Origin of the sequence: Sphingomonas sp. BK481, assembly GCF_014194875.1 — a bacterium.
In the GTDB taxonomy this organism is placed as follows: Bacteria; Pseudomonadota; Alphaproteobacteria; order Sphingomonadales; family Sphingomonadaceae; genus Sphingomonas; species Sphingomonas aerolata.
Window position 1 is genome coordinate 1 of the sequence record NZ_JACIAP010000018.1, and the last position, 50,532, is coordinate 50,532.

A 50,532-nucleotide genomic window follows, 5' to 3' on the forward strand; every position below is an offset into this window, starting at 1 on the left:
CCATCGGCCGCATCGTGGACCTCTACTCACCCCAGGAATGCTCGAACTATTTTGCAGCCGCTGGTTACGATGCAGACTGATCAGAAACCGCTCTAACGCGCTCGGAGGGGGTTAGTGTCCCGCTCGCGCCGTCGGCGACATATGATCGGGAGCCATGTTTAATGAAGGGCTGCCTTGATCGTGCGGCATCTCTCCCTCATCGATACCGGTCTGGCTCTGCTTCAAACCTTTGTTGGCATGCCGATGAGCAGAAAAAGAGCCGCTGATCCTCGCTATCGACGTAGTGTCTCGTCATGTGAGGGTCGATGGTTGCGCCGCAGACCGGATCTACCACGTCGTTCATACCAACCGTCGCGCCACCTCCATGATGGTGGTGGCCGTGATAGCCGTAATGTCCCCCCGAGCCGGCAGCGGAGCTGCTCATCTTCTGATCGTCCCCATCGTCCATTGTTGCTTCCCATTTAAAGTATGCATTCGACCGCTGAACCCAATTCACGCTTCTATCGTTCCCATGTATCGGCCGCCGTTCTTCTCAGGGAAGCCGGGGGTGATTGCGGGAAAAGGGTTCTATTCAGCGCGGCTAAGATCTTTGTCGACACCAATGATTTAGCGGTCGCAGCGGTGAAGATAGAGGGCGCACGTCACGCCGGCGGCTCTGCCGCCGACGAGCGATGCATTGTGCGATCGGCGTCATGCTGCTTGTACAGCGGGATCGCGATAGGCGAGCAGGCGCAGCGCATTAAACACGACCAGCAGCGTCGAGCCTTCATGCATCGCGACGGCCGGGCCGATCCCAAGGCCGAGGATCGTCGCGGGCACGAGTAACGCGACGACGCCGAGGCTGACGAACACGTTCTGCTGGATGATGCCGCGGGTATGGCGGCTCAAGCCGACGGCGAACGGAAGATGGGCGAGATCGTCGGCCATCAGTGCAACGTCGGCGGTTTCCAGCGTGACATCTGATCCGGCAGCGCCCATCGCGATGCCGACTGTCGCACTCGCCATCGCCGGCGGATCGTTTACGCCGTCGCCGACCATCGCCACCTTGTTTTCGCCAGCGAGTGTCTTGATCGCCGCGACCTTGTCCTCCAGCATCAGATCGCCCCAGGCCTCGTCGAGCTCAACCTCCTGGCGACGACATCGGAAACCTTTTGATGATCGCCCGAAATCATAATTATCCGAGTGATACCCATGTCGCGCAGACTCTTAAGCGCAACCTTGGCTGCCTCGCGAGGCATATCAATCAGGCCGATCGCGCCGATGTCCCGGTCACCCTTGCGCACCCATTGTGGTACGTCCGCTCTCGCGAAGGGCGGCGATCGCTTCGGTCGTAGCGGTGTGTAGTGCGGGGACACCCTCAACGGCGAACATCTCGGCCTTGCCGATCCAAACCGTTTCACGGTCGACAGTTGCGGTGACGCCGCGCCCTGTCAGGATCTTAAGATCCGTAGCGCTCGTAAGGTCGCGCCCACGTAGGCGCTCGCCTCCATCCTTGACGATCGTCTGCGTCAGCGGATGATCGCTCAAGGCTTCAACCGCTACGGCGAGTGCCAACAGATCCTCCGCACTCGCGCCGTCGACGGCCATCGTGTCGGTGATGCACGATCGCCCTTCCGTCAGCGTCCCCGTCTTGTCGAACGCAAACGCCTTCAGCGAGCCGAGGTTTTCCCTCGGCGCGCCGCCTTTCAGCCTGTAGCACACCCGGCACTCGGCACTCGGCACAGCGCTTCGCCGACAGTGCGGGCGCGCCGTTCATGGCTTATACCCTCAACCTGCCAAGTCGTATGGTCATATCGCCAGCTAATCGCAGCGCCCACAGTGAGGTGGTCCCATATTTCGGGCAGCAAGCTACCCTTCTTGGCCGAGCCAGCGCGCCCGCGACACCCCCTCCGCAAATTTAGTGAAACCAATCAATTTCACCTGCTACTTTCCGGAGAATACCAATGACCAAGTTCAAGCTCATCAGCGCCACTTTCGCCCTCACGCTCTCGACCGGCGCTTTCGCGGCGTGGCGAACTGCTGCGCCGACATGGCGGGCTGCAAGGACGGCGCTGACTGCTGCGATCATGGGGACAAGGCCAAGGGCGGCGATCACGTCGGCCACGCCATGCCGAACATGAAGTAACAAGGTTGCCGGGGGGCGGGGGGCCGCTCCCCGGCATTTAATTCTCGCCAGTCGAGCTAGGGTCCGGCCGCTGCATTCGCGGTCCCCGTTTTACCCCCTCGCGCCACGGGCGCATAGTCGAGGGCAGAGAAAGGCGCAGCGTTGCCGCTCGCCCACGGATCGCATCCTGCGTCCGCCCCATGTCGCGCGCGATCTGGCCAACACTCTGGCGTGCGTCGATCCGCTTGCGCAGTTCGACGTCGGTCTCGTCCGACCAACGCTGGCCATAGTTATGGGTCAAATCCCGGGATTCCATTGCGGGTAAGGCTGATAATCTTCCTTCAGCTGATCTTCGTTCAGCGGGTATGGCCATCGCGCTTGCGAAGGTCATTATGCAAAGTTGTCGCGGCGATAGCTGCATGGCCCATGGCGACGCTTATCTGATCCAGCGATATGACGATGTCGCCGGCAGCGTAAACGCCCGAAACGCTGGTGCGCTGTTTGGTGTCGACCACAATACAGCGCTCGTCGCTGAGCTTGGCCCCGAGCTGCCGCGCAAGGGCGTTATTGCTATCCGAACCGAGCGCTGGGTAGATCGTGTCAAACTGCAATTGTGTCTCATCGGCCAGACGCAGCGTTACGTGTTCTTCAGCAAAATCGATTTGGTCGAGCGCACTTGGCGCTACCGCAATACCTGCCGCCTCCAGCGCCCCGCGGTCGCAAGCGTCGAGTTCGAGCGTCTTGTGCGCCACTAGCGTTATTCGATCGGAAAACGTGCGGAGAAACAGCGCCTCAGCGACGCCATGAGTGTCCGCGCCGATGACGCCGATAGCTTGGCCAGTCGCTTCATAACCGTCGTAGATCGGGCAGTAGCGTAGCAGGCCGCGCTCCAGTGCGTCGCGATGGGTCGCAGCGTCGATCGAGGGGCGACGGTTCTCGACTCCCGTTGCGATCAGGATCGATCGCGCGGACAGGGTTATTCCAACTCCGCAAGCGTCGAAGTCATCAGCGTTTTGCGCCACCGTGTCGATGCGGCCGTTCACAATCGTAGCACCGTAGCGCTCGGCCTGTTCGCGCATCCGGTGTAAAAGGTCTTCACCTGCAATCCCGTCCGGAAAACCGGCGTGGTTGTGCGAACGCGGTATCCATTTCACCCGGCTGTTTCCCTCATCGACCACGATAATGCGCCGATGATAGCGTGCGAGGTAGATCGCGGCGGTCAATCCTGCTGGCCCCCCGCCGATGATGAGCGCATCGCATCGATATTCCGTCACGCCACCCGCCCCATCTGAGCCCGAGCGGGCATGGGGCACAGGGGTAGTGCAGCATCATCGGAATGACTGCGAGACATCATCAGGAGCCCTTTCTGGCAGCTCGACGCTCGGCAAGCCAAGCCCGCATCGTCGTGATCTCGGCCTGTTGCGTTCGGATCACCTCCTCCGCCATTTCCCGAATTTTCGGATCGGTGCCGTTGGCGATCTCGGCACGCGCCATCTCCACTGCACCTTCGTGATGCGGGATCATGCCGCGCAGGAAGTCGGTGTCCGGATCGCCGGTCGATGGCATGACCATGCTTGTCTTATCGTGCGCAGGGTTCGCCCCGTGGATCGCGTCCTTGGCATGCTGCACGTTCGATCCATGGATCGCATCGGTCGGACCGGATTCATTCGACGTGAATTGGTACGAAGGCTTCTCGGCCGAACACGCGGACAGGGCCGCAGCCACGCCCAAAATAAGCCATTGTGCCTTGATTATCGACATTTCATTCCCCTTGCTGGATCGATCGCGGCGCACGTCGGCGCCGTTTGAGGTCAGGCTCGTCACATCGCGATTTCCTCAATGAGGAGGAGCGAGAGGAAGCCGACGAAGAACATTGCGCTGATGAGCGGCGTGTCTGGCTTCTCGTGTGCTTCGGCCAACAGCTCTTCGGTGACGAGAAACAGGAGCGCCATGAGGCCGAAGCACAGGAAGCCCGCCACTACCGGAGGTGACAGGCCAGCGACAGGGATCGCCAGCAATGCGCCGATCGGCAGCAGCAGCGCGAGCGCCGTCACGGTGAGGATGATCTTGAGTTTTGAGGTAATGGATTCGGCGAGTTCCGTCGTCAGCGTTACACCTAGGAACAGCACCTCCAGCGTGAGCGCGACGGTGAGCAGGGCGCCCGCCTTGGCACCGGCGACGAACGCAAGGCCCAGCACCAGCCCGTCGACGACGATGTCGATCCCGACCGCCGATATCAGCGTGACCGGTCCCGCGGCGCGGGCTTCGTACGCCTTGAGCCCCAGCATGACCGCGACCCCCGCTGAGCCGCCGATAAAGGTTGCCAGCGGCGAGCCAGCATGCAGCACTTGGGGCAGGATTTCGGTTGCCGCAGCGGCGAACACGACACCGGCGGCGAGGTGCTGCATCGCGGATACAAAGGCGTCGCCGGGCCGACGCCATATCGCAAAGATGCCGCCTAGGATCACGGCAAGCACCGGAATGATCGTATAGGTCAGCGCCAGCATGATTTTCCCCTGAACGACAGATGCTCGTTGATGCCTTGCTTGCCGATCCGCTCGAGATGGAGCCGATCTTGGCCGATCATGACCGTAAGCCGTCCATCGGCAGTCCGGACCTGCGCGCGTGGCACAGTCAGTTGCTCACGATCTTCCCGCGTCGCACCGATGAGGTCGACGACGAAGGTATTGGCACTCAGACCGGTCACGATCGACGTTCTATCTTCACAGGTGAAGACATGCATCTGCATCTCGGAACCGGCCGACAACGTGTTGTGCGTATCGGCGTCGTCATCCTGCCGAACGGGCGAGCAGGCGCCCGCCAGCACGACGATCAAAGCCATGACCGCCCGCCAACCCCACACGCTCTTCGGCTTGGCCGTATGCGCAGGCGCAGGGAACTGAGTCATCCAAGGGGCATGCTCATAATGTCCTTGTAGGCTGACAGGAGCTTGTTCCTGACCTGAAGCGTCGCCTCGAAGGACACCGAAGCGCGGTTCTGCATCAGCGCCACGGTGGCGATATCGGTGGTCTCGCCACGCTCGTAGCGGTCGGTAGCGACGTCCTCGGCCTCCTGTGCCGCGTTCACCTTGCCGACGATGCCCTTCAGGGTGTCCCCAAACGTCGCCGGCGCGTCGGTCCGCGGCACGGTCGAAACCGCCCCAGGTGTCGTGGCTGGTGGCGTCAGGCGGTTGAGCGTCTGACTGCGCGCAAGGATCTGCGCACGGACGGCAAGGACACCGGACACGGTGGGATCGGACATCACGAACACTCCTTTCTAACCTGCGGAGACCGCATGCGATGGATGCGGTCTCCTGGGCATCAGGCGGTCTGCGTCGTGGCGAACCGATCGCGATAGGCGAGCAGACGCAACGCGTTTACGACCACGAGCAACGTCGACCCTTCGTGCATGGCGACGGCCGCTCCGATCCCGAGACCGAAGATCGTCGCAGGGACCAGGATCGCCACCACGCCCAAGCTGACAAAGACGTTCTGCCGGATGATCGATCGGGTCTGTCGCGACAGGCCGACCGCGAACGGCAGATGGGCCAGATCGTCCGCCATCAGCGCTACATCGGCGGTCTCCAGCGCTACGTCTGACCCCGCCGCGCCCATCGCGATCCCAACGGTCGCATTGGCCATCGCGGGTGCGTCGTTTACGCCGTCGCCGACCATCGCGACCTTGCCGTCACCGCGCAGCTTCTTGATCGCCTCGACCTTGTCTTCCGGCATCAGGTCGCCCCACGCTTCGTCGATGCCGACCTCGCGCGCAATCGCATCCGCGACCGCTTGATTATCGCCCGAGATCATAATCATACGGGTGATGCCGAGGGTGCGCAGCGTCGCCAGTGTCGCCTTGGCGGCAGTCCGCGGCGTGTCCATCAGCCCGATGACCCCCAGATCCACCTCGCCGCGTCGCACGACCATCGTCGTCCGCCCGCCCGCACGGAGCCGTTCGACTGCGGCCATCGTTTCATCGGTCAATGCGGCGATGCCGTCCTTGCCGAACATCTCGGCCTTGCCGATCGTTACCGGATCGCCCTCCAGCGTCGCGCGGACGCCGCGGCCGGTCAGGCTTTCCAGATCGCTCGCCTGTGGCAACGCGGCGTCGTTCAGGCGTGTCCTGCCGTCCTTGACGATCGCCGCGGCGAGAGGGTGATCGCTCAGGGCCTCCACGGCGACGGCCGTCGTGAGCAGCCGGTCCTCGGCGATGCCCGTCATCGCGACGACATCGGTGATTTTGGGCTGGCCTTCTGTTAGCGTGCCGGTCTTGTCGAAGGCGATGGCGGTCAACGAACCGAGGTTCTCCAGCGGCCCACCGCCCTTCACCAGCACACCCCCGCGCGCGGCGCGGGCGACACCCGACAGGACTGCGCTTGGTGTCGCGATCGCCAGCGCGCACGGGCTAGCGGCGACGAGGACCGCCATCGAGCGGTAGAAGCTGTCGCGGAAGGGTTCGTCGACGACGACCCAGGCGAACAGCAGCAGGACGGCGAGGCCCAGCACGACGGGCACGAACACCCGTTCGAACCGATCGGTCATACGCTGCGTCGGCGACTTCTGCGTCTCGGCCTCGCTGACCATCTTCACGACTTTGGCGAGCGCGCTGTCAGTCGATAGGCGCGTGACCTCGATCTCGATCGCGCCGCTGCCGTTGATTGTGCCGGCGAACACGCGACTGGCGGCGTCGACGCGGTCGGGATTGGCCCGCGCCTGGTCCGTATCGGTGACTGCGGTCTTGTCGACCGGGATACTTTCGCCCGTCACTGGCGCCTGGTTGATGCTGCTCGAACCCAGCGTCAGGAATCCGTCGGCAGGCAACCGTGCATTTGGTTTGACCACGACAATGTCGCCGACCACCAGCGTGTCGACGGATATCTCGCTGATCTTGCCTTCGCGGCGGACGAGGGCGGTTTTCGGTGCCAGCTCGGCCAGAGCCTCCATCGCCCGCTTGGCGCGACCCATCGCATAATGTTCGAGCGCGTGGCCGAAGCTGAACAGGAACAGCAGCAGCGCGCCTTCCGCCCAGGCGCCCAGCGCGGCTGCGCCCGCCGCGGCGACCAGCATCAGTGTGTCGATCTCGAACCGGCGCATCCGCAGATTATCGATCGCTTCGCGGACGGTAAAGAAACCGCCCAGCACATAGGCGGTCAGGTAGCAGGCGAGCGGCAGCCACGATGGCGCCCCGGCGACCAGCTTCTCGATCGCGAAGCCGATGCCGAGAACGGCACCGCAGCCCAATGCGAAGAACAGCTCGGTATTCGGCCCCAGGATGCCGCCATGATTGTGGTTATGCCCCTCCTTGCCGTGATCGTGCTCGCCGGGGCCATGGTCATGGCCGGCGTGATCGTCGCTAGCGGCCTGCGGGACGGCTGCTTCGCGCTCGACGACGGTGCCGCGGATCGTAGATTCGTCGGTCTGTTCCCGGTCGAACTCGACCCGCACCCGGCCACTTGCAGCAACCTCGGCCTCCAGAACGCCGGACACAGCCTTCAATCGATCGCTAAGGGTGCGGGCGCGCCGCTGATGCATCGTGCCGATGTCGAATACGGCATGGCCGTAGCGCTCACCTATCTGCGCGCCCGCGCCGGTCGCGACCTCGCGAATACGGGATAGCGGGAGCTGGTCCGGATCGTAATGGATGCACAGTTGCGCCGGCGCCTCGCCACTGGCGGGGACGACGTGCGCTTCGCTGACGCCCTCGCGGTCCGCCAGCCGTTGAACAAGCCGCGCGACGCAGGCGTCAGCCGCATCCGGGACGTCGGGCAGGACGACGGCGAGGTCGAGCCTGGTCTTCTCAGCCATTCTGATTGTCCTTGTTTTTGCGCGCGTCCTGTTTCGCGTCACGCAGGATCTTGATGCCGCCCCACAACTGGATTGCGGCTGTCGCCAGCCCGACCACGAGGTCCGGCCAGTTCACGCCCAACCACATGACAAGGACGCCAGCGACGACGATCCCGCCGTTCGAGATGAAGTCGTTGAGGCTGAAGGTCGTCGCCGCGCGCAGGTTGACGTCCTTGTTCTCCAGCTTTTGCAGGAGGCGCAGACACAGATAATTGATGATGCCAGCGACAATCGACATGCCGATCATAGTCGGGCCGATCGGATCGCTGCCCTGGGTAAAACGCCGCGCGACATCGATGAGGACCGCGACCGCGAACAGGAGCAGCATGATGCCGGACACCCTGGCCGCAGCTTGCTTCCAGCGTGCGCCGCGGCTCAACGCAACAAGGCTGAGCCCATATACCGCGGCATCGGAGCCGTTATCGAGGCCATTGGCGATCAGCGCACTGGAATCACCGAACAGTCCTGTGGCGACGAACGCCAGTGCAAGCCCGGCATTGAGGATCAGGACGATCCAGAGCGTACGTCGCTGGCGATCCGTCCCGCTGGTTTTAGATACAAGATTGCTCATAGGCTTGTCGCTTTCTCACAAAGCACGGGGCGTTTGCCGGGTGCCTCGATCTTGATCTGGTTGCCCGAGAATGTCGCGCTTTCCGCATCGCCGACATACTGGAGACCTTGCAACGGCGCGGTTAGAACGACCGCAGGTGCATTCGCATCGCGCCGTAACTCGACTGTGAGCCCTTGATCCTTGAAGTCGACCAGAAGCGTCTGGTTATCGTCGCATCGATAGGGGTGACGGCCGGGTGTCCTGCTGGTCACCGCAGTGTCCGCAGCGTGGATCTCCTGCTCGGTCGGTGGACCCTTCCGGGGCTCCTCGGAACAGCCTGCCAACACCAGCACGATGCCCATGCCAAAACCCAAGCCAAGATGATGCATCGTCATCGCTGCCTCCGTGCCCCAGTGCGCGCAGGTCCAGTCCGGCTATTGGAAACCGGCACCGCCGACAGGCGCCGAAGCTGGCGATCGAGGCACCTGTCCGACTGCACGAGGCTTGCTTGAAGCCTGCGGCGCATCAGTGCCCAGAGCGGACGACCCAAGATGCCTGAGAAGCGCAGGCTATGGCGCAGGCGGGTTCCAGCGGGATCGCTTTCCAGCGCGTAAGATTCCTCGAACAGCAAGAACCTGGCGACGCCCGCCGTCCATGCGAACGCCAGCGGCTTATCGACGCGGATGATATCCGCCTTGGCCGTCACCGGCTTGTCGAGTCCGCCGATGCGGAACGTGTAGTTGGCATCACCGCCGCAGACCGCGGCACCGGAAAGCTGGATGAACGGCTTCCACTGCGGGTGGCCGGCGAAGTCCGTGAGGACCGTCCAGACACGCAGCGGGGATACGGAGAGTGTCGTTACATTGTCGATCGTCGTCATGAGCGAGCCCCCTTTCTTGAGGCGTGGGGGAGGGCACGACCGCCCTCCCCCACGATCATGCGGGTTGCGGGAGCGGTGAGGTATCGTCCGTGTCGTCGACCTTGACCGCCTGCTGCCCGAAGCGGGCGTAGAGCGTCGGCAGCACGAACAGCGTCAGCAGGGTCGCCGAGATCAGCCCGCCGATGACGACGGTTGCGAGCGGCTTTTGCACTTCCGCGCCGGCCCCGCTCGCGAACGCCATCGGCACGAAGCCGAGACTTGCGACGAGCGCGGTCATGACGACGGGGCGTAATCGCTGAAGGGCACCCGTATGCGCCGCTTCGGCGCGGTCCATGCCGGAACGGATCAGGTCCTGCACCGAACTGACCATGACAAGTCCGTTGAGGACCGCGATGCCCGACAGCGCGATGAACCCCACCGCGGCCGAGATCGAGAAGTCCATGCCGCGCAGGAAGAGCAACAGGACGCCGCCCACCAGCGCGAACGGCACCCCTGTAAACACGATCGCCGCATCGCGCACCGATCCCAATGCCCCGTAGAGCAGGAACAAGATCAGCACGAAGCAAGCCGGCACCACGAGCTGGAGCCGCTGGCTGGCTGACTCCAGATTCTCGAACTGCCCGCCCCATTCGAGGTAACTGCCCGCCGGCAGGCGTACCCCACTCGACACGGCGGCCTGTGCATCCGCCACCACGCTGCCGACATCGCGCCCGCGCACGTTTGCCTGGACGACGACACGGCGCTTGCCGTTCTCGCGGCTGATCTGGTTGGGCCCGTCGACGACGCCGATATCGGCGACGCTGGACAGCGGCACGTAACCACCGCCGGCTACAGGCACCTGCACCTGTTCGAGAAGCCCCAGATTGGCGCGCTCTGCATCGGACAGACGGATGACGACCGGGAAACGCCGGTCGCCCTCGAAGATCATGCCGGACTCGCGTCCTCCGAGCGTGGCGGTGATGGTGTCCTGCACGTCCTGGGCAGTGACGCCGACCCGCGCCATCGCGTCACGATTCACCCGAATGTCGAGCATCGGGAGCCCCGTCGTCTGTTCGACCTTCACGTCCGCCGCGCCTTGCGTCTTGCGCAGGACGCCGGCGATCTGTTCGGCAGTGCGGTTCATACTGGCGAAGTCGTCGCCGAACACCTTGACCGCGATATCGCCGCGCACGCCGGCGATCAGCTCGTTGAACCGCATCTGGATCGGCTGCGTGATCTCGTAGGCGTTGCCGGGAAACTGCGCGAGCTTGGTCTCCAGCCGCTCGACCAGCGCGGCTTTCTCCAGCTTGGGATCGGGCCATTCGTCATGCGGCTTCAGGATGACGAACATATCGGTCGCGTTGGGCGGCATCGGGTCCGAGGCCAGCTCGGCGGTGCCCGTCTTCGAGAAGACGAACCGCACCTCGGGCTGTTTCGACACCATTCGTTCGATCGGCACCTGCATCGCCTGGCTTTGCTGCACCGACGTCGCCGGAATGCGCAGCGCCTGGATCAATAAGTCGCCCTCGTCGAGCTGGGGGAGGAACACCTGCCCGAGCGTCGTGAAGGCGAGCGCCGCCAGTACGAGGCTGACCACGCCGGCACCGATGGTGATCGACGGCCGCTTCATCGCCTTTTCCAGACCCGGTTCGTAGCGCTTCTTCAGCCACGAGATGATCCGCCCGTCCTCCTCGTTGACCTTCCGCGACAGCCAGATGGCAATCGCCGCAGGTACGAAGGTCAGCGACAGAACAAAGGCAAAGAGCAGCGCGATGATGACGGTCAGCGCCATCGGCACGAACGTCTTGCCTTCCACGCCGGTCAGCGTGAGCAAAGGCACGTACACGAGGATGATGATCGCCTGCCCATATACGGACGGCCGGATCATCTCTCGCGCTGCGGTCGCGACCGCATCCAGCCGCTCCTTGACGCTTAGCAGCCGGCCTTCGTGATGCTGTTTTTCGGCAAGACGCCGCAGGGCATTCTCGACGATGATGACCGCGCCGTCGACGATCAGCCCGAAGTCGAGCGCACCCAGACTCATGAGGTTTGCTGACACCCCGAGCCGAAGCATACCGAACCCGGTGAGCATCATCGTGACCGGGATGACCGCGGCAGCTATTAGCGCCGCACGGAAGTTGCCGAGCAGCAGGAACAGCACGACGATGACGAGCAGCGCGCCTTCGGAGAGGTTCTTGGCGACCGTTTTGATCGTCGAATTGACCAGCGCGGTACGATCCAGCACCGGCTGCACCACCACATCAGGTGGCAGCGAGGCGTTGATAGTTTTCAACCGGTCGGCGACCGCGGTCGCCACGTTGCGGCTGTTCTGGCCGATCCGCATGATCGCGGTGCCGACGACGACTTCGGTGCCGTTCTCCGACGCCGAGCCCATCCGGATCGCCTGCCCCGTGCGGACGTTGGCGACTTGGTCAAGAGTAATGGGGATACCGTCACGGGTGGCAACGACGGTGCGCGCCAATTGGTTCGCATTGCGCACCAGCGCGTCCGACCGGACCGCCAATCCTTCACCGTTGCGATTGACGAACCCCCCTCCGACGCTGGTGTTGTTCTTTTCAAGCGCGGTGCCAAGATCTGTCAGTGTAATCTTGAGCGACGCCAGTTTCTGCACGTCGGGGACGACAAGATATTGCTTGGCGTAGCCACCGATCGAATCGATGCCCGCCACGCCGGGTACGTTCTTGAGCAGAGGCGTGACGATCCAGTCCTGCGCGGTCCGCAGATAGGTCGCCTTATCTTCAGGCGTAGTCAGCCGCTCGCCTTCCGGTGTGATATAGCTGCCGTCAGGTTGCTGCCCCGGCTCGCCAGCGCGGTGCTTGTCGTCCTTTCGGTGTTCCAGCCGGACAGTCCACATATAGACCTCGCCCAACCCGGTCGCGATCGGCCCCATCTCTGGGTTCACGCCATCGGGCAGGCTTTCCGCGACGCCCTGCAACCGTTCGCCGACCTGTTGGCGGGCGAAATAGATGTCGGTGGATTCGTCGAAGACCGCGGTGATCTGCGCGAAGCCGTTGCGGCTGAGTGAGCGGGTATTGTCGAGGCCGGGGATGCCGGCGAGCGCGGTTTCGATCGGGAACGACACCTGCTTCTCGACCAGCTCGGGCGAGAGCGCGGGCGCGCGAACGTTGATTTGCACCTGATTGTTGGTGATGTCCGGCACCGCGTCGATCGGTAGCCGGGAGAGCGAAAAGGCGCCGATGACGGCGACGATGGCGGTGAGGAGCAGGACGAGCCAGCGCTTCTCAACCGCCCAATTGACGATGCGAGCGATCATGACATCAATCCTCGTGCGCCGCTTCGCCCTTGCCGAGTTCGGCCTTGAGCGTGAAGCTGCCGGTGGTGGCGATCTGCTCCTGGCCGGTCAGGCCCGAGCGGATGATGACGGTATCGCCGGCCGCGTCGCCGAGCGTGACCGGGGTCGACTGGAACCCCTTGGCCGTACGGACGAAAACGACTGATTTGCCTTCGACCGTCTGCACTGCCGTCGTCGGCACGCGGACCGCATTGCTGCCTCCGCTACCGCTGAGTTGGACCGCAGCGGTGACGGGCTCGCCGACGCGCCACTGACCGCCACCATTGTCGAGCGTCGCGATGACCGGCACCTGCCGTGTCTGCGGATCGAGGGCTGGCGACACGAAACTGATTCGAGCGCTCGCCTGCCGCCCCGGCGCCGTCACGGTAACAATATTACCTGGCTTCACCCGGCCGGCATCTTCTGGCCTGAGGTTGAGCGCCAGCGACACCCGGCTGAGATTGGCGATGCGATAGAGTTCGCTGTCTGCTGCGACCGTCTGCCCTAGCACGACCGGTCGGGCGATGACCTGACCGCCGATCGGCGCGACGATGCCGAGCCGGTTGAGCCCGCCCCCGCCCCCGCCCGCTGCCGACACCTGGCTCTGCGCCTGCCGGTAGGCGATACGTGCTTCGATTGCCGCGGTGCGCGCGGCGATCAAATCCTGCTCGGGCGACACGCGCTGCGCGAACAGCCGCTGCTCGCGGCTGAGATTGGAGTTGGCAAGCGCGAGCCGGGCACGCGATGCCTCGACCTCACCCTTGAGCTGTGCGGCCTCGCGGCTTTCGATGACGGCGATCGTCTGCCCGCGCCCGACCGATTGGCCGAGGTTGCGCGTGAGTGCCACGACACGCCCGCCGATTGCGGCCGAAACGACCTGCGTCCCCTGCGGGTCGCCCTCAATCGTCGCCGGCAGTTCGATCGTCCCCGCACCGCCCGTGAGCGGGCGACCGATCTGGACGCCCGCCGCGGTGATCTGGTCCGCCGAGAGCGTTACCGCACCCTCATCGGCATGGGCGGCTTCGTTACCGCCGGCTTCGGCACCTGCGCTGGTTTCGTTTCCGGCAGTCTCGTTGCCGCCTTCGGAGCTGCTGCCACAGGCCGCGAGCAACAGGGCAAGGCCGAACGGCAGAACGCCGCCCGTCAGGATGGTCTTCATCGGTCGGTTCCCCCGGTGTTGGTGGTCGGCGCAGGCGCGGTCAGCCGCTCCAATCGCGCACGGGCATTCTGATAGTTGGCGAGCGCGTCGATCGCGGCGACGCGCGTCTCGGCGAGCGTGCGTTCGGCATCGAGGAGATCCAGCTGGCCGAACTTGCCCTCGCGGTAGCCGATCCGCGCGATCCGCGCGGCCTCTGCTGCTGCTGCCAGCGCCGGCCCGACCGCAGCGCGCGCGGTCGTTGCCGCATTGGCGGCTTCGGCTTGCGCGTCGGTGATCGCCTGCTCGACGTCGAGCGCGGTTACGCGCCGCACCGCTTCGGCGCGCGTCCGCTCCGCCGTCGCCTGCGCGATGGCGGCGCGGCCGTTGTTGAAGAGCGGGATCGGGATCGAGATCGCGAACACCGCGGCGGTATCGTTCGTCGCTTCCAGCCGTCGGAGCGCCGGTCCGACGTTGATGTCGGGTACGCGGTTGGCGCGCGCGAGCCTGATGCCGGCATCGGCGATGGCAAGATCGGCATCCGCCGCCGCCAGCGCCAGCGTGCCGGCAGTCTGTAGCGGTGCTGCAGGGCCGAAGGTCGCCGGCGGCAACCGGTCGAGCAAGCCTGCGTCGAGCGTGCCGTCGATCGGACGGCCGAGCCGCCGCGCGAGATTGGTCCGTGCCGCCTCGGCGAGCCGGGTCAGCCGCTCGACATTGGCATCGGCATTGATACGCGCGACATCGGCGCGCTGTTGCTCCAGCGGCGACGCTCGCCCCGCCTGGACGCGCACCGCAGCCCCCCGCAGCACTTCGGCCGCGATCCGTGCCTGGTCGCGCGCCGTCACCAGCCGGCGTTCGGCCGCGATTGCCTCGACATAGAGCTGTGTGACCTGGACGCGGATATCGGCCGCGACGATCGCGCTCTGGAGTTGCGCACGTGATATTTGCGCGTCGGCAACAGCAACGCGGGCACCGCGCTTGCCGCCAAGCTCGATCGGGATCGCGACCCCCACCGTCGTCTCCGCGCTCCGCACGCCCCGATAAGGACCGGAGCCGACGACGTTCTCGACCTGCCCTTGGAAGACGGGGTTCGGCCGGAGCCCGGCCACCGTGCGGGCCGCCTGCGCCGCCTCGACCGATGCAGTAGCAGCGGCACCCGATGGCGCTGCTCCGCCCGCGGCAGACACCGCCTGATCGAGCGAGAAGCCGGGGAGCGGTTGCGCCGCGGTCGGCGTTTCAGACGGGGTGGCCGCCTGCGGCGCCGCCTCCTGTTGCGCCTGCGCTATCGATGCGCAGGACGCCGCGGCCAGCATGGCCGCGAGCATTGTTTTCATGAAATATCGATCCTGACAGAACACGTCGGGCCGGCAGATGCCGGCGAGCGGGTGTCGTCAGGCGGCCGGGGGCCTCAGCGCGGGATCGACGAGATGCGACGCGATGGCACTGGCGGGTGCGGGGAACGGATGCAGACCGTCAGCGCATGCCATCAACGGCAGCGCGTTGCTCGCTGGCAGGTTCAGTAACTGTCCGTGGCAGGTGGCATGGTGGTGCGGCACCGCCTTGTCGGCATCGCCTTGCGATTGATCGGCGTCGCCGTCGCTATGCACTGTGCCGCTGCACTCGATAGTCACCGGCCCTGCAACCTCGCGCGCGTGCACGGTCGCCGTCATCACCAGGGACGACGCAATCATGACGAGCAAAAGGGACCAGAGCCTGCGCAGCATTTCAGGCCGTCTAGTCGAAATACGTCCGAGTGTCATCGCAAGACTTCCGGTGCTACCGGCCGGGTCTCTCGCCATGCCGGGATCGCTTCGGCGAGAACACGCCACGCTGACCGCAGGAAGATGAGCGCGATGACGCCGCCCACCGCGATATCGGGCCATGCCGCGCCGGTCATGGCGATAAACCCGGCCGCAATAAGTACGCCGACGTTTGACGCCACGTCGTTGCGCGAGCACTCGAACGTGCTGGACATATTCACGTTCTCCGACCGGAATCGCCACAGCATCGCGAGGCAGGTCAGGTTGGCGACGAGCGCGGCACCGCCGAACGCCAGCATTAGTGAAGACGAGGGCGAAACGCCGTTGACCACCTTGTCGACGATCTCGAATACGACCGCGATGCCAAACATGAGGATGATGCCGCCCTTGGCCAGTGCCGCCCCGGCTTCCCAGCGGGGGCCGCGGCTCAACGCATAGAGGCTGAGTGCATAGACCACGGCATCGCCGAGCATGTCGACTGAGTCCGCCATCAGTGCGGACGACCGCGCGAACACCCCCCCGCCGAACTCGGCAACGAACATAACGAAGTTGATAACCATGACGGCGATCAGCACGCGTCGTTGATCGGTCTTACGGCCGAACTGCGCGATCGTGTCGCCTTTCCTGGAACAGCAGTCGTCCGCCATGATGCACTCGATTCGTGTGTCGGACCCCCCATATGCACCCTCATGTCACTAGAGGGTCAAGGGCTCATCCATGAAGATCGGCGATATTGCGAAGCGCACCGGGCTGAAGGTCGAGACCGTCCGCTTTTACGAGGGTGAGGGTTTGATCGCTGCACCGCGTCGGAGCGGGGGCAATTACCGCCTTTACGATGAGTCGCACCTTGATCGCCTGACGTTCATCAAGCGCTCGCGCGACTTGGGCTTTACGCTCGATCAGGTGCGTGACCTGCTCCGCCTGGCGGACGATCCGCGCGGATCGTGCGATGCAGTTGACGAGATGGCGGTGCTGCACATCGCAGAGATCGACCACAAACTCGCCGGCCTACAGACGCTGCGTGAAGAGATCGTCAAATGGGGGCGCTGCGACGCCACAACGATCGCCGAATGCCGGTTGATCGACGCGTTATCTTCACGGCTACCTTGAGCATTGGCTCGACAATGTCATCCAAAGTAAATTCGTTCGCCCCGCTCGAGTCGGTTCAACGAGAAGCCGGAAATGATCGGAAGAACCATAAGGATAAATTGAGGTGACCACCCGGCGCGGCGCGCCTTGGACGAGGAGGACGACGCCGAACTTCGGCGGCGTGTGGCTGGGAAGCAGACCATTAGCCAGATTGTCCGCGAGTTGGGTCGCACGATGGACACAATCCGCGGTCGTGTGGCGACTTTGCGGATCACGCTTCGCTTTTCGCAACGCCCGTGGCGGGACGGCGTTGCTCGTCGCGCCAGCGAGTAGGCGCGACCCTATGCTTCCATACGGCGAAGGATCGGGCAGTCCGGTCGATCATCTCCGTGGCAGCGGTTCACCAGGTCCAGCAGCGTCGATCGCATAGCTTCGAGCGTAGCCGCCTTACGCCCAAGTTCATCGGCGCGCGCCTGGGCGAGCATCTTTACTTCGCTGCTCGAACGGCTGCGATCCGACCAGAGGCCGAGGAGTGTGCGGATCTCCTCGATCGGGAACCCCAGATCGCGCGCATTGGCAATGAAGCGCAGCCGGTGAACATCGGCCTCTGAATAATCCCGGTAGCTCCCGCGCCGAGGCGGCGCAGGCACGAGGCCGATTTTCTCATAGTGGCGGATCATGCGCTGAGAGACGCCGCTGGCGTCCGACGCCGTTCCGATGTTCACAACTTCACCGCGTTGAGCCGCAGCGCGTTCAGAACGACAGTGAAAGACGAGAGCGCCATCGCCGCACCGGCTAGCATCGGCGAGAGCAGAATGCCGGCGACGGGATAAAGCACCCCCGCCGCGACCGGCACGCCGATGCCGTTGAACAGGAACGAGAAGAACAGGTTCTGGCGGATATTGCGCATCGTTGCGTGGGCGAGCTTGCGCGCCCGCACGATCGCCGACAGATCGCCGCGCGTGAGCGTCATGCCGGCGCTTTCGATCGCGACGTCTGTTCCCGTGCCCATCGCCAGACCCACGTCCGCAGCGGCAAGCGCCGGGGCGTCATTGATACCGTCGCCGGCCATCGCGACCTTGGCGCCGCTTGCCTTCAACTCGCCTATGATGCGCGCTTTGTCTTCCGGCCGCAGATCGGCGCGTACGTCATCGAGACCGCCTACCGCGCGCGCGACCGCATCCGCGGTCCCACGATTGTCGCCGGTGAGCATGACGACGCGCAATCCCTCTTTGCGCAGCGCGGCAATGGCGTCGCGCGCCGATGCCCGCACCGGATCGGCGACCGCCAGCAAGCCAGCGAGCGCCCCATCGATCGAGACCAGGATGACACCCGCGCCTTCGCTACGATGGCGATCAGCCGCGGCATCGACCGGCTTGGGATCAGCGCCGATCCGGCTCATTTGCGCGGCATTGCCGATGACGACCGAGCGGCCGTCGACCGTGGCGCTGACACCCAGGCCGGTTTGCGAGGCGAAGTCCGCTACCTTGCCGAGCTGCAATGCCCGCTCTTTGGCGGCAACGACGATCGCGTGAGCGAGCGGGTGTTCGGATTGCCCTTCGACGGCCGCGGCAAGCGCGAGCATGTCGTTTTCCGCGACTGCGCCGACCGTCTCGAACGCGACCAGCTTAGGCTTGCCTTCCGTGAGCGTGCCCGTCTTGTCGATGACGAGCGTATCGACCTTCTCTAGCCCCTGTAAGGCTTCCGCATTCTTGACAAGCACCCCGGCTGTCGCGCCGCGCCCGGTGCCGACCATGATCGACATGGGTGTGGCGAGCCCGAGCGCGCACGGACAGGCGATGACCAGCACGGCGATAGCGTTGAGCAGGGCATGGCCCATGCGCGGCTCAGGGCCGACTAGCGACCATACCACGAACGTCACCACCGAGATCAGCACGACCAGCGGCACGAACCATCCCGACACCCGATCGGCGACCGCCTGAATCGGGGCGCGGCTGCGCTGCGCTTCGGCGACCATGCGGACGATCCGCGCCAGCATCGTATCCGCGCCGACGGCGCGGGCTTCCATAATCAGGCTACCCGTGCCGTTGACGGTGCCCCCCGTGACGGCCGCCTCAACTTCCTTGAGGACCGGTGCAGGCTCGCCGGTGAGCATGGATTCATCGACCGACGAACGGCCTTCGACCACCACGCCATCGACCGGAATCGCTTCGCCGGGACGGACCCGCAGCCGATCGCCAGCGGCGACGTCGGCAAGACCGACCTCTTCCTCGGAGCCGTCAGTCCGCAGCCGCCGAGCTGTCTTGGGAGCGAGATCCAGGAGGGCTCGGATCGCGCGCCCGGTTGCCGCCCTGGCGCGCAGCTCGAGCACTTGCCCGAGCAGCACCAGCGTCACCACGACGCCGGCCGCCTCGTAATAGACCGGAACCATCCCACCGTGCATCCGGAACGTCGCAGGGAACAGGCCTGGCGCGAGCGTCGCGACCACGCTGTAGAGGAAGGCCGCGCCGACCCCGATTGCGATCAGCGTGAACATATTGAGATGGCGGGTCCGGATCGAGGTCCACCCTCGCTCGAAAAACGGCAAGCCCGCCCACAGCACGATCGGTGCGGTTAGCGCGAGCTGGACCCACGGCGAGACCGTGGGGCTGACGACATTGATGCCGAGCATCTCGGCAAACATCGAAACGACGAGGAGCGGGATCGTCAGTGCGCCGGCCACCCACAGCCGGCGTGTAAAATCGACCAGCTCGGGGTTGGGTGTGTCGTCGAGCGATGGTTCTTCGGGCTCGAGCGCCATGCCACAGATAGGGCACGTGCCCGGCCCCTCTTGGCGGACTTGCGGGTGCATCGGGCACGTCCACATCGCGCCCGGCGTCGCTGTTGGCTCAGCTTTTGGCTTATCGCCGAGATAGGCGTTCGGATCAGCCACGAACTTGGTCCGGCACCCGGCGCTGCAAAAATGATATTCATGGCCGGCGTGCTCGGCATGGTGCGCCGTTTTCGCCGGATCGACCGTCATGCCGCACACCGGGTCCGTTGCCTTGGTCGCGTCGCCGGGCACCTTGGGTCCCGAACAGCAGCCACCCATTTTGCCGGCCTGCTCGACTGGCACTGACGCGGTAGAGGCCCCAGAGCAGCATGAAGCGGGCGCGGCAGCCGGCTCGGCTGACTTTGCTGAGCAGCCGCAACCCCCGGTATGGGCATGAGAATGAGGATCGTTCATGGCGTAACTCCTTCGACCCGAAGGCATGTAGGGTCTGACACCGTGTCAGGGTCAAGGCCGATCGAGCTTAACCCGCGACAGTGCGCCCAAGCCGCCTAATATGAGCTACGCGGCCGAAGGCGTTGCCCCTCGAAAAGGGCCAAGCAGGCGAGGGAAAATGCGATCTGGCGCGTATCCCCTTTAAGGCGGGGATAAGACGGAGAATGACTGATGCATCAGATGGACCCGGCGATGAAGGCGTGCATGGACGCCTGCCACGAATGCCATATCACCTGTCTTTATATGGCGATGAACCACTGCCTTGAGGCAGGTGGGAAGCACGCCGAGCCGCAGCACATGAAAATTATGGCCGATTGCGCGCAGATTTGCGCAGTCGCGATCGACTTCATGGCCCGCAAGTCCGAACACCATCGTCATATCTGCCGCGAGTGCGCCGAGATTTGCCGGGCGTGCGCGGCGAGTTGCGAAGGGCTCGCCGGCATGGAGGATTGCGTCGCGGCCTGTAACCGTTGCGCCGAGGAATGCGAGAAGATGGCCGCCTGAGCGGCGAGGCGGGCGGCATTAGGCCGCCCGCCCCTCACATCGCCGAAGCGGGCGGTTCGAGTGTTCCCAGCCATGCGACGAGCGCCAGGATCGCCACCGCGCAGCTCGCCTCAACTGCGAGGCTGCGCCGCAGGCCGCGAAGCGCGCCATGATGATCGACCGCGGTGATCGAGCGCTCGAACGCCGGCGTAAGCCGAAAGCGGTTGAACGACGCAAGCGTGAGCATCGCGCCGAAGAGGACGAGCTTGGCGATCAGAAGCTGGCCGTAGACCGTAGCGGCGAGGTTCGGCAGATTGGCAACGCCGACCAGCAACCAGGCATTGACGATCCCGGTGACGGCAATCGTGCCGACCATTATCGTGCCCACCAAGCCAAACCCGTGCAGTGCGCGGTGCGTCAGGGTCAGATGGGCGGCGTCGACGCGACCGGCCGGCCGAGCGACGAGAAGCACGAGCCCGAGCAGGGCTCCGGCCCAGGCCCCGCCAGCGAGCAGGTGGAGAATGTCCGCGCCCAGATGCACCCAGCCGACTGCGCCCTCGTCCATCGCGCCGTGCCCTGCCCAAGCAAGCGTGGCGAGCGCCACGCCCGCAGCGAACGCCACTAGGCCGAGCAGAGCCGCGCGACCGGCCGCCACGAGGGCCGCGATCGAGGCCACCACGAGCGCAGCCACGCGCGCTTCCCACGCGGTGCCCGTCGCGGACCCGGAGAGGAGCATCCCGACCGCCTCCTGATCGACCGGCCAGAGCGGCGCCCCGGCCATCGCAGCCGCGAGCAGCGCGAGGCCGATCCCGGAGAACAGGAGGCCGAGCAGGCCGCTTCCGACGAGCCAGGGCCGCAGTGCGAGCGCATCGGCGCGCTCGCGGGCCTTGAGGCCATAGAGACTGAAAGCCGACAGGCCGAACAGCCCGCTCAGTGTCGCATAGAGCGCGAAGCGGACCGCGATCAGCGGCCAGTCGGTGTCCACCGTTACTTGACCGCGAAGGCGAAGTTGCCGGCCACCCGGTGCGTGTCGCCGGAAACCACGTGCCACGCGACGCTGTAGCGGCCCGGTGCGAGCGGCCCCTTGGGCGTGACGACGAGCGTGCGGCCATCCTCCGCGACCCCAGCCGCAGTCGCAACCTTCATAGGCGGGTGCGCGGTGCCCCGATGCGCGGTCATTATCAGATCCGCGCCCGAGAACTTCGGCATCAGCTTTTCGCTGAACCGAAGCGCGAGACGCGCGGGCTTGGCGACCGTCGCGTTCGGCGCCGGTGAGGCGGACAGCAACTTAGGGTGAGCCTGGGCGGCGCTGGCGAGCCCGAGAATGGCAAGGGCGGCAGGGACTAGGGCGCGACGCATGAGGTTACTCCGTGGTGTTCTGTCCATTCTACGCGGCGCAGGTGCGCACCCCTCACGCTAGCGATGAGGGATGATGGGCAGCGCTGCGTAACCAGTGTTAGAGGGGCGGAGTGGAAAACATGGATGATCTGGACAGAGCGTTGGCGAGGTTGGCGGGAGCACCTGTTCCGGCCGCTCTGGACGACGTCGAAGCACGTGTTCTCGCGCGCATTGGCACCCGGCCGGTCGTGCGGCAGGCCGGGCTCGGCATTGGTGTGGTGGCGGTCGCGGCATTGGCGATCGGCATGATCGGCGCCGAATTGCCGGCGACCGCGAGCCCCGCGGTGTCGCTCGCACCGCTCGGTGGGGCTTCGCCGCTCGCACCCTCAACTTTGCTGATCGGCGAGCCATGACCTCGACCAAGCGCGTCGTTCTGTGTGTCGTCCTCGCCTTTGTCGCGGCGATCGGGGGCGTGTTCGTCGGACGTGCGCTGTTGCCCCATCCCAAGCAGCCGGGTGCCGCGCTGCACGAGGTCCTGCACCACAAGCTCGCGCTCGATGCCGATCAGCAGGCAAAGCTGAAGGTTCTGGAGGACCGGTTCGCGGTGCAACGGCGCGCTCTCGAGCTGGAGTTGCGCGCGACCAATGCCCGGCTCGCCGAGGCGATCGAGGCCGAGCACGGCAACGGCCCGCGGGTCACGGCCGCGGTCGATCAGAGCCATGCCGCGATGGGCGAGCTGCAGAAGGCTACGTTGGCGCACATCTTCGCCATGCGGCAGCTTCTGCGAGCCGATCAGACCTCCCAATTCGATGCTGCGGTGGTGAAGGCGCTCACCGACGGCCAGGGGTGAGCCTCGATTGGACCACGCTGTCCGATGGCGAGCTGGCGACGCTCAGCATTGCCGGTCGGCAGGCCGCTTTTGCCGAAATCGTGCGGCGCTACCAACAGCCGGTGTTCCGGCTCGCGCGGGCTTGCGTCGGCGAACCGGACGAGGCGCTCGACCTGGTGCAGGAGACGTTCGTCGCCGCACACCAGGCTCTCCCGCGCTACGACGGACAGCGCGCCATGAAGGCGTGGCTTTCGACGATCGCGATCAACAAGTGCCGTGACTGGGCGCGAAAGCGCACGGTGCGCCGGTTCTTCTCCTTTGCGGTTCCCATCGATCGCCGCGCCGAAGCTGTGGTGGACGATCGGGTTGCGGTCGACGACGGCGCAGCCGACCGCCAGGAGTTGGACCGGGTGACAGGTGCCATTTCGACCCTGCCCATGAACCTCAAGGAAGCGCTGGTGCTGCGCACTATCGAAGGTTTAAGCCAAGCCGAAACCGCCGAGGTGTTGGGGATCAGCCAGAAGGCTGTCGAAACCCGCCTTTACCGTGCCCGTTCGCGCCTCCTCGAAAAGTTGAGCGCCGAACAAGGGATGGCCGCGCGGGACGCGTAGAAGGATTAAGACGGGCCGGTAGCGGCCCACCCTTCGAGGAGCTTTCATGTCGCGCGTTCTCGACCGCCGCCAAGTGCTGCGCGGTGCCACCCTAGCCGGAAGCGGCCTTGCATTGTCGGCCTACATGCCGGCGTGGGCGCAGCCAGTGTCCGCGGGGATCGCCAAGCCATTGCCGACCGTGTCGGGCGACGACATCACGCTGAAGGTCGCGCATCAGATGATGATGATCGACGGGCGGCAGAGCCATGCCATCGGCATCAACGGCACCGTACCCGCCCCGCTCATCCGCCTGCGCGAGGGGCAGAACGTGCGCCTCCACGTCGTGAACGAGCTGGACGAAGAGACGTCAATCCACTGGCACGGGCTGTTGGTGCCCTTCCAGATGGACGGTGTGCCCGGCATCAACTTCCCGGGCATCCCCGCGCGCTCGACCTTCACCTACGAGTTCCCGATCATCCAGAACGGCACCTACTGGTATCACAGCCACTCGGGGCTTCAGGAGCAAGAGGGACACTACGGCCCGATCCTGATCGACCCCAAGGACCCCGACCCGGTGCAGTTCGATCGCGAGCACGTCATCGTGCTGTCCGATCACAGCTTCCAACACCCGCACTACCTGTTCGACCGCCTCAAGAAGGAGTCGGGCTATTTCAACCGTCAGCGCCAGACCTTGGGCGGGCTGCTGGCCGGTAAGGATCAGCCGCTGAAAGAGCGGCTAATGTGGGGCAAGATGCGGATGGACCCCGCCGATGTCGCCGACGTGACCGCCTCGACCTACACCTATCTGGTTAACGGCCATGGCCCCAAGGACAATTGGACCGCTCTGTTCCGACCGGGTGAGCGGGTGCGGCTCCGCTTCATCAACGCATCGTCCATGACGACCTTCAACGTCCGCATCCCCGGCCTGCCGATGACGATCGTCGCGGCCGATGGGTTGAACGTGCGCCCGATCGAGATTGACGAGTTCCAATTCGGTCCGGCCGAGACTTATGACGCGGTCGTCACGCCGCCCGACATGCGCGCCTATACGCTGGTGGGCGAGAGCGTCGACCGGTCCGGCATGGCGCGCGCGACGCTCGCACCCCGCGAGGGCATGGCGGCCGAGGTCCCACCACTGCGCAAGCGCCCGCTCGCGACCATGAAGGACATGGGCATGGGCGGCCATGACATGAGCACCATGGATCACGGCTCCATGCAGGGCATGGGGAGCGGAGCAATGGGCGCGCAGGCTGGATCGATGGCGGGCATGGACCACAGCACGATGGGCCAGAGCGCGGGTGCCGGTTCGATGCAGGGCATGGACCATTCCCAGATGAACCATGGCGCGACCGGCGCTGCTGCCGGCGCCATGGCCGGGATGACCGCGCCGCAGGGTCAGAGCGGCGCGATGGCCGGAATGGATCACGGGTCGCGTGCCATGCCGGGCATGACGGATGGGCAGCCGATGGCCGGTATGGACATGGGCGGCATGAACATGCGCGACTTCTCGAAAGCCCCGAGCGTGAAGAAGGGACCAGGCGTCCAGACCATTTCGGCCATGCCCGTCGATCGCACCGGCGAGCCAGGTCAGGGACTGGAGAACGTCGGGCACCGCGTGCTCACCTATCGCGATCTGGTTGCGCTCGACCGCAATCCCGACACGCGGGCACCCGAGCGCGAGATCAAGCTCCACCTTACCGGCAACATGGAACGGTACATGTGGGGCTTCGATGGCGAGAAGCTGTCGGAGAGCCCCGATCCGATCACCCTGCTGCACGGCGAGCGGGTGCGCGTCACCCTCATCAACGACACGATGATGGGCCATCCGATTCATATCCACGGTCACTTCTTCGACCTGGTGACAGGGAAAGGCGCCTATGCGCCCCGGAAGCATACCGTGCTGGTCCAGCCAGGCGGCACGGTGAGCTGGGACGTGACAGGCGAGGAAGGCGATTGGGCGTTCCACTGCCACATGCTCTACCACATGCACGCAGGCATGATGCGCGTCGTCCAGGTCCGCAAGGCCGGGGAGGCGGCAGCGTGAACCGGTCGCTCCTTCTCGCCGGCCTCGCCTCGGCAGTCGTCGCCAGCCCCGTGTTCGGGCAGAGCATGGATCATTCCATGCACAACATGCCGGGGATGACCATGCCGGCAAAGCCCGCGGCCAAGGCGACTCCCACGCCCACACGGAAAGCAGCCGCGAAACCCGCGGCCAAGCGGAAGGCCCCTGTTCGGCGTGCGGCCCCCCGTCGTGCGCCGACCGCGCCGGCTCGGGCGGCCGATCCGCACGCCGGTCACGACATGAGCGGGATGCAGGGAATGAACATGGGCGGGCAGCAGGCCGCGCCCGCCCAGGACCCGCACGCCGGCCACGACATGTCCGCCATGCCCGGCATGGGCTCTCCGGCAGCAGCGGGGCAGGACCCGCATGCCGGGCATGACATGAGCGCGATGCCCGGTATGGCGATGGAGGGTAGTAGTCAGGCAGGCGCCAGGGTCGGGACCGACCTTCCTCCCGGCAACAAGCCCGCTCCCGCGCCGCCCGGCGATCATCTCGCCGATCGTGTCTGGGGGGCGGATGCCATGGCCAGCTCGCGAGAAAACGATCTGCGGCGCGAGCATGGCGGGATGACCTACTATCAGGTGCTCTTCAATCTCGCGGAGTATCAGGCCCGCAAGGGACGCGACGGCTACCGCTGGGATGGCGAAGCTTGGGTCGGAGGCGACATCAACCGGTTGTGGCTGAAGTCTGAGGGTGAAGGCAGCTTCGGCAAATCACTGGAAAGCGCCGAGGTGCAGGCGCTCTACAGCCACGCCCTCGATCCCTACTGGAACCTCCAGGCCGGCGTCCGCTACGACTTCAAGCCGAACCCGTCGCGCACCTATGCGACGATCGGGATCGAAGGCCTGGCTCCCTACCAATTCGAGGTCGAGGGCGCGCTGTTCCTCTCCGACAAGGGGGACGTGCTCGCCCGCGCCGAGGGCTATTACGACCAGCGCATCACCAACTACTTTGTTCTCCAGCCTAGGGTGGAGGCCAACTTTGCGGCCCAGGACGTGCGGGATAACGGGATCGGCTCCGGGCTGACGGACCTGGAGGCCGGTTTGCGGCTTCGCTACGAGGGCCGCCGTGAGTTCGCGCCCTATATCGGCGTGTCGTGGGAACGGCAGTTCGGCGACACCGCGCGCTTCTCGCGGGCGCGTGGCGACGACACGGGGGGCTTCAGCTTCGTCGCCGGCGTGAGGACCTGGTTCTGAGCCCGCGGCTCCGCCTCCACCTTGGAGCGAGCAAGATCCACCGCTGGCTTGCTCTCCTGATCGGCGCGCAGGCGATCGTCTGGTTCACCAGCGGCCTTGTGATGAGCCTGCTCCCCATCGACACCGTGCACGGCGATCATCGGATCGAACGGAACGCCGAGCCGGCGCTGTCGAGCACCCAAGGCTTCGCACCGTTGCCTGCCTTGCTCGCGTCGGTCGGAGCGCCGGTCCGACAGCTTCAGCACCGCATGCTGCTCGGGCGGCCGATCGTCGAGGCGCAGCTGGCGGATGGTCACATCCGTCTGCTGGACGCGCGCACGGCTGCGCCGCTCCCGCCACTGGATGCCAAGGCCGCAGGGACGATCGCTCAGAAGGCGTATCGAGGGAATGGTTTGCCCGCGCCCACCATCGAGCGGGTCGACCGACCCAGCACCGAGTATCGCGGGGCGTTGCCCGCTTGGCGTGCGACGTTCGCCGACAATGACGCCACCCGCATCTACGTAGCGGCCGAGACGGGACGGCTCACGTCGGTCCGGACAGGAACGTGGCGGCTGTACGATTTCTTCTGGGGTCTCCACATCATGGATTGGACGGAGCACGAGCGGTTCAACACGCCGTGGCTCAACGCTTTCGCCGCAGGCGGTCTCGTCTTTGCGGTATCCGGCGCAATCCTTCTCTTCATGCGCTGGCCGAGACGGGCGCGCCGCAAAGCCGGGGGGCATATGTCCAGACAGGGAGTCGCATGATGGATGACCACGAAGGCAAGATGAACATGGGGATGGGCTATGGTCGCTTCGCGGCAATGGTGGCGACCTCGACCGTTGTCATGTTCGGGCTGATGTACGTGAACGTCTATGCCCTCGGGCATATCGAATTCAGTCAGACACGGTTCTGGATGGCGTTCGTGATGGGCGCCACGATGGCGATCATCATGCTCCTCTTCATGTGGTCGATGTACAAGAACAAACGGACGAATGCCGCGATCATCGGGGGTAGCATCGTGGTGTTCGCGCTCGCGCTGTGGCTCGTCCGCAGTCAGGAGACGGTGGACGACGTGAGCTGGATGAAAGCCATGATCCCGCACCACTCGATCGCGATCCTGACGAGCGAGCGCGCTCACATCAAAGACCCCGAGGTTCGCAAGCTGGCGGACGGAATCATCGATGCTCAGGTTCGTGAGATCACGCAGATGAAGCGGGCCATTGCCAGGCTCGAGGCAAATCCTACGCCTGCGAATGCGCCCGACCTGCCCTCCTATCGTGACAAGCAGGTTCCCCCTCCCCCGCCTGAAACTGATGAGAGCGTCGGAGTTGATACCCTTCAGCCGATCCGCTGAATTCGATCACGGGCGTGAGGGATACGGTCCGCGCGCCCGTATCTCTCCTGTGGGCGGGGGCGTTTACCCAGGAGAGACACGATGAAGAAGATGACTGTTCTGGCCCTCGCGGCCGCGCTCGGCGCCGCTCCGGCCATCGCCCAGATGCAGGGCATGGATCATTCGGGCATGAACCACGGTCAGATGATGCAGCCGACGCCGGCGAACCCCTATCCGCCCTCTGAAATGCAGATGCATCAGAAGATGATGTCGGCCATGGGCGCCGATGCGACCGAGACCTGGGTCCGCAAAATGGTTGAGCATCATCGCGGCGGCATTGCCATGTCGCAGATAGTGTTGCGCGAAACCAAGGACGCAAAGGTCCGCCAGATGGCGACCAAGACGATCGCCGAGCAGAACAAGGAAGTCGGCGAGCTGAACGCCTGGCTGCGGGCGCACGGCAAGGCTGCACAGTGATCGGCCCCCGCCCCACCGCAGGGTTTGCCTGTGGTGGGGCGACCATCTAGGAATAGACATGACCCGCATCTGCCTTCTCGCCGCTGTTGCAGCGTTCGCCATGCCGGTTGCAGCCTTGGCTGCCGGGCCGGTGCTGATGCATCGCGATCCGGGCTGCCCATGTTGCGAGAAGTGGGCGCAGCAGGTGAAGGCTCAGTTCGGTCGCGCGGTCCGCGTCGTCGACGACGCGAACCGGCCCGCGTTCATGAAGGCCCGGGGCGTACCTGCGGACTTGGCCTCGTGCCACACGGCTATTATCGACGGCATAACGTTCGAGGGTCATGTGCCGATCGCCGATATGAAGCGGGCTCTGGCAACGCACCCGAAGGGTGTGACGGGGCTCGCGGTTGCCGGGATGCCGATGGGCTCGCCGGGCATGGAGATGCCGGGCATGACGGCCCAGCCCTACAACGTCGTTGCGTTCGGACCCGGTGGGCGGCGAGTATTCGCTCACCACGGCGGATAGTCGTTGACACCCGCACCCCCACGCCCGACCGTATCGGTGTGAAAGGTCATCTTTCCCTCCTTCTCCTCTTGGGAGCATTGGTTGGCCTGTTCGGTCAACAGGCTGCCTATGCAGGTGGGCCCGCGCTCGCGCCTGCGATGGAGGCGAGCCATGCCATGCCGACGGGAATGGATTGCGCCGGCACGGAAGGAATGCCGGAGGCCACGCACGAGCAACCCTGCAAGGGGCTCACGCTTGCGTGCATCGCGCAGATGGGATGCATGATTCCCATGACCATCCAGGACCGTCTCCCTTTGACGGCACCACGCGTTCCCCTGCCTCCCGTCGCCTACCGCGCCGTGGATGCACCCTTGGCCGGCCGCGACCTAATGCCGGAACTACAACCGCCCACCGTCTGAGCTGACCCGATCGCGGTCGTGCCTCGCCTTCTTGCCAGAGCGCGGGGCGAGCGTGTGATCGTATCATCCCTTCCAGACGGAATTAGCCATGCGCGCATCCATGATGCTGGCCGTCGCGGTGCTTTCAGCGAGCACCGCGCAGGCGCAATCTCTGACTTACGACCAAGCGATACGCGGGGCGGTTGCAAACGCCCCAGGGGCAGCCGCAGCGCGTGCAGGGGTATCAGCTGCCCAAGCAGAGGCCGGCGCCGCCGGAAGCCTCCCCGATCCACGGCTGTCGATCGGCGTCGATAACTATCCGATCTCGGGACCCCCGGCCTTCTCGCTGACCCGCGACGACATGACGATGGGGCGGGTCGGGTTTCAGCAGGACCTACCCAATCTCGCCAAGCGCCATGCCGCTCAGGCGCAGGCTCGGGCGGCGATCGTCACCGCGCAAGCGTCTCAGGAGGTCAAGTTTCGGCAAGTCCGGTTGGGGGCGGGACAGGCGTGGATGGATCTTGCCTATACTGAACGACGATTGGCAGCACTCGACGCGATCATCCGTTCGTTGCGTACGCTTCCCTCTGCTGCACGCACCGCTGTGGCGTCTGGGACGGCCCGTCCGGCCCAGAGCCTGGGTATCAACCAGGCCATCGCCGGGCTGGAGGATCGGCGCGACGAGCTGGTCGCCGCAGTTGCGCGCGCCCGCGCGATGCTGGCTCGCTGGACGGGCGTTCCGGCACCCGAGATCGCCGGCGACGTGCCGGTGATCGACCTGGTGCCGGCGAAGCTGCGGACGGCGCTTGAGCAGCATCCCGACATGGTTTCCGCCGACGCGAGCATTCATCGTGCCCAGGCTGATGTGGACGCGGCACGTGCAGAAAAGCGTCCGGATTGGGGTGCCGAAGTGGCGTACCAGCGTCGTGACCCTCGCTACGGAGACATGGTATCGGCGGGGGTGTCGATGAGCCTGCCGCTGTTCGCTCGGTCGCGCCAGGATCCTCGTATCGCGGCACGCCGATCTGCTCAAGCGCAAGCGGAAGCACAGCGCGAGGAGACGCGGCGCACTCTGGCAGCCGGCCTCGACGCCGCGCTGGCCGACCATGAGATGCACCATAGCCAATGGCAGCGGGCGCTACGCGTACTTCTCCCGCTCGCTCGGGAGCGCGCCGACCTGGAAACGGCGAGCTATGCCGCCGGTAGGGCGAATCTTACGGACATCATCGATGCCAAGACGGCCCTGGCCGACGCGGAGCTGACGGCGCTCGATCGCGAGGCGGATGTCGCTTCCGATGCCGTCCGGCTCACAATCACCTTCGGGAGCGACGACCGATGAGAGGCACGAACATGACCCGCGCCCGCCTTGCAACTGCTGCTGGTGCGCTTGCCCTTGTGGCAGGCGGCATCGGTTTTGGCATCGCGCGGCTTGGGAACACGGCCAGCTCGCCAACGCAGCAGGCCCAAACGAACCAGCGCAAGATCCTCTACTGGTATGACCCCATGATCCCGGCCGAACATCATGACGGTCCGGGTCTCTCGTCCATGGGGATGAAGACGATCCCCCGATATGCCGATGATGGCACCGGCGCGAATGCCATGCCGGGGGTCACTATCGATGCTGGCAGCATGCAGCGCCTTGGAGCGCGGATCGTGTCGGCCGAGCGAGGGACGCTCGCCAACGCGGTGACCGTGACGGGCAGCATTGAGTTCGACGAGCGCACCCTCGCCGTCATCCAGGCTCGCAGCGCCGGCTTCGTTCAACGTGTTTATGCACGCGCGCCCGGTGACGTGGTGTCCGCTGGAGCGCCACTGGCCGACCTCCTGGTTCCTGAATGGGCAGGTGCGCAAGCCGAGTACGAGGCGGTTCGGCGTACCGGGGATGCCTCCCTGACACGGGCCGCACGCCAACGCATGACGCTTCTCGGTATGACCGGTTCGACCGGCGGGCGAACGACGATCCGTACGCCGATCGGCGGGGTCATCAAGACGCTGAGCGTGCGACAGGGCATGACCTTGGCGCAGGGCCAGACCCTCGCTGAGGTGAATGGGCTCGGCACTGTCTGGCTGAACGCGGCCGTCCCCGAGGCGGGCGCCGGCACGCTGCGCGTCGGCACTCCCGTAACCGCCACGCTTGCGGCTTTCCCGGGGGAGACCTTCGCAGGCCGGATTACTGCCATTCTGCCTCAGGCGCAGGCCGAAACCCGCACGCTCACCGTGCGGATCGAACTGGCCAACAGAGGCGGCAGGCTTCGGCCGGGCATGTTCGCCAGCGTCGCACTCGGGCAGGATTCACGCGATAGGCTGCTCGTGCCCAGCGAGGCCGTGATCCGCACCGGTCGCCGCACGCTCGTCATGCTCGCTGGCCCCGGCGGGCGGTTCCGACCCGCTGAAGTGCGAACCGGCACCGAAGGTGGCGGGAAAACAGAAATTCTTGCGGGGCTCGCCGAGGGCGAGAAGGTCGTGGCATCCGGCCAGTTCCTGATCGATTCCGAGGCCAGCCTTGCAGGCCTCGATGCGCGGCCGATCGGCGGTGAAGCGAAGCCGCAACCAAAACAGCCGTCGGCTGCGACTGGTCAAGTCTATGAGACAGTCGGGCGTGTGGAGACGTTGGACGCGAGTTCGATAACGCTGTCTCATGAGCCAGTGCCGGCGATCGGGTGGCCGGCGATGACGATGAGCTTCCGCGTTGCCAATCCCGCCCTGCTGCGCGGCTACAAGAAGGGAGATCGTGTTCGGTTCGGTTTCGACCAGCCATCGGAAGGCCCGACCCTGCGCCGCATCATGCAGGAGCGCAGCCGGTGATCGCCAAGATTATCCGCTGGTCCGTCGCCAACCGGTTCCTTGTTGTGCTGGCAGCGCTCGCACTTGCCATCGCCGGCGTGTTCGCGCTGCGGGCCACGCCCGTCGATGCCTTGCCCGATCTATCGGATACCCAGGTCATCATCCGGACAAGCTGGCCGGGCCAGGCGCCGCAGATCGTGGAGAACCAGGTTACCTATCCGCTGACCACTACCATGCTGTCCGTGCCCGGCGCCAAGACCGTGCGCGGCTATTCCTTCTTCGGCGACAGCTACGTCTATGTGATCTTCGACGAGGGCACGGACCTGTATTGGGCACGCTCCCGCGTGCTCGAATATCTGAGCCAGGTTCAAGGTCGGCTGCCACAAGGGGCACAGGCCGCCCTCGGCCCGGACGCCACCGGTGTGGGCTGGATCTACGAATATGCGTTGGTGGACCGCAGCGGCCGCCACGACTTGTCTCAGCTTCGATCGCTGCAGGACTGGTTCCTGCGCTACGAGTTGAAAACCCTCCCCGGTGTCGCTGAAGTGGCCAGCATCGGGGGCATGGTGAAGCAGTACCAGGTGCTGCTCGACCCGACCCGGCTTGCTTCGCTAGGCGTCACCCACGCCCAGACGGTGGAAGCCATCCGCCGCGCCAATCAGGAGGCGGGCGGTTCGGTGCTGGAGATGGGTGGGGCGGAGTATATGGTTCGCGCGTCGGGCTATCTTCGTACCGTCGATGATTTTCGCGCAATTCCGCTGAGGGTCGCCGGGGCCGGTGTCCCGGTGACGTTGGGCGACGTCGCCACCATCCAGATCGGCCCTGAGATGCGACGGGGCATCGCGGATCTCAATGGCGAGGGAGAGGTAGCGGGCGGTGTCGTCATCCTGCGCCAAGGCAAGAACGCCCGGGAGACGATCGAGGCGGTGAAAACCAAGCTGGTCGAGCTGAGGCGAAGCCTTCCCCCCGGCGTGCAGGTCGTCACCACCTACGACCGGTCGCAACTGATCGATCGCGCGGTCGAGAATCTGTCGAGCAAGCTCCTCGAGGAGTTCGTCGTTGTGGCGATCGTGTGCGGGCTGTTCCTCTGGCACGTTCGATCGGCCTTGGTCGCGATCGTCACCCTGCCGCTCGGCGTACTCGCCGCCCTGCTCGTCATGCGCGTCCAGGGCGTTAACGCCAACATCATGTCCTTGGGCGGGATCGCCATTGCGATCGGTGCAATGGTGGATGCGGCCATTGTCATGATCGAGAACGCGCATAAGCGGATCGAGCATTGGGAGCATGACCACCCTAGCCAAGCGCTCGCAGGCGAGGAGCGCTGGCAGGTCATCACCGAAGCTGCCGCGGAAGTCGGTCCGGCGCTGTTCTTCAGCCTCGTCATCATCACGCTCTCGTTCGTGCCCGTCTTTACGCTTGAAGCTCAGGAAGGCCGGCTGTTTGCACCGCTCGCCTTCACCAAGAGCTATGCGATGGCGGCAGCTGCCATTCTCTCCATCACGCTCGTCCCAGTGCTGATGGGGTGGCTGATCCGGGGTCGCATCCCTGCCGAGCAGGACAACGTCATCAACCGAGGCCTGACCCGCCTCTACCGGCCCGCCCTGGACCGGGTGATGGCGCGCCCCTGGGTGACGATCGCGGTCGCCATTGTGGTACTGGCAACGACAGCCTGGCCGCTCGCGCGGCTCGGAGGCGAGTTCATCCCCTCGATGGATGAGGGCGACCTGCTTTACATGCCATCGGCGTTACCGGGCCTCTCTGCCGCCAGTGCTTCCGATCTGCTGCAACGAACCGATCGCCTCATTAAAACCGTGCCTGAAGTCGCAACCGTGTTCGGGAAGGCCGGCCGGGCCGAAACGGCGACCGACCCCGCCCCGCTGGAGATGTTCGAGACGACGATCCAGTTCAAGCCACGCGACCAGTGGCGCGCGGGGATGACGCCAGCGAAGCTGGTGGAGGAGCTGGACCGAACGGTTCGCGTTCCCGGGCTCACCAATGTCTGGGTGCCGCCCATCCGAAATCGGATCGACATGCTGGCGACGGGCATCAAAAGTCCGATCGGCGTCAAGGTGTCGGGCGCCGATCTGGCCGAGCTGGACCGGATAGGGGCTAGCGTCGAGCGCATTGCAAAGACCGTGCCGGGCGTCAGTTCCGCCCTGGCGGAGCGGTTAACCGGCGGGCGCTACGTCGACGTGGACATCGATCGGGCGAGCGCTGCCCGGTACGGCCTCAACATTGCCGACGTTCAGGAGATCGTCGCGGGCGCAATTGGGGGCGAGACGATCGGGGAAACGGTCGAGGGCCTGGCGCGCTATCCCATCAGCGTTCGCTATCCGCGCGAGTTGCGAGACAGCCTGGAAGGGCTGCGGACGCTTCCCATAGTGACTGCCACGGGTCAGCAGATCACGCTCGGCACGGTCGCGGCGGTGTCGGTCGCCGAGGGGCCGCCAATGCTCAAGACCGAGAACGGGCGACCATCGACATGGGTCTATGTCGACGTCCGCGACCGTGACCTGGCTTCGACCGTTGCCGACCTGCAGCGCGCTGTTGCGAAGGGGGTGCGACTCAGCCCCGGCGTATCGATCGCCTATTCGGGGCAGTTCGAGTATCTGCAGCGTGCCGAAAGCCGGCTGATGCTCGTCATTCCAGCGACGCTCGCGATCATCTTCCTGCTGCTCTACCTGACGTTCGGCCGGCTCGACGAGGCGGCGTTGGTCATGGGGACCCTGCCCTTCGCTCTGGTCGGAGGCATCTGGATCCTCTGGCTGCTCGGCTATGCGCAGTCGGTCGCGACGGGGGTGGGGTTCATCGCCCTGGCGGGTGTCTCTGCAGAGTTCGGCGTCGTGATGCTGATCTATCTGAAACACGCCCTCGCCGCTCGCGGTCCTTCGCCTACGAAAGAGGAAGTCGTCGAAGCAATCCGCGAAGGCGCTCTGCTGCGGGTTCGGCCCAAGGCGATGACCGTTGCCGTCATCATCGCCGGCCTGCTCCCCGTCCTTGTCGGACACGGTGCCGGTTCAGAGGTCATGAGCCGCATCGCGGCACCGATGATCGGCGGAATGCTGACGGCTCCCCTCCTATCCCTGTTCCTCTTGCCCGCCGCCTACATGCTGTTGCGGCAGCGAGGTCTCACCAGTTCCAAAAGGAGTGCATCATGAAAGTCTCGTCTATACTTCGGGCAGGTCTTGTCCTGCTTCTCACCCCCCTCACCGCCAACGCTGTGGCCGCCCCAGCATCGCCGGCCGCGTCGGCCGCAAAGGTCGGCAAAGGTACGGGTACGATCACGGCTCTCGACCCGCGGGCAGGAACCGTCACGATCAAGCACGGTCCCATACCGGCGATCGGTTGGCCGGCGATGACCATGGCCTTCCGCGCCTCGCCTCCGGCTTTGCTCAAGAACCTTCGGGCGGGGCAGCGGGTCGCCTTCACGGCAAAGGCACAAGGCATGAACGCTCAAGTCACGGCGATCAGACCGCAATGAGGTAGGATGATAGCTGGTTTTCGACGGTCGCTGCCGGCGACCGTCGAAACTAGTGCTGCTTTGCGAGCACCGGGACGACCATCATCACGTTTTCGGTCAACAAGACGAAGCCCGGGGGTACATAGCTATCCCCGCCCGTGCAGGCGCACTTAAACGCGCGTTTGTGGACGGAAATCACCTCTATTCCGGAGATCCGACGTGGCTTTTACCGGCAACGGAACGACAAGGCAGATCATTCTCATTCCGCCGTTGCAACGCTCAAATTCGGCGCGGCTTTACGGCGGTTAAGGGAAAATCCGGCCAGGATTGCCAGCACCATGAGAAGCTGGGCCAAGATGGATTGCCAAGTAGGGAAGATCCCAAGGATGGATACCCGAGGCGCATCCGCAAGCGGAGCGATGTCGATGATCCCTGCCTCCTGTAGCGCCGCAACGCCTTTTCCAGCGAGCACCACCGTAAGCCCCGCCATCAGCCACGAACTGTAGGAGAAGACCTTGGCAATCGGAAGCTGGCGGCTGTAGCGGAGCATGGCCCATGCGATCACGGCGAGCAACGCGACTGCTGATCCCGCGCCGGCGAGAAGCGCACCGCCATTCCCCTGCGTCCATAGTGCGGCGTAGAACAGGATCGTTTCGAACACCTCGCGATACACCACCACGAAGGCCAGTCCGAACAGGAACCAGGCCGAGCGACCCGACAACGCGCGCGTCATCTTCTCTCGAATATAGCGCTGCCACTGATCAGCTTGCGCCTTGCCGTGCATCCATATTCCGACCGATAGCAGGACCACGGCAGCGAACAGGGAACCGAACCCTTCGGTCAGCTCTCGGCTCGCACCGCTGATCCCGATCGCATAGGTGGCGACCACCCAGGTTAACAGGCCAGCGACAAGCGCTCCGACCCAGCCACCATGGACATAGGGCAAGACTTCCGAGCGCTCCGCTTTGCGGAGGAAGGCGATCATGGCAACAACGATGAGCAGGGCTTCCAAGCCCTCGCGCAACAGGATCGTAAACGCGCCCAGGAAGGTCGATGCATCGCTGGAGGCGCCAGGGGCCAGCGCCGCTTCGGCATCGTCGAACAGATTATTCAGGACGAGCACCCGGTTCGCCAGATCGTCGGGCTCCGCACCCTGATCGACGGCAGCGCGGTATTCGCCCATCGCACCCTCGATCCGGGCGAGCAGCGTTGCATCGCGTGCGCCCAGCGTGGGTTCGATGGGCTCAAAACCATCCAAATAGGCGGACAGCGCTGCTTCCTTCGCTGCGCGACGATTGCCCTTGCGGGCGGCATCAAGGCTCGCTGCCAGCTTCTGCCGGACAATCGAGAGCGACGCAGGGGCCTGTTCGATCACAGCGTCGGGATGACGGCGTAGATAAGCCATGACCGCCAGTGCCCGCTTCTCGCCGATACTGTCGGCGAGCGCGGAAGGGGTGAGCGCCACGAGTGTCTGGAGGTCCGGCACCTGCTGGCGGAGCGACGGATCGGCCTTCCACAATCGCTCCCCTTCCCGCGCCTGTTCGTCGGTCAGTGCGAAGCTGCCGGCGCGAAAAGCCAAGGCCCAGCGATCCCCGTTTGAGAGCTCCGCAAAGCTCTGCATCGCCGTTCCGTCGATGCCTTGGGTTATCGCCTGATAGAGTGCAAATACGCTGCGCTGGCGGGCGCGTTCGACATCCGTGAACGCGATCGGCGGCGTCGTGAGCTTGGCCGCGTCGGGGCCATGTCCGTTGCCGGTCATGCCGTGACAGGCTGCGCAGGTGGAGCCAAACAGCGTCACCCCGCGAGCAAAGCTCGGTGGTGCTGCCGGGGCGAGCGGCACCGGGTAGGCTTTCAGTAGATCGGCTGCGAGCCCGTGTGCGAGCGTCCCGACTTCCTGCGGCGTTCCCTTGCGCCCGATCACGCTCTGGAGGCGCGCCACACCCGCGATCAGCGCCGCCCGCTCGGGCTTTGGCGGCAGCGCCGCAAGCCGCTGTGATACGGAGCCGGCAAACTCCGTCATCTCGGCATATTCGGCTGCGCTCTTTATCCGGCCGCCCTCGACCGCGCCGTTGTAATCGACCGCTACATAGTCGAGCAGGCGCCACGCGGTTTGGACGTCGTTCGGATCTGCGTTGGGCGCGGCATGCAGTGCCGTCAGCGGGATGAGCAAACCCATTAAGATCGCGAGCGCGACGGCAATGAGCCGCATGGAGGCGGCTTGGATCATGCGACCTGGAGGTGCGGCATCGATATTCAAAGGAAGGTTGAGCGGCGACATGCCGACCCCTTACAACCTCTAGCCGCTGTAGGAGCAAGCGATTTGAGACCCGCTCGCAATAACATGCTCAACGCGCAAGCGTCAGTAGTAGTCGCCAAGTTTGAGCGTTCGTGTCGTACCATCGGTGAGTGTCAGCGCGACCTTCTCTCCGGCAGGCCCATAGCGCCACTGCCACAGCGTGCCACGTGTGTAAGACGTGTCGATCGCAAGGCCCTTCACTGCCGCGATCCGATCGCCGGCCGCCCACCCCGATCGCGCCGCGGGACCCCCAGCGGCCACATGAACGACAGTCAGTTCCGTTGATGACGCGGCAAGTCCAAGGCCGCTTCTATCCTTCAGCATCGGCAAACGGGCTTTCACGGGGATGGGCCGCAACCACAATCGCCCCTGAGAAATGTCGAGCACGATATCGAACTGCCCCAACAGCGGCATGCCGATATTTCCCACGGTGCTTTCGGATGTCCAGCGATCATGAGCGAGCGCCGGAACCGAGGCTACTTGGAGCGCGCCCAGGCCCACCTTATCGGCAGTGAATGTTTTGACGATGTGCACTCCCTCGATTCCTCCGAGGGCCGCTGTCGACGTGATCTTGCCGGCTAAAAGGGAGTGGGCATCAGTATAAGCTGCGGACAGCATCAAGGCCGACGAGCTGCCGAAGTCGAGCATCAGCGCGACCGGATCCAGGCCCGCGATCGAGGCGAGCACGAACAGCTCTTTTTTGGTGCCATGACCGAGCACCAAAGACGTCCAATCGGGGCCGGGGGCGAAGCTGCCCGCTTTTTCAAAAGCGAAACGTCTGGTCGCGAAGTCCAGGGCAACGCAGCCGCCGGCAAGGACGTCGGCTCCGAGCATCATGTCGATCGGCCGACCGAAAGCAGCCGAGATCGCTCCGAGATCGGCCACAATCGCGAACGGCAGGACATGCGTCTGGCCGGCGAGCACCACCTCGACGTTGCGAACCAAGCCAACTTCTGCCTTGCCACCCAGACCGTTGATCCTTCGTGGTTCCAGGTTGGTCATGCCGAGCTTCGCGGCCAGCGATTTGCTGATCATCGTCGCGCCGCTGCCGCTGTCCAGGACCGCCTCGATAACGGCACCGGCCACGGTTGCCGACGTAATCAGCGTATCGCCTGTTCCGATCTCCAAGCGGCGCCAGACTGGCGGGGAAGCGAAGCCCTGCCAAGGTCGCGCCGGCTTGGTTGCCGCTCCCCATGATCGTACCGGAATTATCGTCGCGATCACTCCGCTACCCAGACGAGCCAGAGCAGTTCGCCGACCGACCCCCCCGGTTGGTGCCGTTTCGACGCTGCGTTTCACCACAATTCAATCGATTCCTACTTCTCGTAGCGCGTTCAGTCTCACTTACATGCTACAGTCACTGGAGGAGCAAGCCTCAATGTGAGAGAGGTGCGAGGTCGTCTAGAATCGCTTCGAGAAGCCAGCGGCGAGGAATGGATGTGGCGTTGTTGAACCGGCAACGCCGGTTCCGACGCTGAGATCGAGCTGGATGTCGTGGCCGATGATGTAAGCCACGCCTGCATCGATTATGACCGACGCTCTGCCACCCTTCTCCTCCGGAGCCTGGATGCCGGTATCCACGAAGAAGTTCAGCGTCTTGCTGGGATTGAAGTTCAACGTGGCAGCCGCAAGCCCTGCCGTATAGGTGCGGTTGGAGTCGTCCTGGAAAACACCAACGCCGATGTTGGGGTTCAGCGACCAGTTGTCGGCAAACGCCCAGTCGGCTGCCATCCTTAAATCTCCCGTCGTCTTGCTGTTTCGGAAATCTCCAGAGCCAGACGGTGGGAAAATACGAGCAATTGCGCCGAGTGAGACCTGCTTTGAACCTTCCGGAACATCAATGAAGTTGTATTTTAGTCCGATCGATGTGGGGGAGAAGCCATTTGAGTATGATGTATTGGTAGCGTCCTTCTGCCTCATCCATGAATAGGTGTTTCCCTCGACCCGTAACTCGACCTTGTCGACAACGCCGTAGCGGAGCAGGGTCGGAAAGAAGATTGTCCGCTCGTGTTCATCGCCGTCGTGACGAAACTCGGCCTGGATCGCGGTCTCCAATTGGAAGCGACCCTTTCCCACGGTTGTGCTGCCGTCCGCAATGCCAGGCCGATCGGCGTTGATGTAATCATCGGACGGGTCTGCGATGGCGGGCGTTGCCATCGCGATCGTAGCCACCATCAGGAGAGCTGTTGAGGCGCAGAGGCTCCGTAGTGGCATCACGTAATTTTCCGTTCTCGGTTCAGGGTTATGCGGTTGGTCCAGCGATAGCTTGGATAACGCGACACTCGGCCATCGTTTTGGCCGAACAGCCGGCAGCGCTCATTGCAGCCAGTTCATCGCGCAGCGCGCCTAGCTGGCGAAGGCGCTCCTCAACATCGGCGAGATGACGTGATGCGATCTCAGTGGCTTCCCCGCAGTCGCGGTCCGGCTGATCGGCGAGTGCGAGCAAGGAGCGGATCTCGTCGATGGAAAAGCCGAGACGCCTACCGTTTCGTATGAAGTTGAGACGATCGGTGTCCGACGCCCCGTAAGTGCGCCGGCCTGAGGTCGTGCGAGCGGGGCGGCCGAGTAAGCCGATGCCCTCATAGAAGCGGATCGTCGTGACCTTGGTCGCGGTGGCTTTCGCCAGTTCGCCGATTTGCATTCGAATGCCCGCTTTCTGCTGCCGGAATTACAATGAGCTTGATTCTACAGCTACTGTAGAATGTAGGGAAGATTGATGATGCGGCACAGGCGATTGCCTGCGGCTGCAAATTCTGACGAGAGGTGCCCGTGCCAAGTGATCTGATCAGCGCCCAGCGCACACCGGCCGGCGATACTGGAGACGGAGAGCGCTTCGTCCAAGAGGTGAGACCCTTCTATCCCTTTCTCCCCGCCTTGATGGTGCGGGTTCAGCGGACTTCACGTGGATATCTAGAGATGGGCTGAACTCGGATGTTCGCGCTGCTGGCGAAGCGGTTCCTTGCCAGCGGCGTTCAGCTCAGGTGACCGGTTTATCGAGGACGAACGAATGAACGACAGCTTCGACATCATCGTAATCGGCGGGGGCACGGCAGGCTATCCCGCCGCCATCCGCGCTTCACAGCTCGGGATGAGCGTCGCGTGTGTCGAACGTGGCGCCACGCTTGGCGGCACCTGTCTCAATGTCGGCTGCATTCCCTCCAAGGCTCTTCTCCATTCGACGGAGCTGTTTGCCGACCTCAGCGAGGGGCTTGAGAAGCATGGTATCGGCGTCAGCGGCGTTGCCCTCGACTTGGCGCAAATGATCAGCCGCAAAAATGAGGTCGTCGCTGGGCTTACCAAGGGCGTCGAACACCTCTTGAAAAAGAACAAGGTGGAATGGGTGAAGGGAAGCGCCCGTTTCACGGCACACGATCGCCTCGCCGTCGATCTGGCCGAGGGTGGCGCTCGATCTCTGACGGCAACCAAGGGGATCATCGTAGCAACCGGCTCGGATGTCGCGCGGCTGCCAGGTATCGACATTGATGAGGAGCGCGTCGTCTCGAATACGGGCGCGCTCTCGTTGAAGAAGGTGCCGGATCATCTGGTCGTCATCGGCGGCGGCTATATCGGCCTTGAACTGGGCTGCGTCTGGCGTCGGTTGGGCGCCAGGGTGACTGTGATTGAGTTCCTCGAGAGCATCGTGCCCAGCATGGATCGCGAGATCTCGCGACACCTGCTTAAAACGCTGAAGCAGCAAGGGCTAGACTTCCGGTTCCAGACCAAAGTGACGAGCGTCGAGAAGCGCCCCGACGACCTGCTTATCGCCATCGAGCCGTCAAACGGCGGTGCAACCGAGACCCTCGCGGCCGACGTCGTGCTGGTCGCAGTGGGCCGTAGACCCTACACAGACGGCCTAGGGCTGGACCAAGTCGGTGTCTTGCTCGACCCCAAGGGCCGCATACCTGTGGAGCTTGGTTTCAAGACTGTTGTCCCCGGAATTTACGCTATCGGCGACGTTATCGCGGGACCGATGCTTGCGCACAAAACGACGCTGGATGGGGTGCGCTGCGTGGAGGGGATCGCCGGCCGCTATCCAGGGGTCGACTACAACACCGTACCCGCCGTCATCTACACCTCTCCCGAGGTCGCGAGCGTTGGCAAAACGGAAGAGGAACTGAAGGCAGCCGGCGTCGACTACAAGTCCGGCACATTCCCGTTCCTGGCGAACAGCCGCGCGCGATGCAACGGCGACACCCGCGGGCTCACGAAGCTGCTGGCAGACGCGAAGACCGATCGCCTGCTCGGCGCTCACATTATCGGGCCGGACGCCGGAACGATGATCCACGAGGCCGTACTGGCCATGGAATATGGTGGGACGACTGAGGACATCGCGCTGACGACGCACGCCCATCCCACCTTGCCGGAGTCGCTGAAGGAGGCCGCTCTCGTCCTGCTCGGCCAAGGCATGCACATATGATCCAGAGCAAGGGCGCCGAGGCCTTTCTTTCCATCTACCGCCAAGGCTTTGTGCGAGTCGCTGCCTGCCGGCCGCGCTGCCGGGCCGCCGATCCCACGTTCAACCTCGCACAAACCATGGAACTAGCCCGCGAGGGCGACGCTCAGGCAGTAGCGCTGATGGTTTTCCCGGAACTGGGACTTTCGGGCTACTCAATTGACGATCTCCTGCTTCAGCGCGCGTTGCTCGACGAAGTTGAAGCGAGGATTATAGATCTGGTCGAGGCAAGCCGGACGTTGAGGCCGGTTCTCCTCGTGGGAGCGCCGTTACGGCGCGAAGGTCGGCTCTACAATTGTGCTGTCGCCATCCACCGGGGTCGGATTCTTGGTGTGGTACCAAAAGGCCACCTTCCCAATTACCGTGAGTTTTATGAGAAGCGGTGGTTCGCCTCCGGCCGTGACGTGCGTGGCGAGATCTATGTTGGAGGCGAGCCAGTTCCTTTCGGAATGGATTTGCTGTTCCAGGCTGACGACGTCGACGGCCTGATCTTCCACACTGAAATTTGCGAGGACGTTTGGGCTCCTGCACCCCCAAGCGACTTTGCCGCGCTCGCCGGCGCGCTGATCCTGACGAACCTTTCGGCAAGCAACATCGTGGTGGGCAAGGCGGACACACGACGGCGCCTCTGCGAGCTGCAGTCCGGCCGCTGCTGGGCAGCTTACATCTACTCCGCGGCCGGATACGGAGAGTCGACCACTGATCTCGCTTGGGATGGCCAGGCCTGCATATACGAGCTGGGAGCTCAGCTCGCGGAAACGGAGCGGTTCAGCGTCGCGTCCCAGATGGTCATTGCGGACATCGACGTGGAGCGGTTGCAACTAGAGCGCATGCGGACCGGCACCTTCAACGAGGCCGCTATCGCAAACGGGATGCCGGACCGGCGATTCCGACGTGTGTCCTTCCATCTCGATCCCCCGATGGGCGATCTCGGGCTGAGACGGAACATCGATCGTTTCCCCTTCGTACCTGATGATCCGGCCCGTCTCGACCAGGACTGCTACGAGGCGTTCAACATCCAGGTCAGCGGGCTTGCGAGGAGGCTGGAAGCAACCGGTTTAGCCAAGATCTGCATCGGCGTGTCCGGAGGGTTGGATTCGACCCATGCCTTGATCGTCGCGGCAAAGGCGTTCGATTTGCTTGGGCGTCCACGTACCGACATTCTCGGATTTACAATGCCTGGCTTCGCCACCAGCGCCAGGACGAAGTCCAATGCCCACGCCTTGATGAGTGGGCTCGGTGTGACCGCCGAGGAGATCGACATCAAGCCGCTTGCCAACCAGATGCTAGCGGATTTGCAGCACCCGTTCGCAACCGGCGAACCGGTCTACGACACGACTTTCGAAAACGTGCAGGCGGGACTCAGGACGGATCTTCTGTTCAGAGCTGCCAACCAGCGTAACGCCTTGGTGCTCGGCACCGGCAACATGTCGGAGCTTGCACTTGGCTGGTGTACCTACGGTGTCGGCGACCACATGAGCCACTACAACGTGAATGGCTCGCTTCCGAAGACTCTCATTCAGCACCTGATCCGGTGGACGGCTTCGAACCGGCTGTTCGATACCAATGTCACAGACGTCCTTCTGGACGTTCTCGGGACTACGATATCGCCCGAGCTCATCCCGCAGGCGAGCGAAGGAGAATCGCAGAGCACCGAAGGCAAGATCGGACCGTATGAGCTCCACGATTTCTGGATCTACTATTTCACCCGGTTCGGGCTGCGGCCCTCGAAGATCGCTTTTTTGGCATTCCACGCTTGGCAGGACGTTAGTGCGGGAAGCTGGCCGCCGGGGTTTCCCGAGGAGCAAAAGCGCGCCTACGAGGTGGGCGTCATCCGCGCCTGGCTTGAGGTGTTCTTACACCGCTTCTTCGCTAACCAGTTCAAGCGCTCTGCTCTGCCGAATGGACCCAAGGTCACGACCGGCGGATCGCTATCCCCACGCGGCGACTGGCGCATGCCTTCGGACGCGCATGGACAGGTCTGGATCGACGAGCTGCGTCGCAACGTGCCCGAAGGCCTTGACGTTATGGCCGATCCCTCGACGCAAACAGCGATTATTGTACCGGCTGAAGCCAAGCCTATCGTGCGGTAATGTTGCACTCGCTACGCTATTGCGGGCGTGGGCGGCAGTCTTCCCCGGCGGACGGGCTTAGCTTCAGACGCGGGCCGTCGCGATGCTTGATAGATCGGTTGTCGGATCCATCGGCACCCCGGCTTCCTTGCGCTCGGAATAGCGATCGATAAGCTGGTCAGCATGTGGACGGAGCAAGACGGTGAAGCGGACCAACTCCTCCATCACGTCAACGATGCGATCATAGTAACTCGAGGCCTTCATCCGCCCGGCGTCGTCAAACTCGTTGAACGCCTTGGCGACCGATGATTGATTGGGGATGGTGAACATCCGCATCCAGCGGCCGAGCACGCGCAGTGTGTTGACGCTGTTGAACGACTGCGATCCCGCTGACACCTGCATCACCGCCAGCGTGCGCCCCTGCGTAGGGCGCATGCCGCCCATGTTCAGCGGCAGATGGTCGATCTGCGTTTTCATGATGCCCGTGATTTGACCGTGTCGCTCGGGGCTGCACCAGACCTGTCCTTCCGACCATAGAGAGAGCTGCCGCAACTCATGAACGGCCGGGTGGTCGTCGCCCGCCACTTGATCGGGCAACGGTAGCGTCGACGGATCGAAAATCCTCGTCTCGCACCCGAAAAAGTGAAGAAGGCGCGCAGCTTCCTCGATGCATAGCCGCGAGAAGGAGCGCTCGCGCAAACTTCCGTAGAGCAGCAGGATGCGCGGTGCGGGATCAGCCGGACCGAGACCGAGCGCAGGCCGCTGGTGGGCATAGGCCGGATCGAGTGCGGGTAGATGGTCGGGTTCGGACAGGTCGCGAAGAGGCATTGAACATTCCAAAGTCAGATAGGGCCGGCGTTACGCACCACGCGGCGCGAGCAGGATCACGCAAGTTCCGATGAGACATAGGGCCGCGCCACCCACGTCCCAGCGGTCGGGCCGAACGCCCTCGACGCTCCACAACCAAAGCAGTGAGGCGCAGATGTAGATGCCGCCATAAGCGGCGTAGGCGCGCCCTGCCGCATCGCTGTCCACGCGGGTCAGCAGCCAGGCAAAGACGACGAGGGACGCTATGCCTGGCGCGAGCCACAGGGGTGACTTTCCCATGCGCAGCCAAGCCCAGAAGGCAAAGCATCCCCCAATTTCAGCAAGCGCCGCTGCGATGTAGATCAGGGCTGTCATCCAAGAGTGATCCTCAATGCCAAGGCGCCGAGCGTGATGAGCAGTACCGGCACGGTCAGCGTGACGCCGACGCGGAAATAATAGCCCCATCCGATCCGCACGCCCTTCTGACCGAGAACGTGAAGCCACAGCAACGTCGCGAGAGACCCGATCGGCGTCAGCTTCGGGCCGAGGTCGCAACCGATTACGTTTGCGTAGATCATTGCTTCCTTGACCGCGCCGGTCGCGTGCGCCGCGTCGATCGACAGCGCCCCGACCAGCACGGTCGGCATGTTGTTCATCACCGACGAGAGAATGGCCGCGATGATGCCCGTTCCGAAGGCCGCACCCCACACACCGCCTTGTGCCGTGCGATCGAGCAGCGCGGCGAGGTGATCGGTCAGGCCGGCGTTCCGCAGGCCGTAGACGACCAGGTACATGCCGAGCGAGAAGATCACGACCTGCCACGGCGCGCCTCGCAGTACCTTCCGTGTCTCGATTACATGGCCGCGCCCGGCGATCACCAGGAGCAGGATCGCGCCGGCAGCGGCAACTGCGCTTACCGGTACGCCGAGGGGCTCGAGTAGGAAGAAGCCGGCGAGCAGAAGCGCCAGGACAACCCAACCGGCGCGGAAGGTCGCGGCATCACGAATAGCCTCATGGGGCGCGCGCAGCGCTCCGACATCATAGGCTTGTGGAATGTCACGGCGGAAGAACAGCATCAGTGCGCCCAACGTGACGGCGATCGACACGAGATCGACCGGCACCATCACGGAGGCATATTCACCGAAGCCGACTTTGAAGAAGTCGGCCGACACGATGTTGACGAGGTTGGAGACGACCAGCGGCAAACTTGCCGTGTCGGCGATAAAGCCGGCCGCCATGACGAACGCCAGCGTCGCCTTGTCCTTGAAGCCCAGCGCGCGCAGCATGGCGATGACAATCGGCGTCAGGATCAGCGCCGCGCCGTCATTGGCGAACAACGCGGATACTGCCGCGCCCAGCAGCACGATGAGAACGAACAGCCTCAGGCCATGCCCTCTGCCCCAGCGTGCGACATGGAGTGCTGCCCATTCAAAGAACCCGGCCTCGTCGAGCAGCAGACTGATGACGATGATCGCGACGAAAGCAGCGGTCGCGTTCCAGACGATGCCCCACACCACCGGCACGTCCGAGAGAGTGACGACGCCAGCGAGCAAGGCGACGACGGCACCGCCCATCGCGCTCCATCCAATGCCCAGCCCTTTCGGTTGCCAGATGACGAGCGCGATCGTGGCGACAAAGATCAGGACGGCAAGAAGCATCAGGCGACGCGCTGACCCGAAGCGTTCACGACTTGCTCGCCATCCTCCTTGACGAACGCGCCTTGCTGGCCTGTCTGCAGCAGATCGAGGACCGCTTCCGACGGGCGGCATAGTTTCACGCCCAGCGGTGAGACGACGAGCGGACGGTTGATGAGGATCGGGTGCGCCATCATGGCGTCGATCAGCGCGTCGTCGGAGAGCGACGTGTCACCCAGCCCCAGCTCCGCATAAGGCGTTCCCTTCTCGCGCAGCAGATCGCGCGGGGTGATGCCCGCACGGTCTATCAACTCGACTAGCAGCGCGCGCGAGGGCGGGGTCTTTAGATATTCGACCACGTGCGGCTCAATCCCCGCATTGCGAATCAGGCCAAGGACATTGCGCGACGTGCCGCACGCGGGGTTGTGGTAGATGACGATATCGGTAGCCACAGGGTGTCCTTTCAGCAGCAAGGATCGAGTTCCGCGAGGAGCGGCGCACACAGCTCGGGCGATCCGGCGCAGCAATCCTTGACGAGGAACAGCATCAGCGCGCGCAAGCCGTCCAGGTCGGCGCGGTAGACGATCGAGCGGCTGTGCCGGTCGGACCGGACCAGACCGGCACGTGCGAGAATACCGAGATGCGCCGACATGGTGTTCTGTGGCACGTTGAGCTGACGAGCAATCTCACCCGCGGCCAAGCCATCGGGTTCGTGCCGCACCAGCAGACGGAACACGTCCAGGCGTGTACCTTGAGCCAAGGCACCCAATGCAGCGATAGCCGAATCACTTTCCATATATCCAGCATAATGGATATTAAGTGTCGGGCCACGCCTTATTGGTGGACCGTTACCGCGTCATGTTGTTCTTCGAGGCCACCTTCATCCAAGCATCGAGCCGATATCCGACGCCCCAGTTGGATAGGCGAACATGGTTGATCGCAAGTCGCCTGCCGTGAGATGGTGCCGGATTGCGAGCGCAAACAGGTTGATGACCTCTTCTGCGTGGGGTCCGACCAGGTGAGCGCCGACTATGCTGTCGTCGCCTTCATCGACCAGCACCTTGAACCCATAGACCGGTTCGGCCGCTTGCTTCGCGGTATACCAGCCAGGCACGAAACTGCTGTTCACGCGAAAGCGTATTCCTCGCTTGCGCGCTTCGGCTTCGCCGAGGCCAACCGACGCAATGGGAGGAAGTGTGAAGGCGACGCTTGGGACGCCCCGATAGTCTGGCTGGAGGTGATTTCCCTCCAGTATGTTGCCGGCGACCACCTTGCCATCGTGGCTCGACACCGGCGTCAGTGGCGGCCCCATCTGGGCCGCGTCGCCGGCTGCATACACTGCCGGGTTGGACACGCTTTGCAGATGCTCGTTAAGCGTGAGGCGGCCGTGCTCGTGCGCGATCCCCGCCGCATCCAGGTCGAGTGCTTCGAGCGCCGGCCTGCGCCCGGCGGCATGAACGACCAGGTCGGCCGCGAAGCTCTTGCTTTCCCCGCCCGTGGAGGCGCGGACTAAGAAGCCGTCGCCTGTCTTGTCGATCGCCTCGACCACCGTATCGAGCTGCACGTCGATCCCTGCGTCGCGCAGGCGCGGCGTCAGCCAGCCAACCAGATCGGGGTCGAAGCCGGTCAACATGCGCGGCCCGCGCTGGAGGATCGTCACCTCCGCCCCGGCGTTCGCCGCAATCGTCGAAAACTCGGCCGCGATGTAGCCCCCCCCGACGACCACGATGCGCCGGGGCAGGCGCTCCATTGCCAGGAATGCCTCATTGTCGATGACATGCTCTTCGCCGGACAATCCGAGCGGGACCGGCTCGGCACCGCTGGCGATGAGGACGTGTCGCCCGGTGAGGGTCTTTCCCTCCACGACAAGGGTGTTCGCGCCGGTGAAGCGGACCGAGCCATAAAAGGTTTCCACCCCCGCGTCATGGTAGCTCTGTTCCTGCTTGCCCGGCACCGGATCGGTGAAGGTGCGCTTGAACGCCATCAGCTCGCGCCAGTCGATGCGGTCCTCGCCCACCACCCCGTTGCGGCGCATCCGGCGCGCGTTGTCGATGACGGCCGCACCGTGGCGCAGCATCTTCTTGGGGTCGCATCCGCGCAGCGCGCAGGTGCCGCCATAAGGTCGGCAGTCGATCACGGCGACGCTCTTGCCTGCCTTGCGGACGCGCATGGCCGCGACCCGCGCCGCGGTTCCCGCGCCGATAACGACCAGATCATAGGTTTCGGGCATGAGCTTCTTCCCTGCTGCGGGTGTAAATGGCGCTCAGGTGTTGATCGCCAGACGCGATCAGGTGCAACAGCTCGCCGTTGATCCGGACGCGCGCGCCTCCTGAATCGGGGGGCATGGCACGTCCCCGAACGAGCAATAGACGCAGCAGTCCCCGGCATTGGGGCGGAGCACCGCAGCGCAACCCTTGCAGTCGTAGAAGAACTGACAGGCATCGGTCGGCATGGTGTCTGTCGATTGGTGGCCGCACTTCGGACAGGTCAACGTGGAGGTAAGCAGCACTACAATATCCACTTCATCAGCAAAGGCTCAATCGAATCCCAAATAGCAGCCAACCCGACCAGCGCCGTCGCAGCGATCAGAAGGCCGATGGCGCGGCGCGGCGCGGCATCGGCCGCGCAAGCGTCTCCCGCCGTGCAAGCCGTTTCGCGTTTGCGCCACCACATGATCCAGGCGACCACGAGTGCGACCCCGCTCAGTACAAGAAGCGGCGTCCGGATGCTCGCCAGCTCGGCGAGGCTACCGGCGAGCCCGGCACCCACGCCGATCGAGGCGAGCGCAAGCGGCAGGACGCAGCAGGCAGCGGCAGCCGTAACCGCGCTCAAGCCCAACGCACCCGCGATTGATGCGACACCCCAAACGGGCGGCGCATCCGGTGCCGAGGGTCGCCTTGCGGCGGTATCCGTCATTATCTGTTCCTCGACGGGACCGGATTGCTGAATCGCCGCCCCGGAGGGGAAACCAGATCGACAATCGAGACCCCGATCATCAACACCAGCCCCGCATAAAGCACCCATTCCGCCCGGATGCCACGAAGCGACATTAGCAGGGCGGCGATCAGGACGAGCACAGGGCCAATAACCCCAAGGGCTAGGCGGAGCCAAGTTTTGTGTCGAAATCCGCTGCTAAGGTTTGCCGCCAAAACGACGAGAGCGGAGAGCGGCAATATGTACCGGATGAAGGGGCCTTCATACTGACTTAGAAAGCTTAAGCCGATCCCGGCACCGAGGCTGCCAAGAGCCGGAAAGCACGCTGCACAACCGAAAGAGGCGATGATCGCACCGATCACGCCCGTCTTGTCGGCTGTCCGCGTCAGAGCGTCTTCAGTAGGCACATCGTTTCCTTTTTCCCGCTCCGCCGAAGCGACACGCACGTCGTCTAGCTTCTCGACAAGATCCTCGTCCTCGTCGCATATGCACCCTCCAGTAACTGTAGGGTCAAGGGCCATGGCTCTAAAAATCGGTGACCTCGCGAACGCGACCGGCACGAAGGTGCAGACGATTCGCTATTACGAAGAGATCGGATTGCTGCCTCCGCCCGCGCGAACCGAAGGCAACTTCCGAACCTATGACAAGGGGACCCTTCGCCGGTTGTCATTCATTCGCCGCTCGCGCGGCCTTGGGTTCAGCCTTGATCGGGTCCGGGAGCTACTTGGGTTAGCCGACCATCGCGATTGGTCATGTACCGCAGTCGAGACGATCGCCCGTGAGCACCGTAAGGCAATTGAGCGCAAGATCGCCGACCTATCAGCGCTTGATCACGAGTTGGCCCAAATCATTGAGAAATGCGGGCACGGGACGGTTGCCGAGTGCGGTATTCTTGAAGCGCTGTCTCCGTCCTAAGTCACCTCTGAGAACAGGTGTCAAAAACGGACGAGACTGTTGAAAAACGCGTGCTTGCGACGACGAGGAAGGCGTGATTCACTCCTGCCAGGCGGCGGGAGTATGGACATGATGGGTCGGCAAGTG

Annotated in this window: 52 protein-coding genes and 1 pseudogene; 19 read left to right on the top strand and 34 right to left on the bottom strand. The window is 64.2% G+C overall.

The annotated features are described in order from the left end of the window. Nucleotides 1-196: 196 nt before the first annotated feature. From FHY04_RS23105 to FHY04_RS20360, 17 genes and pseudogenes are all read right to left on the bottom strand, one after another. Nucleotides 197-448: a YHS domain-containing protein gene (locus FHY04_RS23105; protein ID WP_151989841.1), complete on the bottom strand. Its 252-nt coding sequence runs from the start codon at nt 446-448 to the stop codon at nt 197-199. A 242-nt stretch (nt 449-690) separates the two neighbouring features. After that, nucleotides 691-1,689: pseudogene (locus FHY04_RS20285) on the bottom strand (HAD-IC family P-type ATPase); the annotation flags it as partial. A 208-nt stretch (nt 1,690-1,897) separates the two neighbouring features. Then, nucleotides 1,898-2,104 (bottom strand): hypothetical protein, encoded by a 207-nt coding sequence (locus tag FHY04_RS20290; RefSeq protein ID WP_159513023.1) that lies wholly within the window; start codon nt 2,102-2,104, stop codon nt 1,898-1,900. 356 nt (nt 2,105-2,460) lie between these two features. Then, entirely contained in the window at nt 2,461-3,378 is a 918-nt protein-coding gene (locus FHY04_RS20295; protein ID WP_183937702.1) for an NAD(P)/FAD-dependent oxidoreductase, read from the bottom strand. A gap of 79 nt (nt 3,379-3,457) precedes the next feature. Then, nucleotides 3,458-3,928 carry a DUF305 domain-containing protein gene (locus FHY04_RS20300; RefSeq protein WP_236559362.1) on the bottom strand — a complete coding sequence of 157 codons (471 nt, stop codon included), beginning with the start codon at nt 3,926-3,928 and terminating at the stop codon, nt 3,458-3,460. Continuing rightward, the gene (locus FHY04_RS20305) at nt 3,925-4,611 is read right to left on the bottom strand and encodes a ZIP family metal transporter (protein ID WP_159513021.1); all 687 of its coding nucleotides are present in this window, start codon (nt 4,609-4,611) and stop codon (nt 3,925-3,927) included. Before FHY04_RS20305 ends, FHY04_RS20300 begins: the two co-directional genes overlap by 4 nt. After that, a complete protein-coding gene (locus FHY04_RS20310; protein ID WP_159513020.1) occupies nt 4,599-4,946 on the bottom strand; it encodes a hypothetical protein in 348 nt (115 codons plus the stop codon). Before FHY04_RS20310 ends, FHY04_RS20305 begins: the two co-directional genes overlap by 13 nt. A 62-nt stretch (nt 4,947-5,008) precedes the next feature. Next, nucleotides 5,009-5,365, bottom strand: a complete 357-nt coding sequence (fliE, locus tag FHY04_RS20315) for a flagellar hook-basal body complex protein FliE (protein ID WP_151989786.1) — start codon at nt 5,363-5,365, stop codon at nt 5,009-5,011. 59 nt (nt 5,366-5,424) lie between these two features. After that, on the bottom strand, nt 5,425-7,908 hold the full coding sequence (locus FHY04_RS20320) for a heavy metal translocating P-type ATPase (protein WP_151989787.1): 2,484 nt from the start codon (nt 7,906-7,908) through the stop codon (nt 5,425-5,427). Further along, nucleotides 7,901-8,518, bottom strand: coding sequence for a cation transporter (locus FHY04_RS20325; protein WP_151989788.1), 618 nt, complete (start codon nt 8,516-8,518; stop codon nt 7,901-7,903). The genes FHY04_RS20320 and FHY04_RS20325 overlap by 8 nt, the downstream gene beginning before the upstream one ends. After that, nucleotides 8,515-8,892 (bottom strand): hypothetical protein, encoded by a 378-nt coding sequence (locus FHY04_RS20330; RefSeq protein ID WP_151989789.1) that lies wholly within the window; start codon nt 8,890-8,892, stop codon nt 8,515-8,517. The genes FHY04_RS20325 and FHY04_RS20330 overlap by 4 nt, the downstream gene beginning before the upstream one ends. After that, nucleotides 8,889-9,377, bottom strand: coding sequence for an SRPBCC domain-containing protein (locus FHY04_RS20335; protein ID WP_151989790.1), 489 nt, complete (start codon nt 9,375-9,377; stop codon nt 8,889-8,891). The genes FHY04_RS20330 and FHY04_RS20335 overlap by 4 nt, the downstream gene beginning before the upstream one ends. 55 nt (nt 9,378-9,432) lie before the next feature. After that, a complete protein-coding gene (locus FHY04_RS20340; RefSeq protein WP_151989791.1) occupies nt 9,433-12,651 on the bottom strand; it encodes an efflux RND transporter permease subunit in 3,219 nt (1,072 codons plus the stop codon). 4 nt (nt 12,652-12,655) lie between these two features. Then, entirely contained in the window at nt 12,656-13,828 is a 1,173-nt protein-coding gene (locus FHY04_RS20345) for an efflux RND transporter periplasmic adaptor subunit (RefSeq protein ID WP_151989792.1), read from the bottom strand. After that, complete coding sequence (locus tag FHY04_RS20350) at nt 13,825-15,138, bottom strand: TolC family protein (protein ID WP_151989793.1); 1,314 nt, start codon at nt 15,136-15,138, stop codon at nt 13,825-13,827. Before FHY04_RS20350 ends, FHY04_RS20345 begins: the two co-directional genes overlap by 4 nt. A 57-nt stretch (nt 15,139-15,195) precedes the next feature. Continuing rightward, complete coding sequence (locus tag FHY04_RS20355; protein ID WP_151989794.1) at nt 15,196-15,528, bottom strand: hypothetical protein; 333 nt, start codon at nt 15,526-15,528, stop codon at nt 15,196-15,198. Nucleotides 15,529-15,560: 32 nt separating this feature from the next. After that, a complete protein-coding gene (locus FHY04_RS20360) occupies nt 15,561-16,211 on the bottom strand; it encodes a cation transporter (protein ID WP_151989795.1) in 651 nt (216 codons plus the stop codon). 70 nt (nt 16,212-16,281) lie between these two features. Between FHY04_RS20360 and FHY04_RS20365 the strand changes: the two genes are divergently transcribed. After that, entirely contained in the window at nt 16,282-16,674 is a 393-nt protein-coding gene (locus tag FHY04_RS20365; RefSeq protein WP_151989796.1) for a helix-turn-helix domain-containing protein, read from the top strand. A 320-nt stretch (nt 16,675-16,994) separates the two neighbouring features. On the opposite strand, the gene FHY04_RS20370 is transcribed toward FHY04_RS20365, so the two are convergent. Both FHY04_RS20370 and FHY04_RS20375 read right to left on the bottom strand, forming a co-directional pair. Beyond that, entirely contained in the window at nt 16,995-17,378 is a 384-nt protein-coding gene (locus FHY04_RS20370) for a MerR family DNA-binding protein (protein WP_151989797.1), read from the bottom strand. Further along, entirely contained in the window at nt 17,375-19,636 is a 2,262-nt protein-coding gene (locus FHY04_RS20375; protein ID WP_234422476.1) for a heavy metal translocating P-type ATPase, read from the bottom strand. Before FHY04_RS20375 ends, FHY04_RS20370 begins: the two co-directional genes overlap by 4 nt. Nucleotides 19,637-20,050: 414 nt before the next feature. On the opposite strand from FHY04_RS20375, the gene FHY04_RS20380 reads away from it, so the two are divergent. After that, nucleotides 20,051-20,383, top strand: a complete 333-nt coding sequence (locus tag FHY04_RS20380) for a four-helix bundle copper-binding protein (RefSeq protein ID WP_145147227.1) — start codon at nt 20,051-20,053, stop codon at nt 20,381-20,383. A gap of 34 nt (nt 20,384-20,417) precedes the next feature. Here the strand turns inward: FHY04_RS20380 and copD are convergent, their stop codons facing one another. Beyond that, complete coding sequence (copD, locus tag FHY04_RS20385) at nt 20,418-21,347, bottom strand: copper homeostasis membrane protein CopD (RefSeq protein WP_151989798.1); 930 nt, start codon at nt 21,345-21,347, stop codon at nt 20,418-20,420. Nucleotides 21,348-21,349: 2 nt separating this feature from the next. Beyond that, nucleotides 21,350-21,721 (bottom strand): copper homeostasis periplasmic binding protein CopC, encoded by a 372-nt coding sequence (gene copC / locus FHY04_RS20390; RefSeq protein ID WP_151989799.1) that lies wholly within the window; start codon nt 21,719-21,721, stop codon nt 21,350-21,352. Nucleotides 21,722-21,840: 119 nt separating this feature from the next. On the opposite strand from copC, the gene FHY04_RS20395 reads away from it, so the two are divergent. The 14 genes from FHY04_RS20395 (at nt 21,841) to FHY04_RS20455 (ending at nt 35,316) form a co-directional block, all read left to right on the top strand. Continuing rightward, a complete protein-coding gene (locus tag FHY04_RS20395; protein ID WP_151989800.1) occupies nt 21,841-22,113 on the top strand; it encodes a hypothetical protein in 273 nt (90 codons plus the stop codon). Beyond that, a complete protein-coding gene (locus FHY04_RS20400; RefSeq protein WP_151989801.1) occupies nt 22,110-22,550 on the top strand; it encodes a periplasmic heavy metal sensor in 441 nt (146 codons plus the stop codon). Before FHY04_RS20395 ends, FHY04_RS20400 begins: the two co-directional genes overlap by 4 nt. Beyond that, nucleotides 22,547-23,140 (top strand): RNA polymerase sigma factor, encoded by a 594-nt coding sequence (locus FHY04_RS20405; protein WP_151989802.1) that lies wholly within the window; start codon nt 22,547-22,549, stop codon nt 23,138-23,140. The genes FHY04_RS20400 and FHY04_RS20405 overlap by 4 nt, the downstream gene beginning before the upstream one ends. A gap of 46 nt (nt 23,141-23,186) precedes the next feature. After that, nucleotides 23,187-25,163, top strand: a complete 1,977-nt coding sequence (locus tag FHY04_RS20410; protein ID WP_151989803.1) for a copper resistance system multicopper oxidase — start codon at nt 23,187-23,189, stop codon at nt 25,161-25,163. Between the two features lie 65 nt (nt 25,164-25,228). Continuing rightward, nucleotides 25,229-26,377 (top strand): copper resistance protein B, encoded by a 1,149-nt coding sequence (locus FHY04_RS20415; protein WP_151989818.1) that lies wholly within the window; start codon nt 25,229-25,231, stop codon nt 26,375-26,377. A 35-nt stretch (nt 26,378-26,412) separates the two neighbouring features. Further along, nucleotides 26,413-27,123: a hypothetical protein gene (locus FHY04_RS20420; protein WP_407817916.1), complete on the top strand. Its 711-nt coding sequence runs from the start codon at nt 26,413-26,415 to the stop codon at nt 27,121-27,123. Continuing rightward, nucleotides 27,120-27,713 carry a DUF305 domain-containing protein gene (locus FHY04_RS20425; protein WP_409349185.1) on the top strand — a complete coding sequence of 198 codons (594 nt, stop codon included), beginning with the start codon at nt 27,120-27,122 and terminating at the stop codon, nt 27,711-27,713. The genes FHY04_RS20420 and FHY04_RS20425 overlap by 4 nt, the downstream gene beginning before the upstream one ends. 81 nt (nt 27,714-27,794) lie before the next feature. Then, nucleotides 27,795-28,169, top strand: coding sequence for a DUF305 domain-containing protein (locus FHY04_RS20430; RefSeq protein WP_151989804.1), 375 nt, complete (start codon nt 27,795-27,797; stop codon nt 28,167-28,169). A 58-nt stretch (nt 28,170-28,227) separates the two neighbouring features. Further along, nucleotides 28,228-28,674: a DUF411 domain-containing protein gene (locus FHY04_RS20435; protein WP_151989805.1), complete on the top strand. Its 447-nt coding sequence runs from the start codon at nt 28,228-28,230 to the stop codon at nt 28,672-28,674. 38 nt (nt 28,675-28,712) lie between these two features. After that, the gene (locus FHY04_RS22340; protein WP_221211910.1) at nt 28,713-29,072 is read left to right on the top strand and encodes a hypothetical protein; all 360 of its coding nucleotides are present in this window, start codon (nt 28,713-28,715) and stop codon (nt 29,070-29,072) included. A gap of 88 nt (nt 29,073-29,160) precedes the next feature. Further along, complete coding sequence (locus FHY04_RS20440; protein WP_151989806.1) at nt 29,161-30,390, top strand: TolC family protein; 1,230 nt, start codon at nt 29,161-29,163, stop codon at nt 30,388-30,390. 11 nt (nt 30,391-30,401) lie between these two features. Then, entirely contained in the window at nt 30,402-31,856 is a 1,455-nt protein-coding gene (locus FHY04_RS20445; protein ID WP_234422475.1) for an efflux RND transporter periplasmic adaptor subunit, read from the top strand. After that, nucleotides 31,853-34,993, top strand: coding sequence for an efflux RND transporter permease subunit (locus FHY04_RS20450; protein ID WP_183937704.1), 3,141 nt, complete (start codon nt 31,853-31,855; stop codon nt 34,991-34,993). The genes FHY04_RS20445 and FHY04_RS20450 overlap by 4 nt, the downstream gene beginning before the upstream one ends. Then, nucleotides 34,990-35,316: a copper-binding protein gene (locus tag FHY04_RS20455; RefSeq protein WP_159513018.1), complete on the top strand. Its 327-nt coding sequence runs from the start codon at nt 34,990-34,992 to the stop codon at nt 35,314-35,316. Before FHY04_RS20450 ends, FHY04_RS20455 begins: the two co-directional genes overlap by 4 nt. Before the next feature lie 238 nt (nt 35,317-35,554). On the opposite strand, the gene FHY04_RS20460 is transcribed toward FHY04_RS20455, so the two are convergent. From FHY04_RS20460 to FHY04_RS20475, 4 genes are all read right to left on the bottom strand, one after another. Beyond that, nucleotides 35,555-37,504, bottom strand: a complete 1,950-nt coding sequence (locus FHY04_RS20460) for a cytochrome c/FTR1 family iron permease (protein ID WP_159513029.1) — start codon at nt 37,502-37,504, stop codon at nt 35,555-35,557. 150 nt (nt 37,505-37,654) lie between these two features. Continuing rightward, nucleotides 37,655-38,719, bottom strand: a complete 1,065-nt coding sequence (locus tag FHY04_RS20465; RefSeq protein WP_236559360.1) for a retropepsin-like aspartic protease — start codon at nt 38,717-38,719, stop codon at nt 37,655-37,657. Nucleotides 38,720-38,992: 273 nt separating this feature from the next. Then, a complete protein-coding gene (locus FHY04_RS20470; protein WP_221211911.1) occupies nt 38,993-39,748 on the bottom strand; it encodes a transporter in 756 nt (251 codons plus the stop codon). Nucleotides 39,749-39,833: 85 nt separating this feature from the next. After that, entirely contained in the window at nt 39,834-40,232 is a 399-nt protein-coding gene (locus FHY04_RS20475; RefSeq protein WP_145147252.1) for a helix-turn-helix domain-containing protein, read from the bottom strand. 366 nt (nt 40,233-40,598) lie between these two features. Here FHY04_RS20475 and lpdA point away from each other — a divergent pair, with 366 nt between their 5' ends. Together lpdA and FHY04_RS20485 are read left to right on the top strand one after the other, a co-directional pair. Further along, a complete protein-coding gene (gene lpdA, locus FHY04_RS20480; RefSeq protein ID WP_159513015.1) occupies nt 40,599-42,008 on the top strand; it encodes a dihydrolipoyl dehydrogenase in 1,410 nt (469 codons plus the stop codon). Beyond that, complete coding sequence (locus tag FHY04_RS20485; protein ID WP_159513014.1) at nt 42,005-44,137, top strand: NAD(+) synthase; 2,133 nt, start codon at nt 42,005-42,007, stop codon at nt 44,135-44,137. Before lpdA ends, FHY04_RS20485 begins: the two co-directional genes overlap by 4 nt. 63 nt (nt 44,138-44,200) lie before the next feature. Here FHY04_RS20485 and arsH read toward each other — a convergent pair whose 3' ends face one another. The 9 genes from arsH to merC all read right to left on the bottom strand — a co-directional run bounded on the left by arsH (nt 44,201) and on the right by merC (nt 49,880). Beyond that, a complete protein-coding gene (arsH, locus tag FHY04_RS20490; RefSeq protein WP_159513013.1) occupies nt 44,201-44,944 on the bottom strand; it encodes an arsenical resistance protein ArsH in 744 nt (247 codons plus the stop codon). A gap of 30 nt (nt 44,945-44,974) precedes the next feature. Continuing rightward, the gene (locus FHY04_RS20495; RefSeq protein ID WP_151989808.1) at nt 44,975-45,298 is read right to left on the bottom strand and encodes a YnfA family protein; all 324 of its coding nucleotides are present in this window, start codon (nt 45,296-45,298) and stop codon (nt 44,975-44,977) included. Further along, entirely contained in the window at nt 45,295-46,581 is a 1,287-nt protein-coding gene (locus FHY04_RS20500) for an arsenic transporter (protein ID WP_151989809.1), read from the bottom strand. The genes FHY04_RS20495 and FHY04_RS20500 overlap by 4 nt, the downstream gene beginning before the upstream one ends. Further along, the gene (gene arsC, locus FHY04_RS20505) at nt 46,581-47,009 is read right to left on the bottom strand and encodes an arsenate reductase (glutaredoxin) (RefSeq protein WP_151989810.1); all 429 of its coding nucleotides are present in this window, start codon (nt 47,007-47,009) and stop codon (nt 46,581-46,583) included. The genes FHY04_RS20500 and arsC overlap by 1 nt, the downstream gene beginning before the upstream one ends. 11 nt (nt 47,010-47,020) lie before the next feature. After that, nucleotides 47,021-47,353 (bottom strand): helix-turn-helix transcriptional regulator, encoded by a 333-nt coding sequence (locus FHY04_RS20510; RefSeq protein ID WP_151989811.1) that lies wholly within the window; start codon nt 47,351-47,353, stop codon nt 47,021-47,023. Between the two features lie 84 nt (nt 47,354-47,437). After that, complete coding sequence (locus FHY04_RS20515) at nt 47,438-48,787, bottom strand: NAD(P)/FAD-dependent oxidoreductase (RefSeq protein ID WP_151989812.1); 1,350 nt, start codon at nt 48,785-48,787, stop codon at nt 47,438-47,440. 57 nt (nt 48,788-48,844) lie between these two features. Next, nucleotides 48,845-49,009: a GDCCVxC domain-containing (seleno)protein gene (locus tag FHY04_RS22990; RefSeq protein ID WP_302675749.1), complete on the bottom strand. Its 165-nt coding sequence runs from the start codon at nt 49,007-49,009 to the stop codon at nt 48,845-48,847. 56 nt (nt 49,010-49,065) lie between these two features. Continuing rightward, nucleotides 49,066-49,389, bottom strand: coding sequence for a mercury transporter MerT (locus FHY04_RS20520; RefSeq protein ID WP_183937707.1), 324 nt, complete (start codon nt 49,387-49,389; stop codon nt 49,066-49,068). 83 nt (nt 49,390-49,472) lie between these two features. Then, nucleotides 49,473-49,880, bottom strand: coding sequence for an organomercurial transporter MerC (gene merC / locus FHY04_RS20525; RefSeq protein WP_056638677.1), 408 nt, complete (start codon nt 49,878-49,880; stop codon nt 49,473-49,475). A 130-nt stretch (nt 49,881-50,010) separates the two neighbouring features. Here merC and FHY04_RS20530 point away from each other — a divergent pair, with 130 nt between their 5' ends. Next, nucleotides 50,011-50,406 (top strand): helix-turn-helix domain-containing protein, encoded by a 396-nt coding sequence (locus FHY04_RS20530; RefSeq protein ID WP_151989816.1) that lies wholly within the window; start codon nt 50,011-50,013, stop codon nt 50,404-50,406. Nucleotides 50,407-50,532 lie beyond the last annotated feature (126 nt).

Bases quoted from the DNA above. Each gene is read 5' to 3' on its own strand.
- FHY04_RS23105 (WP_151989841.1), bottom strand. From the start codon at position 448: ATGGACGATGGGGACGATCAGAAGATGAGCAGCTCCGCTGCCGGCTCG.
- FHY04_RS20305 (WP_159513021.1), bottom strand. From the start codon at position 4,611: ATGCTGGCGCTGACCTATACGATCATTCCGGTGCTTGCCGTGATCCTA.
- FHY04_RS20310 (WP_159513020.1), bottom strand. From the start codon at position 4,946: ATGGCTTTGATCGTCGTGCTGGCGGGCGCCTGCTCGCCCGTTCGGCAG.
- fliE (WP_151989786.1), bottom strand. From the start codon at position 5,365: ATGTCCGATCCCACCGTGTCCGGTGTCCTTGCCGTCCGTGCGCAGATC.
- FHY04_RS20320 (WP_151989787.1), bottom strand. From the start codon at position 7,908: ATGGCTGAGAAGACCAGGCTCGACCTCGCCGTCGTCCTGCCCGACGTC.
- FHY04_RS20325 (WP_151989788.1), bottom strand. From the start codon at position 8,518: ATGAGCAATCTTGTATCTAAAACCAGCGGGACGGATCGCCAGCGACGT.
- FHY04_RS20330 (WP_151989789.1), bottom strand. From the start codon at position 8,892: ATGACGATGCATCATCTTGGCTTGGGTTTTGGCATGGGCATCGTGCTG.
- FHY04_RS20335 (WP_151989790.1), bottom strand. From the start codon at position 9,377: ATGACGACGATCGACAATGTAACGACACTCTCCGTATCCCCGCTGCGT.
- FHY04_RS20340 (WP_151989791.1), bottom strand. From the start codon at position 12,651: ATGATCGCTCGCATCGTCAATTGGGCGGTTGAGAAGCGCTGGCTCGTC.
- FHY04_RS20345 (WP_151989792.1), bottom strand. From the start codon at position 13,828: ATGAAGACCATCCTGACGGGCGGCGTTCTGCCGTTCGGCCTTGCCCTG.
- FHY04_RS20350 (WP_151989793.1), bottom strand. From the start codon at position 15,138: ATGAAAACAATGCTCGCGGCCATGCTGGCCGCGGCGTCCTGCGCATCG.
- FHY04_RS20355 (WP_151989794.1), bottom strand. From the start codon at position 15,528: ATGCTGCGCAGGCTCTGGTCCCTTTTGCTCGTCATGATTGCGTCGTCC.
- FHY04_RS20360 (WP_151989795.1), bottom strand. From the start codon at position 16,211: ATGGCGGACGACTGCTGTTCCAGGAAAGGCGACACGATCGCGCAGTTC.
- FHY04_RS20365 (WP_151989796.1), top strand. From the start codon at position 16,282: ATGAAGATCGGCGATATTGCGAAGCGCACCGGGCTGAAGGTCGAGACC.
- FHY04_RS20375 (WP_234422476.1), bottom strand. From the start codon at position 19,636: ATGACGGTCGATCCGGCGAAAACGGCGCACCATGCCGAGCACGCCGGC.
- FHY04_RS20380 (WP_145147227.1), top strand. From the start codon at position 20,051: ATGCATCAGATGGACCCGGCGATGAAGGCGTGCATGGACGCCTGCCAC.
- copC (WP_151989799.1), bottom strand. From the start codon at position 21,721: ATGCGTCGCGCCCTAGTCCCTGCCGCCCTTGCCATTCTCGGGCTCGCC.
- FHY04_RS20395 (WP_151989800.1), top strand. From the start codon at position 21,841: ATGGATGATCTGGACAGAGCGTTGGCGAGGTTGGCGGGAGCACCTGTT.
- FHY04_RS20400 (WP_151989801.1), top strand. From the start codon at position 22,110: ATGACCTCGACCAAGCGCGTCGTTCTGTGTGTCGTCCTCGCCTTTGTC.
- FHY04_RS20410 (WP_151989803.1), top strand. From the start codon at position 23,187: ATGTCGCGCGTTCTCGACCGCCGCCAAGTGCTGCGCGGTGCCACCCTA.
- FHY04_RS20415 (WP_151989818.1), top strand. From the start codon at position 25,229: ATGGATCATTCCATGCACAACATGCCGGGGATGACCATGCCGGCAAAG.
- FHY04_RS20425 (WP_409349185.1), top strand. From the start codon at position 27,120: ATGATGGATGACCACGAAGGCAAGATGAACATGGGGATGGGCTATGGT.
- FHY04_RS20430 (WP_151989804.1), top strand. From the start codon at position 27,795: ATGAAGAAGATGACTGTTCTGGCCCTCGCGGCCGCGCTCGGCGCCGCT.
- FHY04_RS20435 (WP_151989805.1), top strand. From the start codon at position 28,228: ATGACCCGCATCTGCCTTCTCGCCGCTGTTGCAGCGTTCGCCATGCCG.
- FHY04_RS20440 (WP_151989806.1), top strand. From the start codon at position 29,161: ATGCGCGCATCCATGATGCTGGCCGTCGCGGTGCTTTCAGCGAGCACC.
- FHY04_RS20445 (WP_234422475.1), top strand. From the start codon at position 30,402: ATGACCCGCGCCCGCCTTGCAACTGCTGCTGGTGCGCTTGCCCTTGTG.
- FHY04_RS20455 (WP_159513018.1), top strand. From the start codon at position 34,990: ATGAAAGTCTCGTCTATACTTCGGGCAGGTCTTGTCCTGCTTCTCACC.
- FHY04_RS20460 (WP_159513029.1), bottom strand. From the start codon at position 37,504: ATGCGGCTCATTGCCGTCGCGCTCGCGATCTTAATGGGTTTGCTCATC.
- FHY04_RS20470 (WP_221211911.1), bottom strand. From the start codon at position 39,748: ATGGCAACGCCCGCCATCGCAGACCCGTCCGATGATTACATCAACGCC.
- FHY04_RS20475 (WP_145147252.1), bottom strand. From the start codon at position 40,232: ATGCAAATCGGCGAACTGGCGAAAGCCACCGCGACCAAGGTCACGACG.
- lpdA (WP_159513015.1), top strand. From the start codon at position 40,599: ATGAACGACAGCTTCGACATCATCGTAATCGGCGGGGGCACGGCAGGC.
- FHY04_RS20485 (WP_159513014.1), top strand. From the start codon at position 42,005: ATGATCCAGAGCAAGGGCGCCGAGGCCTTTCTTTCCATCTACCGCCAA.
- arsH (WP_159513013.1), bottom strand. From the start codon at position 44,944: ATGCCTCTTCGCGACCTGTCCGAACCCGACCATCTACCCGCACTCGAT.
- FHY04_RS20495 (WP_151989808.1), bottom strand. From the start codon at position 45,298: ATGACAGCCCTGATCTACATCGCAGCGGCGCTTGCTGAAATTGGGGGA.
- FHY04_RS20500 (WP_151989809.1), bottom strand. From the start codon at position 46,581: ATGCTTCTTGCCGTCCTGATCTTTGTCGCCACGATCGCGCTCGTCATC.
- FHY04_RS20510 (WP_151989811.1), bottom strand. From the start codon at position 47,353: ATGGAAAGTGATTCGGCTATCGCTGCATTGGGTGCCTTGGCTCAAGGT.
- FHY04_RS20515 (WP_151989812.1), bottom strand. From the start codon at position 48,787: ATGCCCGAAACCTATGATCTGGTCGTTATCGGCGCGGGAACCGCGGCG.
- FHY04_RS22990 (WP_302675749.1), bottom strand. From the start codon at position 49,009: ATGCCGACCGATGCCTGTCAGTTCTTCTACGACTGCAAGGGTTGCGCT.
- FHY04_RS20530 (WP_151989816.1), top strand. From the start codon at position 50,011: ATGGCTCTAAAAATCGGTGACCTCGCGAACGCGACCGGCACGAAGGTG.